The organism is Rhodococcus sp. ACT016 (genome assembly GCF_050477185.1).
Taxonomy (GTDB): Bacteria; Actinomycetota; Actinomycetes; order Mycobacteriales; family Mycobacteriaceae; genus Prescottella.
Genome location: NZ_JBEAET010000001.1, coordinates 1246456 through 1304126 on the forward strand (window position 1 = coordinate 1246456; position 57671 = coordinate 1304126).

The 57671-nt window shown below is 68.2% G+C and carries 46 protein-coding genes and 1 riboswitch (2 of these 47 only partly in view); of the genes, 23 read left to right on the plus strand and 23 right to left on the minus strand.

Features of this window, described 5'->3' with window-relative positions; translation table 11 throughout:
• On the plus strand, positions 1–5118 hold the 3' portion of the coding sequence (locus ACQ5DX_RS05810) for a non-ribosomal peptide synthase/polyketide synthase (protein WP_430331721.1). Its footprint begins 23043 nt before the window's first position; only the last 5118 of its 28161 coding nucleotides appear in the window; the start codon falls outside the window, past its left edge; the stop codon is at positions 5116–5118.
• A gap of 10 nt (positions 5119–5128) precedes the next feature.
• Entirely contained in the window at positions 5129–6052 is a 924-nt protein-coding gene (locus tag ACQ5DX_RS05815; RefSeq protein WP_430331722.1) for a glycosyltransferase family 2 protein, read from the plus strand.
• Between the two features lie 3 nt (positions 6053–6055).
• On the opposite strand, the gene ACQ5DX_RS05820 is transcribed toward ACQ5DX_RS05815, so the two are convergent.
• From ACQ5DX_RS05820 to ACQ5DX_RS05830, 3 genes are all read right to left on the minus strand, one after another.
• Positions 6056–6946, minus strand: coding sequence for a glycosyltransferase (locus ACQ5DX_RS05820; RefSeq protein ID WP_430331723.1), 891 nt, complete (start codon positions 6944–6946; stop codon positions 6056–6058).
• 35 nt (positions 6947–6981) lie between these two features.
• Positions 6982–7884, minus strand: a complete 903-nt coding sequence (locus tag ACQ5DX_RS05825) for a glycosyltransferase (protein WP_430331724.1) — start codon at positions 7882–7884, stop codon at positions 6982–6984.
• A 209-nt stretch (positions 7885–8093) separates the two neighbouring features.
• Positions 8094–8858, minus strand: a complete 765-nt coding sequence (locus ACQ5DX_RS05830; RefSeq protein ID WP_430331725.1) for an SIR2 family NAD-dependent protein deacylase — start codon at positions 8856–8858, stop codon at positions 8094–8096.
• Between the two features lie 102 nt (positions 8859–8960).
• On the opposite strand from ACQ5DX_RS05830, the gene ACQ5DX_RS05835 reads away from it, so the two are divergent.
• The 8 genes from ACQ5DX_RS05835 to ACQ5DX_RS05870 all read left to right on the plus strand — a co-directional run bounded on the left by ACQ5DX_RS05835 (position 8961) and on the right by ACQ5DX_RS05870 (position 17412).
• Positions 8961–9833 (plus strand): uracil-DNA glycosylase, encoded by an 873-nt coding sequence (locus ACQ5DX_RS05835; RefSeq protein ID WP_430335557.1) that lies wholly within the window; start codon positions 8961–8963, stop codon positions 9831–9833.
• 109 nt (positions 9834–9942) lie between these two features.
• The gene (locus ACQ5DX_RS05840) at positions 9943–10461 is read left to right on the plus strand and encodes a VOC family protein (RefSeq protein ID WP_430331726.1); all 519 of its coding nucleotides are present in this window, start codon (positions 9943–9945) and stop codon (positions 10459–10461) included.
• Between the two features lie 88 nt (positions 10462–10549).
• The gene (locus tag ACQ5DX_RS05845; protein WP_430331727.1) at positions 10550–12088 is read left to right on the plus strand and encodes an FAD-binding protein; all 1539 of its coding nucleotides are present in this window, start codon (positions 10550–10552) and stop codon (positions 12086–12088) included.
• A 175-nt stretch (positions 12089–12263) separates the two neighbouring features.
• A complete protein-coding gene (locus ACQ5DX_RS05850; RefSeq protein ID WP_430331728.1) occupies positions 12264–13220 on the plus strand; it encodes an STM4015 family protein in 957 nt (318 codons plus the stop codon).
• A complete protein-coding gene (locus ACQ5DX_RS05855; RefSeq protein WP_430331729.1) occupies positions 13217–14311 on the plus strand; it encodes an STM4014 family protein in 1095 nt (364 codons plus the stop codon). Before ACQ5DX_RS05850 ends, ACQ5DX_RS05855 begins: the two co-directional genes overlap by 4 nt.
• Positions 14295–15119, plus strand: coding sequence for an STM4013/SEN3800 family hydrolase (locus tag ACQ5DX_RS05860; protein WP_430331730.1), 825 nt, complete (start codon positions 14295–14297; stop codon positions 15117–15119). The genes ACQ5DX_RS05855 and ACQ5DX_RS05860 overlap by 17 nt, the downstream gene beginning before the upstream one ends.
• Positions 15116–16480, plus strand: a complete 1365-nt coding sequence (locus ACQ5DX_RS05865; protein ID WP_430331731.1) for an STM4012 family radical SAM protein — start codon at positions 15116–15118, stop codon at positions 16478–16480. Before ACQ5DX_RS05860 ends, ACQ5DX_RS05865 begins: the two co-directional genes overlap by 4 nt.
• 2 nt (positions 16481–16482) lie before the next feature.
• On the plus strand, positions 16483–17412 hold the full coding sequence (locus ACQ5DX_RS05870; protein WP_430331732.1) for an STM4011 family radical SAM protein: 930 nt from the start codon (positions 16483–16485) through the stop codon (positions 17410–17412).
• On the opposite strand, the gene ACQ5DX_RS05875 is transcribed toward ACQ5DX_RS05870, so the two are convergent.
• From ACQ5DX_RS05875 to ACQ5DX_RS05890, 4 genes are all read right to left on the minus strand, one after another.
• Positions 17390–18277, minus strand: coding sequence for an aldo/keto reductase (locus ACQ5DX_RS05875; RefSeq protein ID WP_430331733.1), 888 nt, complete (start codon positions 18275–18277; stop codon positions 17390–17392). The genes ACQ5DX_RS05870 and ACQ5DX_RS05875 overlap by 23 nt on opposite strands.
• 39 nt (positions 18278–18316) lie before the next feature.
• Complete coding sequence (locus ACQ5DX_RS05880) at positions 18317–19129, minus strand: mycofactocin-coupled SDR family oxidoreductase (protein ID WP_430331734.1); 813 nt, start codon at positions 19127–19129, stop codon at positions 18317–18319.
• Between the two features lie 84 nt (positions 19130–19213).
• Positions 19214–19693, minus strand: a complete 480-nt coding sequence (locus ACQ5DX_RS05885; RefSeq protein WP_430331735.1) for a VOC family protein — start codon at positions 19691–19693, stop codon at positions 19214–19216.
• A 347-nt stretch (positions 19694–20040) separates the two neighbouring features.
• Positions 20041–21168, minus strand: a complete 1128-nt coding sequence (locus ACQ5DX_RS05890) for an NDMA-dependent alcohol dehydrogenase (protein WP_430331736.1) — start codon at positions 21166–21168, stop codon at positions 20041–20043.
• Between the two features lie 133 nt (positions 21169–21301).
• Between ACQ5DX_RS05890 and asnB the strand changes: the two genes are divergently transcribed.
• The gene (gene asnB, locus ACQ5DX_RS05895; RefSeq protein WP_430331737.1) at positions 21302–23131 is read left to right on the plus strand and encodes an asparagine synthase (glutamine-hydrolyzing); all 1830 of its coding nucleotides are present in this window, start codon (positions 21302–21304) and stop codon (positions 23129–23131) included.
• 327 nt (positions 23132–23458) lie between these two features.
• On the plus strand, positions 23459–23671 hold the full coding sequence (locus ACQ5DX_RS05900) for a hypothetical protein (RefSeq protein ID WP_430331738.1): 213 nt from the start codon (positions 23459–23461) through the stop codon (positions 23669–23671).
• A 30-nt stretch (positions 23672–23701) separates the two neighbouring features.
• Here ACQ5DX_RS05900 and ACQ5DX_RS05905 read toward each other — a convergent pair whose 3' ends face one another.
• A complete protein-coding gene (locus tag ACQ5DX_RS05905) occupies positions 23702–23839 on the minus strand; it encodes a hypothetical protein (RefSeq protein WP_430331739.1) in 138 nt (45 codons plus the stop codon).
• A gap of 234 nt (positions 23840–24073) precedes the next feature.
• Here ACQ5DX_RS05905 and ACQ5DX_RS05910 point away from each other — a divergent pair, with 234 nt between their 5' ends.
• The 4 genes from ACQ5DX_RS05910 to ACQ5DX_RS05925 all read left to right on the plus strand — a co-directional run bounded on the left by ACQ5DX_RS05910 (position 24074) and on the right by ACQ5DX_RS05925 (position 29474).
• Positions 24074–25030 (plus strand): ferritin-like domain-containing protein, encoded by a 957-nt coding sequence (locus tag ACQ5DX_RS05910; protein ID WP_430331740.1) that lies wholly within the window; start codon positions 24074–24076, stop codon positions 25028–25030.
• 256 nt (positions 25031–25286) lie between these two features.
• Positions 25287–27236, plus strand: a complete 1950-nt coding sequence (locus ACQ5DX_RS05915; protein ID WP_430331741.1) for an aconitate hydratase — start codon at positions 25287–25289, stop codon at positions 27234–27236.
• 532 nt (positions 27237–27768) lie between these two features.
• Positions 27769–28725 (plus strand): ABC transporter ATP-binding protein, encoded by a 957-nt coding sequence (locus ACQ5DX_RS05920; RefSeq protein ID WP_430331742.1) that lies wholly within the window; start codon positions 27769–27771, stop codon positions 28723–28725.
• Complete coding sequence (locus tag ACQ5DX_RS05925) at positions 28722–29474, plus strand: ABC transporter permease (protein WP_430331743.1); 753 nt, start codon at positions 28722–28724, stop codon at positions 29472–29474. Before ACQ5DX_RS05920 ends, ACQ5DX_RS05925 begins: the two co-directional genes overlap by 4 nt.
• Positions 29475–29520: 46 nt before the next feature.
• On the opposite strand, the gene ACQ5DX_RS05930 is transcribed toward ACQ5DX_RS05925, so the two are convergent.
• A complete protein-coding gene (locus ACQ5DX_RS05930) occupies positions 29521–30333 on the minus strand; it encodes a hypothetical protein (RefSeq protein WP_430331744.1) in 813 nt (270 codons plus the stop codon).
• Between the two features lie 853 nt (positions 30334–31186).
• Entirely contained in the window at positions 31187–31939 is a 753-nt protein-coding gene (locus ACQ5DX_RS05935; protein WP_430331745.1) for an SDR family NAD(P)-dependent oxidoreductase, read from the minus strand.
• A gap of 293 nt (positions 31940–32232) precedes the next feature.
• Between ACQ5DX_RS05935 and ACQ5DX_RS05940 the strand changes: the two genes are divergently transcribed.
• From ACQ5DX_RS05940 to ACQ5DX_RS05955, 4 genes are all read left to right on the plus strand, one after another.
• A complete protein-coding gene (locus tag ACQ5DX_RS05940) occupies positions 32233–32511 on the plus strand; it encodes a hypothetical protein (RefSeq protein WP_430331746.1) in 279 nt (92 codons plus the stop codon).
• 466 nt (positions 32512–32977) lie between these two features.
• Positions 32978–34363 carry a hypothetical protein gene (locus ACQ5DX_RS05945; RefSeq protein WP_430331747.1) on the plus strand — a complete coding sequence of 462 codons (1386 nt, stop codon included), beginning with the start codon at positions 32978–32980 and terminating at the stop codon, positions 34361–34363.
• 86 nt (positions 34364–34449) lie between these two features.
• Positions 34450–35685 carry an AAA family ATPase gene (locus tag ACQ5DX_RS05950; protein ID WP_430331748.1) on the plus strand — a complete coding sequence of 412 codons (1236 nt, stop codon included), beginning with the start codon at positions 34450–34452 and terminating at the stop codon, positions 35683–35685.
• Positions 35682–36920: a vWA domain-containing protein gene (locus ACQ5DX_RS05955; RefSeq protein WP_430331749.1), complete on the plus strand. Its 1239-nt coding sequence runs from the start codon at positions 35682–35684 to the stop codon at positions 36918–36920. The genes ACQ5DX_RS05950 and ACQ5DX_RS05955 overlap by 4 nt, the downstream gene beginning before the upstream one ends.
• 79 nt (positions 36921–36999) lie before the next feature.
• Here the strand turns inward: ACQ5DX_RS05955 and ACQ5DX_RS05960 are convergent, their stop codons facing one another.
• The 3 genes from ACQ5DX_RS05960 to ACQ5DX_RS05970 are packed head-to-tail and all read right to left on the minus strand — an operon-like array spanning position 37000 to position 42903.
• A complete protein-coding gene (locus ACQ5DX_RS05960) occupies positions 37000–38250 on the minus strand; it encodes a heparan-alpha-glucosaminide N-acetyltransferase domain-containing protein (RefSeq protein WP_430331750.1) in 1251 nt (416 codons plus the stop codon).
• 1 nt (position 38251) lies between these two features.
• On the minus strand, positions 38252–38926 hold the full coding sequence (locus ACQ5DX_RS05965; RefSeq protein ID WP_430331751.1) for a BPL-N domain-containing protein: 675 nt from the start codon (positions 38924–38926) through the stop codon (positions 38252–38254).
• Positions 38923–42903 (minus strand): Pls/PosA family non-ribosomal peptide synthetase, encoded by a 3981-nt coding sequence (locus ACQ5DX_RS05970; protein ID WP_430331752.1) that lies wholly within the window; start codon positions 42901–42903, stop codon positions 38923–38925. The genes ACQ5DX_RS05965 and ACQ5DX_RS05970 overlap by 4 nt, the downstream gene beginning before the upstream one ends.
• Before the next feature lie 465 nt (positions 42904–43368).
• Between ACQ5DX_RS05970 and ACQ5DX_RS05975 the strand changes: the two genes are divergently transcribed.
• Both ACQ5DX_RS05975 and ACQ5DX_RS05980 read left to right on the plus strand, forming a co-directional pair.
• Positions 43369–44088 (plus strand): BPL-N domain-containing protein, encoded by a 720-nt coding sequence (locus ACQ5DX_RS05975; protein WP_430331753.1) that lies wholly within the window; start codon positions 43369–43371, stop codon positions 44086–44088.
• Between the two features lie 106 nt (positions 44089–44194).
• Positions 44195–45313 (plus strand): F420-dependent hydroxymycolic acid dehydrogenase, encoded by a 1119-nt coding sequence (locus ACQ5DX_RS05980; protein WP_430331754.1) that lies wholly within the window; start codon positions 44195–44197, stop codon positions 45311–45313.
• Positions 45314–45354: 41 nt separating this feature from the next.
• Here the strand turns inward: ACQ5DX_RS05980 and ACQ5DX_RS05985 are convergent, their stop codons facing one another.
• The 5 genes from ACQ5DX_RS05985 to ACQ5DX_RS06005 all read right to left on the minus strand — a co-directional run bounded on the left by ACQ5DX_RS05985 (position 45355) and on the right by ACQ5DX_RS06005 (position 49705).
• Positions 45355–46050, minus strand: coding sequence for a hypothetical protein (locus tag ACQ5DX_RS05985; protein WP_430331755.1), 696 nt, complete (start codon positions 46048–46050; stop codon positions 45355–45357).
• Positions 46051–46392: 342 nt separating this feature from the next.
• Entirely contained in the window at positions 46393–47154 is a 762-nt protein-coding gene (locus tag ACQ5DX_RS05990) for an ABC transporter ATP-binding protein (protein WP_430335558.1), read from the minus strand.
• 4 nt (positions 47155–47158) lie between these two features.
• Positions 47159–47974: an ABC transporter permease gene (locus ACQ5DX_RS05995; protein ID WP_430331756.1), complete on the minus strand. Its 816-nt coding sequence runs from the start codon at positions 47972–47974 to the stop codon at positions 47159–47161.
• Positions 47952–48980, minus strand: coding sequence for an ABC transporter substrate-binding protein (locus tag ACQ5DX_RS06000; RefSeq protein ID WP_430331757.1), 1029 nt, complete (start codon positions 48978–48980; stop codon positions 47952–47954). The genes ACQ5DX_RS05995 and ACQ5DX_RS06000 overlap by 23 nt, the downstream gene beginning before the upstream one ends.
• A complete protein-coding gene (locus tag ACQ5DX_RS06005) occupies positions 48977–49705 on the minus strand; it encodes a TenA family protein (RefSeq protein ID WP_430331758.1) in 729 nt (242 codons plus the stop codon). Before ACQ5DX_RS06005 ends, ACQ5DX_RS06000 begins: the two co-directional genes overlap by 4 nt.
• Positions 49699–49795: riboswitch (TPP riboswitch) on the minus strand. (Overlaps the previous gene by 7 nt.)
• A 120-nt stretch (positions 49796–49915) precedes the next feature.
• Between ACQ5DX_RS06005 and ACQ5DX_RS06010 the strand changes: the two genes are divergently transcribed.
• Positions 49916–51484: a carboxylesterase/lipase family protein gene (locus tag ACQ5DX_RS06010; RefSeq protein ID WP_430335559.1), complete on the plus strand. Its 1569-nt coding sequence runs from the start codon at positions 49916–49918 to the stop codon at positions 51482–51484.
• Here the strand turns inward: ACQ5DX_RS06010 and ACQ5DX_RS06015 are convergent.
• From ACQ5DX_RS06015 to ACQ5DX_RS06035, 5 genes are all read right to left on the minus strand, one after another.
• The gene (locus ACQ5DX_RS06015) at positions 51477–52025 is read right to left on the minus strand and encodes an NADPH-dependent FMN reductase (protein WP_430331759.1); all 549 of its coding nucleotides are present in this window, start codon (positions 52023–52025) and stop codon (positions 51477–51479) included. The genes ACQ5DX_RS06010 and ACQ5DX_RS06015 overlap by 8 nt on opposite strands.
• A complete protein-coding gene (locus ACQ5DX_RS06020) occupies positions 52026–52322 on the minus strand; it encodes a DUF2470 domain-containing protein (RefSeq protein WP_430331760.1) in 297 nt (98 codons plus the stop codon).
• A 65-nt stretch (positions 52323–52387) separates the two neighbouring features.
• Positions 52388–54019 (minus strand): ABC-F family ATP-binding cassette domain-containing protein, encoded by a 1632-nt coding sequence (locus ACQ5DX_RS06025; RefSeq protein ID WP_430331761.1) that lies wholly within the window; start codon positions 54017–54019, stop codon positions 52388–52390.
• A 400-nt stretch (positions 54020–54419) separates the two neighbouring features.
• Complete coding sequence (locus ACQ5DX_RS06030) at positions 54420–55727, minus strand: MFS transporter (RefSeq protein WP_430331762.1); 1308 nt, start codon at positions 55725–55727, stop codon at positions 54420–54422.
• Between the two features lie 106 nt (positions 55728–55833).
• A protein-coding gene (locus tag ACQ5DX_RS06035) for an FtsX-like permease family protein (protein ID WP_430331763.1) crosses the window boundary here: on the minus strand, positions 55834–57671 show its 3' portion. It continues 673 nt past the right edge of the window; only the last 1838 of its 2511 coding nucleotides appear in the window; the start codon falls outside the window, past its right edge; the stop codon is at positions 55834–55836.

Genomic DNA, 57671 nt, shown 5'->3' on the forward strand with positions numbered 1-57671 from the left:
GTCGATTCGCAGGTGCAGCTGCGCGGCCTGCGCATCGAACTCGGCGAGATCGAGGCCGCGCTCGTCGGCTGCCCCGACGTCGCGCAATCGGTGGTGGTGCTGCACAGCGACACTCGCACCGGCGACCATCTCGTCGGCTACGTGGTTCCCGAGCGGGGGACATCCCTCGATCCGGACGACCTGCGTGAGCGGATCGCTTCCTCGCTGCCGGCCTACATGGTGCCGACGCAGATCGTGGTGCTGGACCGGCTCCCGGTGACGGCGGGCGGCAAGCTCGATCGACGGGCGCTGCCGGTGCCCGACTTCGTCTCGACCCGCGAGTTCCGGGCTGCCTCGAATCCGGTGGAGGAGAAGGTCGTCGACGTGTTCGCCGAGCTGCTCGGGCTGGAGCGAGTATCGGTGGACGACAGCTTCTTCGACCTGGGCGGCAACTCGTTGCTGGCGACCCGGCTCATCGCTCGCGTCAACGCGGTGCTCGGGACCGCGCTCGGCATCCGTGAGCTGTTCGAGTACCCCACGGCTGCGGCGCTGGCCGCACGGGCCGAGTCGGCGCGTAGCGCAACCGGTCCGGAACTGGGCACGCTCGCGCGACCGGAGCTGATTCCGCTCTCGCTCGCCCAGCAGCGGATGTGGTTCCTGAACCGGTTCGATCCGACGTCGGGGGCCGAGAACCTCCCGATTGCCCTGCGGCTGTCCGGAGCCCTCGACGTCGCCGCGATGCATGCCGCGATCGCCGCGACCGTCGAGCGGCACGAGGCGCTGCGCACGGTCTACCCCGATTTGCCGGACGGACCGCACCAGGTGATCGTTACTGCCGCCCAGGCGCTTCCGGCACTGGCCCCGGTGACGGTCGACGAGGGCGAGATCCTGCCCACCGTGGTCGGGCTCGCGAGCGCCGGATTCGATGTCACCACCGAGGCGCCGCTGCGGGTCGCGCTGCTGCGGGTCGGACCCGACGATCACGTGCTCGTGCTCGTCGTGCACCACATCTCCGCCGACGGATTCTCGGTGGCTCCGCTGGCGCGGGACGTGATGGTCGCCTACTCGGCGTTCCGTCAGGGCCTCGATCCGTCGTGGGCGCCGCTGCCGGTGCAGTACGCCGACTACAGCGTGTGGCAGCGGGCCGTCCTCGGTGACGAGGAGGACCGCGAGTCCGTCGCCTCCCGCCAGATCACCTATTGGTCGGACACCCTCGCGGACCTGCCGGACCAGCTGGATCTGCCGACCGACCATCCGCGTCCGGCCGTGCAGTCGTACCGCGGGCAGACGCACGCCTTCACGCTCGACGCGTCGCTGCACCGCGCGCTGCTCGGTCTCGCCCGTCGGCAGGGTACGACGCTGTTCATGGTCGTGCACGCCGCGTTCGCGGCCCTGTTGAGCCGGCTCAGCGGTACCTCGGACATCACGATCGGCACCCCGATCGCCGGGCGCGGCGAGCAGGCGCTCGACGATGTGGTCGGCATGTTCGTCAACACCCTCGCACTGCGGACGGACGTGCGCGGGGACGCCACGTTCGCGGACCTGCTGGACCGCGTGCGCAGCACCGACCTGGCGGCGTTCGCCCACGCGGACGTGCCGTTCGAGCGGATCGTCGAGGTGCTCGACCCGGAACGCTCCACCGCTCGACATCCGCTGTTCCAGGTGGCGCTGTCGTTCCAGAATCTCGGCCGCACCCGGTTCGAGCTGCCTGGTTTCGACGTCGACGTCGTCGACCCGGGATTCGAGCCCGCCAAGTTCGATCTGCACCTCACGCTCGTCGACCACCGCGGCGACGACGGCGAACCGGCCGACATCGCCGCGTCGTTCACCTACGCCGCGGACCTGTTCGACGAATCGACCGTCGCCCGTTTCGGGCACCGGTTCGAACGCCTGCTGCGCGCCGTCGTCGCCGACCGCCGTGCGGTGGTCGGGGACATCGACCTGCAGGGCGAGGCGGAGCGACGCGCGGTGCTGGTCGACTGGAACGCCACCCGGCACGCGGTGCCGGCGGTGACGCTCTCCGACCTGTTCGCGGAGCGGGTGCGTGCCACGCCGGACGCGGTGGCGGTGGTCGTCGAGGACCGCGAACTCACGTACGCCGAGTTCGACGGTCTCGCGAATCGTCTCGCCCGGGAGCTGATCTCGCGTGGAGTGGGAGCCGAGACCCGCGTCGCCCTTGCGATCCGACGGTCGCTCGAGCTGCTGGTCGCGATGTACGCGGTCACCAAGTCCGGTGGCACGTACGTCCCGATCGACCCGGACCATCCCGCCGAGCGGATCGAGTACGTACTCGAATCGGCCGCTCCCGCGGTCGTTCTCACCACGAGCGGGGAATCGGTCCCCGTTCCAGCGACCGCCCAGCGGCTGGACGTCGACACCGTCGACCTCGGCGGGCACCGGTCCGACCCGATCACCGACGCGGAACGGCTTGCGCCACTGCGTGCGGAGAACACCGCGTACGTCATCTACACGTCCGGATCGACGGGCCGGCCCAAGGGTGTCGCGGTGCCGCACGCGGCGATCGTCAACCAACTGCTCTGGAAGCAGGCACAGTTCGGGCTCGACGGCACCGACGCGGTGCTGCTCCGGACGGCGGCGACGTTCGATCTGTCGGTGTGGGAGTTCTGGTGGGCACTCACCGCCGGCGCCCGGCTGGTGGTGGCGAAGGTAGGCGGCGAGCAGGACCCGGCGTACCTGGCCCGGTTGATCCGCGAGCACCGGGTCACCACGGTGCACTTCGTGCCGTCGCTGCTCACGGCCTTCCTGGCCTCGGTGGGTGACGAGCCGCTCGACGCGCTGCGCCGGGTGATCTGCATCGGCGAGGCCCTGCCCGCCGACGTGGTTCGCAGGTTCGGCGAGGTGAGCGATGCCCCGGTGTTCAACCTGTACGGGCCGACCGAGGCCGCCGTGAGCGTCACCCATCACGAGTGCGGGCCCGACGACGGCCCGTCCGTGCCCATCGGTGTGCCGGAGTGGAACACCCGGGTGTACGTGCTCGACGCGCGGCTGCAGCCGGTGCCGATCGGGGTGCCCGGAGAGCTGTACCTCGCGGGTGTCCAGCTCGCCCGCGGATACGTCGGACGCGCCGATATGACGTCCGACCGGTTCGTCGCCGACCCGTTCGGCGAACCCGGTGCGCGCATGTACCGCACCGGCGACCTGGTCCGCTGGGTGTCGCGCGGGTCGGGCGGCGTCCTGGATTACCTGGGCCGCACCGACTTCCAGGTGAAGCTCCGCGGGTTCCGGATCGAGCTCGGCGAGATCGAGACGGCACTGGCGGCGCACCCCGACGTCGATCGTTCGGTGGTGACGGTGCAGCGTGCGCCCGGCGGTGCCGAGCACCTCGTCGGCTACGCGGTGCCGCGGCCCGGCGCCTCGCCCGACGTCGCTGGGCTGCTCGCGTTCGTGGCCGAGCGGGTGCCGCGATACATGGTGCCGTCCACCGTCGTCTTGCTGGACGAGCTGCCGCTCGGCGTCACCGGCAAGCTCGATCGACGGGCACTGCCGGTGCCGGAGTTCATCGGCAGCAGCGGTTTCCGCGAGCCCGCCACCGCCACCGAGGAGATCGTCGCGGGCATTTTCGCGGACCTCACCGGTGGCGCCCGGGTGGGCGCCGACGACAGCTTCTTCGAAGTCGGCGGCAACTCGTTGTCGGCGACCCGCGCGACGGCACGGATCAACGAGGCGTTCGGGACCGCGCTGACGGTCCGCGAGTTCTTCGAAGTGCCCACTGTGGCGGACTTGGCGTCGCGGGTGGACGCGCAGGCCGGGCTCGACCGGCCGCGGCTGACGGCGTCGGAGCGTCCGGCGCGGATCCCGTTGGCGCCGGCCCAGGAACGGATCTGGACCGACAACCAGCGCACCCGCGGCGGCGAGTGGAACATCCCGTTTGCGCTGCGGCTGCGCGGGGCGATCGACCCCGCGGTGCTCCAGGCCGCGGCCGGCGATGTCGTCGCGCGGCACGAATCGCTGCGGACCCTCTACCCGGACACCACAGACGGCCCCGTCCAGGTGGTGGTGCCCTCGGAGGACGCGGTTCCGGAGGTGGACGTCGTCGAGGCCGCTCCGCATGACCTCGATTCCGCGCTGAACACCTTCCTGTGGGGCGACTTCGATGTCACCACCCAGTTACCGATGCGGATGCGGCTGTTCCGGGTCGGGCCGGACGATTACGTGCTGGCGGTTGTGGTGCACCACATCTCGGCGGACGGGTTCAGCGTCGGCCCGCTCGCCCGGGACGTCGTGGTCGCCTACGCGGCGCGGGCGATGGGCGTCGAACCGCAGTGGGAACCGCTGCCGGTGCAGTACGCGGACTACGCGGTGTGGAAGCACATGCTGCTGGGCGAGTTCGACGATCCGGCGAGCGAGGCACACCGCCAGATGGACTACTGGACCCGTGCGCTCGCCGCGCGGCCCGAGATGCTGGACTTCCCGACCGATCGGCCCCGCCCCGCGGTGCGCCCGACGGCCGGTGCGGCCGTGCCGGTGCACCTCGACGCGGACACCCACGCGGCGCTCGTCTCGCTGGCCCGCGAATGCGGCGCAAGCCTGTTCATGGTGTTGCAGGCTGCGTTCGCCCTGTGCGTCAGCCGGTTCGCGGACGACAAGGACGTCACGGTCGCCACGTCGATCGCGGGCCGCGGTGAGCCCGAGCTCGACGACATGGTCGGCAACTTCTCGGACGACGTGCTGATGCGTGTGGTCGTGGATGACGCTGACACGGTCGCCGACCTGGTCGCGGCCGTCCGATCGGCGGCACTGGGTGCGTACGCGCATCCGGACGTGTCGAATCCGCGCCTCGAGCGGGCGCTCGGGCTCGATCCAGGGGTGCCCTGGAATCCGTTGTTCCAGGTGACGCTGATCCTGCAGCGGGCCGCCGATGGGATGGCGGCCGAGTTCCCGGGACTGGCGATCGAACCGCACCCGGTGCCGACGACGGTCGCGAAGCACGAACTCGAGTTCAGTCTGAACGACCACTACGACTCGCTCGGCGTGCCGACCGGCGTCACCGGTGGTTTGCTGTACCAGACGGCGCTGTTCGACGAGCCGACCGCCCAAGGCTTCGTGCGACGGTTCGTAGCGGTGCTGCGCGCTATGTCTGCAGATGCCTCCGCGCCGATCGGGAGGCTCGACGAGTAGGGGAGTCTAGGTGGCGGAACGGGAGAGCCTGCGGGCGGCGCGACGGACGTTCGGAACCCCGACGGGGATCTCGGTGGTCATCGCCGCCCACAACGCGATCCCGGATATCGACGTCCAACTCGAGGCCCTCGCGCGTCAGGACTACGACGGCGAGTTCGAGGTGGTGGTGAGCGACAACCAGGGTAGCGCCGAGCTGCGCCACCACCTCGAGCACCACCCGCTGCGGGAGCGTCTGGGGCTGCGGTGGGTGGACTCGAGTGCCGTCGCCGGGACGTCGCACGCGCGCAACATCGGCACGCGGGCCACCTGCAACGAGTTCGTCGCCTACTGCGACCAGGACGACGCCGTCTACCCGGGATGGCTGACCGCGATGACCGTCACTGCGAAGGACTACGGCATCGTCGGCGGTCTGCTCGAGCGCGACACCCTCAACGACCCGGTGGTCGCGCAGTGGCGGGCGCTCCCGCCGCCCGAGAAGCTGCCGCTCATGGCCCACTTCCTGCCGAGCACGTTCGGGTGCAACCTGGGCATCTGGCGTTCGGTGTTCGACGAGATCGGAGGCTGGGACGACACCTATCCCACCGCCGGTGGCGACGTCGACTTCTGCTGGCGCGCCCAGTTGCGCGGGTACGACCTCGGTTACAACCCGGAAGCCCTTGTCGCGTACCGGTATCGGACCACACGTCGCGAGATGTTCGACCAGGCGGTCGAGTACAACATGGCGGAGGCGCGGCTGGCGAAGCAGTATGCGGCCCAGGGTGCCCGCGGCGCCAATCCGTTGATCCTCTTCGGCTACCTCGGCTTGCTGCTGTTTCGGCTGCCGGCGCTTCCGTGGAACTGGCCGGTCGGGCGCCGGGGCCAGTGGTACTGGGTGGCCGGGGCCGTCACGGGCCGGATCCGGGGCAGCGTCGAGCAGCGCCACCTGTACCTGTAGTCATCACACGTAGAGCGTCCGGTGCCGGATGCTGCCGCGGATGCGGCCGGCGAACCCGGCCAGGTAGCCGACCCATGCCCCGGTCGGCAGCTTCGTGATGCTCTGGGGGAGAAGTGGGTTCCGCAACAGGAGCAGGATCGGCATGGCGACGGCGAGGACAGGGCTGCGTCGGCGGTGACCGCGGTCGCGGTACTGCACGTAGATGCCGACATCGGACTGGGCCCACGCGTACTGCTGACTCCACAGTCCCCGGTACGACGACTGCACCCGGTAGGCCATCATCGCCTTCGATGCGTGTCCGAAGGTGAATCCGGCCAGTTGGATTCGCAGGCAGTAGTCCACGTCCTGAGATCCGCGCACGTACTTCGTGTCCCACGGGCCGACCGCGTCGGCCGTCGAACGCCACATTCCCAGGTTGCAGCTCCCGGCCACGGGGAACAACCCGGGCAGCTCGGTTCGCCGGTCCGGTGGATTGACCGGTGTCCACGAGGCCGCCTCGGCCGAGTTGAGGGTGGCGGTCTCCACCGGGCCGCTCACCGCGTCGAAGTCGGCCGCTCGATCGACGAGTTCGCGCAGCCACTGCGGATGGGCCTGGTCGTCGGCATCGCAGTAGGCGATGAAGTCTCCCTCGGCCGCAGCGGTGCCGAGGTTGCGGGCGTGGGACGGTCCCCGGGTGCCGGACGCGTCGACGTAGCGAAGTCGCAGCCGCTCGGCCAGCGGGTGATCGGCAAGATGGTCCCGCAGGGCGTCCGTGGAACCGTTGTCGCTCACCACGACCTCGAAGGGATCCGGGTAGTCCTGTGCGGCGAGCGCGGTGAGCTGGACGTCGATCAGGTGTGCGACGTTGTAGGCCGGAATGACGACCGACACCAGTTCGGGTGAGCGTGCCTGCACGTGTTCTCCTCCTCGGTGGGTCCTACCGCGATGCCTCAAACGTAGAACACATCGAACTCTCGGCTGCCTGCGACGCGCCCAGCCAGGCCACTTACGTGCCAGAGCCATTGCCCGCGTGGAAGTCTCGTCAGGGTGGTGGGCAGCAGGGGATTGCGGATCACGATCAGGACGAGCAGCAGGACGAGATACGGAACGGGGCGTCCCGACATGCACGTCGACCGGTGGTCGCGGTACAGCTGCGCCTCGCCGCGGCCGTAGGCGAACGACTGACGGCAGAGCGAGCGGAGGTTGTCGCGGAGACGGTAATCCACCACAGCCTGCGGCTCCCAGCCCAGCGAGTAGCCGCGCAACTGCAGGCGCCAGCTGAACTCCATGTCCTCGAGGGCGTACACGTAGGCGGTGTTCCATCCACCGACCCGGTCGAACACCTCGCGCCAGACCCCCATGTTCCCGCCGCCGCCCCACGGGAGGCGGGCGTTCGTCGACGTGGGTTGGGTCGACACGTCCGACAGCGGCCGCCACGCCACGGCGCGTGCGCTCGACAGCGGACGCCCGTCGAGGCTGCCGGCCACGGCGTCGAAACGCGCTGCGGCCGAGGACAGATGGCGCAACCAGTCCGCGTGAACGCGATCGTCGGCATCGCAGAATGCGACGAAATCGCCGGTGGACGCAGCGACGCCGACGTTGCGGGCGTGGCTGACCCCACGCGTATCCGACGCGTCCACCCACGAGAGCTGCAGTCGGTCCCGCAGTGGATGCGTCTTCACGTGTTTCTCGAGCCCGTCGGTCGATCCGTTGTCCGCGACGACCACCTCGAACGCGCCGTCGTAGTTCTGCTGGGCGAGCGCATTGAGCTGAACGTCGATGATTCCGTGGACGTCTCGGGCAGCGATCACGACCGAGATCAGCGCGGGCGTCCCGCGCATCGGATCAGGCATGGAGGTACCGATGTCGCGCGTCGCCTGTCATGTGGTCGTAGGCGCACCCGCCGGTGGATCCGGTGTGGTCGACGACTATTGCGATCGCGGACTCGGAACCAGGATGCACGGCGCAATCGTATTGCAGACCTTGGAACTTCGCGCGGAAGGCAGTTCGGCACACCTGAACGATCGTCCAGGTCTGGGAGCTGTGTGCCGCTCCCGTCGCGCTACGGGTTCGCCCCGACAGCTGCGACGAGAGCGGGCAGTCCGACGGCCGCTGTCGTGCGCCACGAATGGTGGACGAGGGGGCTCAGGTCGGTTGCCTCCGGGTTGATCTCGATCACCGTGGCGCCCGACTCGACGGCGCGCCGCGGTAGCCCTGCGGCCGGATACACCACCGCGGACGTGCCGACGACCACCATCAGGTCGCATGCGTCGACGGCGTCCGCGGCTCGCGTCCAGGCGTCCTCCGGTAGCGCCTCGCCGAACCAGACCGCACCCGGCCGCACGTCACCACCGCAGCGCGCGCACGCCGGCGGAGCCACCGGGCCGGTGGGCTCGACGTCGAGGCCGCCGTCCGACGGATGCGGGGCGGAGCAGACGCTGCACCGCGGTGTGAAGAGGCTGCCGTGCAGGTGGGCGGCGACCTCGCTGCCCGCCCGCTCGTGCAGATCGTCCACGTTCTGGGTGACGAGCGTCATCGGAACCCGCCGCGCCCACGCGGCCAGTGCCCGGTGGCCGTCGTTCGGCTGTACGTGTCGGACCAGTCCGGTCCGCCACTGGTACCACGCCCACACCAGGGCCGGGTCGGTCTCCCACGCCTGTGGGGTCGCCAGCTCGGCGGGATCGAAGCGTTCCCACAGGCCGGTCTGGGCGTCGCGAAACGTCGGCACCCCGCTCTCCGCGGACATCCCGGCCCCGCTGAACACCACGACACGGCGCGCGGCGCGGGCTGCCTCGAGGAGTGCCGGGTCGACTGCGATCTGGTCCATGCCGTCGATTGTGCGCGTAACCCGGGCGTCGGGCCGCACCCACGCGAGCTGCGGCGCTCCGATCGGGTTGAATTGACCCATGCCAACCTGTGCGCGGATCCGATGACCGGCGAGCTGTTGCCGCACCCCGGAACGGGTGAGCTGTTCGCTTCCCCGGTGCCGCCCGGTGCCGGGTGGCCGGGTGATCCGGCGACCGCGGAGACACCCGTCGCGCATTCCGCGCAGGACGTCGTCGCGGGAGCCGCGGCGGCGGTGAACCTCGCCGAACTCGACGCCCGGATCAGCGTGTGCCGCGCCTGCCCGCGGCTGGTCGACTGGCGTGAGCAGTCGGCGGAGGTCAAGCGTCGCTCGTTCGCCGATCAGCCCTACTGGGGTCGGCCGCTCGTGGGATTCGGTGACACCCTTCCCAAACTGCTGATCATGGGGTTGGCCCCCGCCGCGAACGGCGGCAACCGCACGGGCCGGATGTTCACCGGTGATCAGGCCGGCGACTGGCTGTTCCGGTCGCTGCACCGCGCGGGCATCGCGAACAAGCCGACCGCCGAATACGCCGGGGACGGGCAGAAGCTGTTCGGCGCGCGGATGATCTCGGCCGTGCGGTGCGCGCCACCGAACAACAAGCCGAGTATCGAAGAACGAGACTGCTGCGCCGGCTGGCTGGACGCCGAACTCGCCGACCTCCTGCCGTGGGTGCGGGCCGTCATCGCCCTCGGGTCCTTCGGCTGGGACGCCACGCTCAGTGCGGTCCGGCGGGCCGGGGGCACCGTGCCCACCCCCAAGCCGAAGTTCGGGCACGGTGAGGTCGCGGTCCTGCACACGGCAGCCGGCAAGCCGCTCAACGTGATCGGCTGCTACCACCCGAGCCAGCAGAACACCTTCACCGGCAAGCTCACCGAGAAGATGCTCGACGACGTCGTCGCCCGCGGCAAGGACCTGGCAGGGCTCGGCTGGGGTTGCGGCGGCTCGGGGCGCTGACCACCGGGCGGCTCGCCGATTGGGCGTCCTCTCAGTGGGACGAACGCTTGATGACCCCCGGCTGGGCGTGGCTACCATCACACCACGTCGACTGTCGTTGGAGGTGTGCATGGGTCACGAGGTCCCCGAACCCGCCGTTCAGATGGGGTATGTCGTGGAGGACCTCGACGCTGCCATCGACCACTGGGTGACACACGCGGGTGTCGGGCCGTGGACGTTGTTCCGTGGTGTCACCCTGCAAGGGCGCTATGCGGGCGCCGACACGGTCGTGACCATGGATGTCGCGATGGGCTACACCGGCCAGTTGCAGATCGAGCTCATGCAGATCACGTCGTCCACCCCGTCTCCGTACGCGAACGACGCGGGCGAACCCCTCGTCGGACCCCACCACATCGCCTGGATCACCGACGACCTCGACGAAGCACTCGCCTCCGCTCGAAGCCGGGGGCTCGAGGAGCTGTTCGTGGCCGAGGGCCCGGGAACTCGGGTCGCCTACGTGCACTCGTCCGCTCAGCCGGGGGTCGTCTTCGAGTACATCCAGAGTGACGGCATGCGCGCAATGCTCGAGTACGGCATCGCGCAGGCCCGGACCTGGGACGGTTCCGATCCCGTCCGACCCATCGCCTGACGACGGCGACCCCCCCAGACATCAAGTCCCCCTGTCCTCCTCGACGAGGTGGAGAATCCAATCCGGCGTGGCCGGGAAAGGCTGAACGATGGTCAACTGGAACGAAGAATGTGACGTGTTGGTGGCCGGGTCGGGCGCCGGCGGCGTCACCGGCGCCTACACCGCGGCTCGCGAGGGCCTCGACGTGATCCTGGTCGAGGCGACCGACAAGTTCGGCGGCACCACCGCGTATTCCGGTGGCGGCGGCTTCTGGTTCCCGGTCAACCCGGTGCTGCAGCGTGCCGGCGTCGACGACACGATCGAGGACGCGCTCGAGTATTACCACGCGGTCGTCGGTGACCGGACCCCGCGCGAGCTGCAGGACACCTACGTCCGCGGCGGCGGCCCGCTGGTCGAGTACCTCGAGCAGGACGAGAACCTCCACTTCTCTACCTACCCGTGGCCCGACTACTACGGCAAGGCGCCCAAGGCCCGCAACGACGGCCAGCGTCACACCATCCCGACCCCGCTGCCGATCTCGGAGGTCGGTGACCTGCACAAGCTGATTCGCGGTCCGCTCGACTTCGACCGGCTCGGCGCGGAGCTGCCTGACATGCTGATCGGTGGCCGCGCCCTGGTCGGCCGCTTCCTCAAGGCGATCGGCAACTACCCGAACGCGAAGCTGAACCTGAACACCCCGCTCGTCGAGCTGGTCGTCGAGGACGGCGCCGTGGTCGGCGCGATCGTCGAGCGCGACGGCGAGCAGGTCGCGATCCGCGCCCGCAAGGGTGTCCTGCTGGCCGCGGGTGGCTTCGAGGGCAACGACGAACTCCGCCAGAAGTACGGCGTTCCCGGCGTCGCTCGCGACACGATGGGGCCGTGGGGCAACCTCGGCAAGGCACATCAGGCCGGCATCGCGGTGGGCGCCGACACCGACCTGATGGATCAGGCGTGGTGGTCGCCCGGTCTGACGCACCCGGACGGACGCTCGGCGTTCGCGCTGTGCTTCACCGGTGGCATCTTCGTCAACAAGGACGGCAAGCGCTTCGCCAACGAGTACGCGCCGTACGACCGTCTCGGCCGCGACGTCATCGCCGGCATCGAGGACGGTTCGGTCACGCTGCCGTACTGGATGATCTACGACGACCGTGCGGGCGAGCGGCCTCCGGTGGGCGCCTCGAACGTCTCGATGGTCGAGACCGAGAAGTACGTCGAGGCCGGCCTGTGGCACACCGCCGACACGCTGGAAGAACTGGCCGCGAAGATCGGTGTTCCCGCCGAGAATCTGGTGGCGACCGTCGCCCGCTTCAACGGGATGGCAGCCAACGACGTCGACGAGGACTTCGGCCGCGGCGAGGAGGCGTACGACCGCGCGTTCACCGGCGGCGGTCCGGCGCTCATCCCGATCGAGCAGGGTCCGTTCCACGCGGCCGCGTTCGGCATCTCCGACCTCGGCACCAAGGGCGGTCTGCGTACCGACACCTCGGCGCGTGTCCTCGACACGTCCGGCGACGCGATCTCGGGCCTGTACGCGGCCGGCAACACGATGGCCGCGCCGAGCGGCACCGTCTACCCGGGCGGTGGCAACCCGATCGGCACCTCCATGCTGTTCAGCCACCTCGCGGTGATGAACATGGCCGGCAAGTAACGCGGTCCCAGCACTACTGCGCCCCGCTGCCCGTACTCGGGTAGCGGGGCGCAGGTCGATCACGGTCCGGGAGCGCAGTCCGCCACCGAGGACCTGCCTCCGACGGCGTCGTCGGGACCGATTCGAAATCGGGCATAATGCCCCATCGAAGCCACCCGAGACCAGGAGTGCCCCGGTGACCATCAATGAGCTGCAGAACGAGTTCCACGGCCTCCCGGTTGTGGAGTTCCCCATCGATACCGACGCTGCCCCCGCCGTGCCCGGGCAGGGCCCGGTCGCCTGGCGGATCACCGTTCCCACGTACGAGGCGCCGATGGAGTGGCCGGAGGCGTTCGCCAAGTTCCGGGCCGCGGTGGACCCGTCGAGCGTGCAGGCGATCGTCGTCGGAAGCTGGGCCGATCCGTACGAGGAGAGCTCGGCCGACGTCGTGAAGGCGCTCGTCGAGGCCGCCGAGGAGTTGCCGGCGTTGCGGGCACTGTTCCTCGGGGACATGACTTTCGAGGACTGCGAGATCTCCTGGATCGTGCAGTCGGACGTCACCGCCCTGCTGAGCGCGTTTCCCCGGCTCGAGCATCTGGGGGTACGCGGCGGCACCCAGCTGGCCCTGGCCCCGGTCCGGCACGATCACCTGCGCAGCCTGCTGATCGAGACCGGTGGCCTGTCCGCCGATGTGGTCCGGGCCGTCGCCGCGTCGGATCTGCCGGCGCTGATCGATCTGGAACTGTGGTTGGGCGACGAGAACTACGGCGCCGATTCGACCGTCGACGATCTCGCCCCGATCCTCACCGGGGAGAAACTGCCGCAGCTGACGCGCCTCGCGCTCGCGAACAGCGAATACGAGGACGAGATCGCGGCCGCCGTCGCGACCGCGCCGATCGTTCCGCAGCTGCGGGTCCTGGACCTGTCCAAGGGCGCACTGTCCGATGCGGGCGCCGAGGCACTGCTCGCGGGACAGTCGCTCACCCACCTCGAATCGCTCGACCTGCACCACAACTACCTGACGGGCGGTGTGCGGGAACGCGTCCGGGCGACTCTCGAGCCGTCCGGCATGCAACTGAACCTCGACGGCGAGGACACCGAGGAGGAGGAATACGGCGGCACGATCTACCGGTCGGTCGCGGTCAGCGAATGACCCGTCCCCGCCTGGCGGTCGTGGGCAATCCGGAGAACCGCCGCGTGACGATGCTGCTGGACGCCGCGGCCCGCTGCGGTATGCCCACCCCACGGGTGGTGTCCTGGCGTGAGGTACTCAGCGAGGGCGGGGCTCGGTTCGACCCCGACGAGTTGGTGCGACTCGATTCGCCGGGCGAGGACCCGGACGTGGACGCACTGCTCCGTGGACCCGGTGACCCGACTCGCATCGCCGAGGGCCCGCGGTGGTACGCGTCGCTGCTCGCCGCGGTCGGTACGCTGCGCGGCGGGCGCCGGTTGACGGACCCGCTCGATCTGGCCGTGCTGTTCGACAAGCGGCGGTGCCACGCCGCTCTCGCGAGTCATCGTGTGCCGGTGCCGATTTCGCCCACCTCCGGCGACGAGGCGCCGGTGCCGCGGAACTGGCCGGAGGTGCGCGAGTTGGCCGCGGCGGCGGGGCTGCGGCGGTTCTTCGTCAAGCCGGCGCACGGGTCCTCCGCGGCCGGGGTGGTCGCGGTGGAGACCGCACCCGGTGGCCGGGTGCAGGCCCGCAGCAGTGTGGAGATCGCCGCGGACGGGGTCTACAACTCGCTGCGCGTGCGCCGGCTCTCGGGGGATGCCGAGGTGGGTGCCCTCGTCGACGCGCTCGCCGGCGAATGCCTGCACATCGAGGCCTGGTTGCCGAAGCCGTCGCGCCGGGGCCGCGCCGCAGACCTGCGAATAGTGGTCGTGGCCGGGCACGCGACCCACGCGGTGCTCCGCACCAGCGCGCACCCGATGACCAATCTGCACCTGGGCGGGCAGCGCGGCGACCTGGACGCCGCGCGAGCAGGTTTCGACTCGGCGGGTTTCGGCTGGGGACAGGCGCTCGCCGTCGCGGAGCGGGCAGCCGCATGCTTCCCCCGCACCCTGTGTGTCGGAGTGGATCTACTCCCCGCCGCGGACTGGCGCAGTGCCGCAGTCGGTGAGGTGAACGCGTTCGGCGACCTGCTTCCGGGCCTGACCGGACTTCCCGGTCGCGCCGACGGGCTCGACACCTACGCAGCGCAACTGGCCGCGATCGAAGGATGGGCCGATGCGGCAGCAGCCTGACATGAATGCCGTCGTCGGTGCGGACGACATCGTGCTGGTCACTCTCGACACCCTGCGCTACGACGTGGCCTGTGAACTCGCGGCCGCGGGGCGGATCCCGAACCTGGCGCGGCACCTGCCGGGCGGCCGGTGGGAGGAGCGTCATGCCCCCGGCAGCTTCACGTACGCGTCGCACCAGGCGATGTTCGCCGGGTTTCTCCCCACCCCGGTGGGACAGGGGCCGCACCCGCGGCTGTTCGCGGCCGAGTTCGGCGGGAGCGAGTCCACGGCCGCAGGGACGTTCGTGTTCCCGGAGTCGAATCTGGTCGCGGGTCTCGCCGCTGTCGGCTACCACACGGTGTGCATCGGCGGGGTCGGGTTCTTCAACCGCCGGGGCGCGCTGGGTTCGGTGCTGCCCGACCTGTTCGACGAGGCCCACTGGTCTCCCGAGCTCGGGGTGACCTCGTCCACCTCGGTCGAGGCGCAGGTGGACCTGGCCGCCCGCATCGTGGACGGGCTTCCCGCCGACCGACGCCTGTTCCTGTTCGTCAACGTTTCGGCACTGCACCAACCGAATTGGTTCTTCACCGAGGGCGCCACCGCGGATCACGGGGACACCCGGGCGACCCACGCGGCCGCGCTGGAGTACGTGGATCGGCACATCGGGCGGCTGTTCGCGGCGGTGTCCAGCCGGCGCCGGTGTTTCGCGATCGTGTGCTCCGATCACGGCACCACGTACGGCGAGGACGGGTACACCGGGCATCGCCTGGGGCACCCCGTGGTGTGGACGGTGCCGTACGCCCACTTCTTCCTGGAGGGCCCGCGATGACCACCACCGACCTGCCCGTGCCGGTGCCGCCGGGTGACCTTCCATCGGATTACCTTCCGCCGTACCAGAACTACGTGTACGCGTACCCGCACAAGACGGCGTACCGGACACTGGACCCGCGCCCGGCGCTGACCGAACTGTGGGCGGACGAACCTCAGGACGCACTGTCGCTGTACCTGCATGTGCCGTTCTGCGAGGTGCGCTGCGGCTTCTGCAATCTGTTCACCCGGGTAGGGGCGCCGGACGAGCTCACCACCCGGTACCTCGACGCGCTCGAGCGGCAGTCCGCGGCGGTGCGCGAGGCCCTGGCGCCGTCGGCCCGCTTCGCGACGGCCGCTTTCGGCGGCGGTACCCCCACCTACCTGACGGCGCCGGAACTCGACCGGCTGTGCGACATCGCCGAAGGCATGGGCGCCGACCTGCGGACGATCCCCCTGTCGGTGGAGGCGTCCCCGGCCACCGCCACCGCCGACCGGCTCGCGGTCCTGGCCGAACGCGGGATCACCCGGCTCAGCCTCGGCGTGCAGAGCTTCGACGACACCGAGGCCCGGACGGCGGTCCGACCGCAGCGGCGCGCCGACGTCGACGCCGCCCTGCAACGCATCCGAGACGCGGCGATCGACGTCCTGAACATCGATCTGATCTACGGGATCGACGGCCAGACACCGGATTCTTGGATCGCCTCCCTCGACGCCACGCTCGCCTGGCGTCCCGAGGAGCTGTACCTGTACCCGCTGTACGTGCGCCCGCTGACGGGTCTGGCCCGCCGCGGCGGCGGACCCGATCCGGCGTGGGACGCCCACCGGCTGGACCTGTACCGCCGCGGCCGCGATCACCTCCTCGCGTCCGGCTACGTCCAGGAGTCGATGCGCATGTTCCGCCGCGCCGACGCCCCCGATGTCGGTCCGAACGACTACGCCTGCCAGACCGACGGCATGATCGGACTCGGTTGTGGCGCACGGTCGTACACGAAGGATCTGCACTACTCCTTCGACTACGCGGTCGGTGCGCACGAGGTGCGCGCCATCATCGACGACTACGTGGCGGGCACGGTCGACGACTTCCGCCGCGCGGTGGTGGGTCACGCGATGACCGAGGACGAGGCCCGACGTCGGCACCTGTTGCAGTCCGTGCTGCAGGCGGCGGGAATGCCGTTGGCGGACTACCGTTCCCGATTCGGTGCCGATCCGCACGAGCATTTCGGCGCGGAGTTGGACCGGTGGTCCGGGCGCGGGTGGCTCGCCGCCGACGGTGACCGGCTGCGGCTGACCGAGTCGGGCCTGGCGTACTCCGACGCGCTGGGACCGGAGCTGTTCTCGCCGCGGGTGCGGGCCGCGATGGCCGAGTACGAGGGCCGCTGACGGTGCTGACCATCCTGTACCGCGGACCGCTGGCGTCCTGCGACTACGACTGCCCGTACTGCCCGTTCGCCAAACGTCGGGACACCCCCGAGCAGTTGCGCGCCGACCGCGCCGCGCTCGAACGCTTCTGCGCGTGGGTGGCAGAGCAGGAGCAGGATCTGTCGATCCTGTTCACGCCGTGGGGCGAAGGACTGGTCCGCTCCTGGTACCGGCGGGCGCTGGTGACCCTGTCCCGGCTGCCTCGGGTGCGTCGGGTGGCGATCCAGACCAACCTCAGCTGCCGGACCGGCTGGCTCGCGGACGCCGACCGGGACACGGTCGCACTGTGGTGCACCTACCATCCCGGTCAGACGCCCCACGACCGGTTCCTGACCAAGACCGCCGAGCTCACCGACCTCGGCGTGCGCTTCAGTGTCGGTGTCGTCGGACTGCCGGAGCATCTGGCGGCCGCGCATCGGCTCCGCGCGGTGCTACCCGAATCGGTATACCTGTGGGTCAACGCCGCAGAGGGGCACGAATACACCGACGCCGACGCGGCCGACTGGGCTGCGATCGACCCGCTGTTCGGGTTCAGCCGGCATCCGCACCGGACGCGGGGGCGTGGGTGCCGAACCGGCAACTCGGTGGTGTCCGTCGACGGCGACGGGAACGTCCGGCGCTGCCACTTCGTCCCCGACGAGCTGGGGAACCTCTACGACGGCTCCTTCCGAGACGCCTTGCGACCGCGACCCTGCCCACTGGAGGTGTGCGACTGCCACATCGGCTACGTGCACGCCGACCAGTTGCCGCTGTACGACGTCTTCGCCGGCGGTGTGCTGGAACGGATTCCGGCCGAGCCCGTGTGGCTGCCGCTCCCGGAGCGGCGGGAGCGACAGCCCGACGTCGAGAACGACGCGCCTCGGGTATCGGTCAGTTCGTCGGCGATGCGTTGAGCAACGCCAGTTCGTCGACAGTCAGGTGGAGTGTCGCCGCCGCCACCGAATCGATCACGGATTCCGGCCGGGAGGCCCCCGGGATGGGGATCACCACCGGGGATCGGTGAAGCTGCCACGCCAGAGCCACCCGGTGAATGCTCACCCCGCGGATCTGCGCCACCTCGGCGAAGGGGGAACCGTCTCCACCGAGGCTCTTCGCCTGCCGCATACCGCCGAAGGGGCCCCACGACAGAAACGCGAGCCCTCTTTCCTCACACGCTCGTAGCTCGGCTTCGGCGGACCGGGTGGCGGGGGAGTACTCGTTCTGCACCGATACCAGGGCGTCTCCGAGGATCCGCTGCGCGATGTCGATCCGGTGGACGTCGGCGTTGGAGATCCCGACCCGCGCGACCAGTCCCTCGTCGTGGAGCGCTCGGAGTGCGAGCATCGATTCCTCGTACGGCAGTTGAGGATCCGGTCGGTGGTGCTGGTAGAGCGGTAGCGGATCGAGTCCGAGTCGCCGGATCGATTCGATGCATGCCTTCCGCAGATGCTGGTGGCTGCCGTCGATCCACCACGTGTCGGTCTCGGGAAACCGTAGGTGGCCACCCTTGGTCGCCACGACGACGTCCTCCAGTGAGCCGGGCCAACTCCGCAGCGCATCGGTCAGCGCCAACTCGTTGACGCCGTCACCTCCGCCCGCGGGCCCGTACACGTCGGCGGTGTCGAACAAGCGGATCCCGGCGTCGAGCGCCGCATGTACCGCGCGCCGTCCCCGCTCGACGTCGTGGCCGGGAACCTGGGTGATCGTCATGGATCCGAACCCGATCGGCGGTACCCGGAGGTCGCCGAGGCGGCGGTCGGGAACGCTCGTGCTGGTCACTTCCCTACGCCGCCCGTCCATCGTCGTGAGCCAAGCGCGTCAACGGATGGTCGAGCCGGCGTCGACGGGGAGGGTGATGCCGGTGACGTAGCGGGCGTCGTCGGAGGCCAGGTACATCAGCGCGCCGGTGACGTCGTCGACCTCGATTCGTTCGACCGGCAACGTGTTGACGAAGATCGGTGCGAGGTCGGGGCGCTGCTCGAGCAGAGCCGGGAGCACCTGTGAATGGCCTTGTGGCGTATCCACTCCGGTGGGGTTGATCATGTTCACCCGAATGTTGCGATTGGCCAGCTCGAGCGCCAGTGACCGGCACAGGCCGGTGAGGGCGTGCTTGGACGCGACGTACGGCAGGTAGAAGGGGAGCCCGATCGTGCTCGCGGTCGAGCCGGTGACGACGATGCTCCCGCCACCGGACGACTCCAGGTGGGGGATCGACACCGCACAGGTGTTCCACACCCCGGTGAGGTTGACGTCGAGGGTGGTCTGCCACAGTTCCTCGGTCACCTCCTCGTGGGGTTGGACCGTGCAGATCGAAGCGTTCGCGACGACGATGTCGAGTCGTCCGAACCTGTCGACCCCTTCCGCGACCGCCCGCTGCAAACCGCTCCTGTCACGGACATCGGCCTCGACGGTATGCACGCGGCGTCCGGTGGCCTCGACCATGCGTGCGGTCTCCGCGAGCCCCTCGCTGGTTCCCATCGTGTAGGGGACGAGATCCAGCTGGCGGCAGACGTCGATCGCGATGATGTCTGCGCCTTCCGACGCCATCGTTACCGCGTGATTTCGGCCCTGACTTTGGGCTGCTCCGGTAACAAGTACGACTTTTCCTTGCATTCTCAATTGAACCTCCATGAGTGAAATCGAAAATGTTCCACTGGGTGGAAACCGGTGTTTCCCGATCGGTCGTTCATCCCGTAGGGCGACGACGTCGGGGTACTAGGACTCGTTCAGGCGGGCGGCCAGGCGCGCTGCGGTGGCGTGATCGAGGAGTTCGATCGTCAGGCCGAGGGCATCCCGGTGGTAGGCGGTGCCGGCCGGGCACTGACCGTCGCGAAGGCCTCCCATCCACAGGGGTGAGCCTCGACGTTCGAGTTCTTCCGAGGCTCGGGCCAGGTCGTCGACCACATACCCTAGATGATGGATACCTGAACTAGGTTGCCACACAGTCGAATCGGGGACGGCGCGTAGCAACTCGACGTGAGGTGGTCCGTCGACGGTCAGGCCGAGACGCTGCACCGTCGAGTGTGCGACTCCATTGATCCGGCAGTGGTACTCCGATTCGGGGAACAGGCGTATCGAGAGGCCGTAGAGCGCCTCGAAGTGCAGGACCGCCGCCTCGGGGTCCGGCACCACGACGCCGACATGATGCAGTCGGCCGAGCTCGAAATCCACGTCAGGAGCGGCGAACGATCTCATTGGACACCTCCTTCGCATGCGTAAATCCAACACCGGAATCGTCCCATTCGGGCGTGAGGTGAATGATCGTTCAAACTCGGCGAGAATTCAAGCCGAGTGCGGGGCTGCTCATCCTTGACTGCTTCACTCGGCGAGAACATTATCCCTGAATGAATGTTCAACCAGCTATTTTCGGGCCGACGTAGGCTGTCGATGTCAAGGGAAGGGGGTCTACCGTCCCCCGAAATGCGCAACGCCTCGGCCACCGTCGTCGACGACGGCGGCCGAGGCGTTGTCCACCGGCCATTGCCCGATCCGATCGAGCGGCTTCAGCTGATCAGATGTGCGAGAAGCGACCGATCGGCGATCTACCAGTCTGCTTCGGTGTAGCGGATGACACCGCGGATGTTCTTGCCGTCGAGCATGTCTTGGTAGCCCTCGTTCAGCTGCTCGAGCGAGTAGGTATTGGTCACCATGTCCTCGAGGTTGAGCAGACCGGCCCTGTGCAGGTTCAGTAGGTTCGGGATGTCCACCCGGGTGTTGCAGCCACCGTAGATGTTGCCCAACAGGCTCTTCTGCAGCATCGCGAACGTGAACGAGTTGAGCTTGACGTCCATGTCGGCCATGTGACCCATCGCAGTGACGACGCAGGAGCCGTTCTTGGCGGTGAGCGTGAGTGCCGGGTCGACGTACTCGCCCTTCATCTCGCCGACCGTGATGATGGTCTTCTGGCACATACGGCCCCAGGTGATCTCCATGATCGGACCGATCGCCTCTTCCATCGACGGGAAGGCATGCGTGGCACCGAACTTGAGGGCCTGCTCACGCTTGAACGGCACCGGATCGATCGCGAACACGTGGCGTGCGCCCGCCGCGACGGCGCCCTGCAGCGCGCTCATGCCGACCCCACCGATGCCGATGATGGCGACCGACTCACCCGGCTTGACGTCGGCGATGTGCGTGGCCGAACCCCATCCGGTCGGGACACCGCAGCCGACGAGGGCGGCGAGCTCGAACGGGATGTCCTTCTCGATCTTCACGGCCTGGGACTCGTGGACGGTCATGTACGGCGAGAACGTGCCGAGCAGGCTCATCGGGATCACGTTCTCCCCGCGCGCCTGGATGCGGTAGGTGCCATCGGCGATGGCCTGACCGCTCAGCAGGCCCATGCCGAGATCGCAGATGTTCGAATGCCCGGACGAACAGGACGGACAACGTCCGCACGCCGGGATGAACGAAAGCACGACGTGGTCGCCCACCTCGAGATCCTTGACGCCCTCACCGACCTTGGTGACCACACCGGCGCCCTCGTGGCCGCCCATCGCGGGGTAGGCCGCCATCGGCGTCGCGCCGGTGACGATGTGGTGGTCGGAGTGGCACATGCCGGCGGCTTCCATGCGGATCTGCACCTCGCCGGCGACCGGGTCGCCGAGTTCGATCTCCTCGATCGACCACTTCTCGTTGATGCCCCACAGCAACGCGCCCTTGGTCTTCATTGCAACACCCTCCCCTTGGTTGACTATCGATCGCTGTGACGATAGCCACAGATCGCTCGAATTGGAACACGTTCTAGATGGTTCTCACAAAACTACGTATAGCTGTGCAGGTAACCGAATTGGGGGGCGTTACATGTGTGGAATCGCGGGATGGGTGTCGTTCGACTCCGACCTGACCCGACAGCAGAGTGTTCTCGACGCGATGACCGACACCATGGCTTTGCGCGGGCCGGACGGAAGTGGCACTTTCGTGCGCATTCACGCGGGGCTCGGGCATCGGCGGCTGGCCGTCATCGATCTGCCCGGCGGAGCGCAGCCGATGAGCGTGAGCGCCCCCGCTGGGGACGTCGGAATCGTGTACACGGGGGAGGCCTACAACTACCGGGAACTGCGCGATCAGCTTCGGGCTCTGGGGCATTCGTTCCGCACCGACAGTGACACCGAGGTGGTGCTACACGCGTACCTGCAGTGGGGTGAGGGCGTCGTCGATCACCTCAACGGCATGTACGCCTTTGCGATCTGGGACCAGCGCGAGGAGAAGCTGGTGATGATCCGAGACCGCATGGGCATCAAGCCGCTCTACTACTACCCGACACCGGACGGGGTCCTGTTCGGGTCGGAGCCGAAGGCGATTCTGGCGAACCCGTTGGCGCGCAAGGCCATCGATTCCGACGGCGTCCGCGAGCTGTTCGCGATGACCAAGGCGCCGGGCAGGTCGGTGTGGAAGGGCATGTACGAGGTGGCGCCGGGCACTCTGATCCGTTTGGACCGCAACGGTATTCACGAGCACACCTACTGGCGCCTGGAGGTGGTCGAGCATACCGACAGCACGGAGATGTCCGTCGAGCGGGTGCGGGATTTGCTCACCGACATCGTCGACCGGCAGCTGACCTCCGATGTGCCGCGCTGCGTATTGCTCTCGGGCGGATTGGATTCCAGTGCCATCACCGGTCTGGCCGCGGCGAGCCTGGCGCGCGACGGCGAGCAACTGCGCACGTTCTCGGTGGACTTCCTGCATCAGGAACAGAACTTCGTCCCCGATGAGGTCCGCGGCACCCCCGACGCGCCGTACGCGCACGAGGTCGCGGCGTTGGTGGACTCCGCGCATCTGAACGTGATGCTCAATTCGGCCGATATGCTGGACCTGTCGGTCCGTCGTGCGGTCATCACCGCACGCGACATGCCCGGACTCGGCGACATGGACCTATCCCTCTACCTGCTGTTCAAGGCGATTCGCGAGCAGTCGACGGTGGCGCTGTCGGGTGAATCCGCCGACGAGGTGTTCGGCGGCTACCCGTGGTTCTACGCTGAGAGGGCTGTCAACGCCGGCACCTTCCCGTGGGCGGCCTTCACCGGCGACACCCCCTGGACCGCTCTCAGGCCGGAGCTGCGCGAACGGTTGGATATCGACAGCTACGTTGCCGACCAATACGCCGCGGCGTGCGCGGAGGTCGAACACCTGCCCGGTGAATCCGAGGCCGAATACCGGATGCGTGAGGTGTGCTACCTGCATCTGACCCGGTTCGTGCGGATCCTGTTGGACCGCAAGGATCGCCTGTCGATGGCGGCCGGACTGGAGGTTCGGGTGCCGTTCTGCGACCATCGCCTCGTCGAATACGTCTACAACACTCCGTGGCCGCTGAAGAACTTCGACGGCCGCGAAAAGAGTCTTCTGCGCCACGCCACGAAGCATGTGCTCCCGCAATCGGTCGTCGATCGTGTGAAGAGCGGGTACCCGTTGACACAGGACCCGGCTTACGCGACGAACCTGCAGCAGCTCGCGAAGGAGATCCTGGCTGAGACCAATTCGCCGCTGTTCGACCTGATCGACCGGACCTGGATGCAACAGCTGACGGCACACGATCCGATGCAGATGGATCCCGTCACGCGGGCGGGCCTGGATCGCGTCGTCGACATCTACACCTGGTTGGACCTGTACAGGCCGGAGCTGCAACTGGATTGAGCATCTATGACCGGGCACCCGCAATCGAGTTTCGGTGCGCTGCGCGCGGTCGCCCTCGACGGTGATCCAGAGTGTCGATGCTCACGAGAACCAGCCCGTTCCAGGTGATCTCGGCTTGGAGGGCGGATTGGGTTATCGCCCGCCATGCCGCGCATCGAGACGGGCTCGCCCGCGACCACAGGGGGGTGGCGGGTAGGCGCTTTGCGAAGACGTTGACTTCTGTTGAGGTACAAGATGCGATCGCTCGACAGCGCCGCGTGGTGACGACTCTGTATCGGGTTGGAGATGACGCCGGCGGGTCGTCCGGTCATCCCTAGGGTGGCGGGCATGGATGTGAACCAGAAGACGATCCGCTTCGATGTCGTCGAGCGGCGCGAGGTGCCTCAGCCGGAGATCGACCGGCTCGCGCGCAACACGTGGAGATCCCTCACCGACGGCGCCGACGAACCGTGCGACCGCCCGCGGTGGGTGAACTGCGGCCCAGCTCCAGACGCGGAGGCGTATCTCGTGCACCGGTACGAGGGGACGGTCGCCGACTGACTGGTGAGGTGGACGTTCCACGCCAAACCCTCAACCGCGAGCAGTGATCTGGCCCCGCCTCGAGTGCGCGAGCCGGTTGCGGTGCACGTGGCGGTCCGGTACTGCCTGCAGATCCTCGTCGGGAAAGACCATGGCGCCACTCGGGAACGAGATCAGGTACTTCGTCATCGCGTCGACTCCTTCTTCCCCTTCCAGGGATGGGACCCCATCTTCGTCGACGCTGGCGCGCTGCGCGCAAGACTCGCTCGCCCACCCCGCAACGGGCGGAACAGGCCGTTTCGCCGCTTCGCTGATCGGTACCGGGGGGACTTTCGCGGACCGACACGGTGAGGAGATTGCGTTGGCCCACAGGTGGGTAACCGCGCCGGAGGAAGACCATCCTCGGCCAGAACGGAGCCCGCTATGACAGACACATCGACCCTCATCGTGCAGTTGCGCACGCTTCTCGACCTGACGAACGCGGAAATCCAGGTGGCCGACACGCGCCGGGCGCAGGCCCGCACCGAGTCCGTAGCCACCGAGCTCGCTCACAATGCCGACAACGCGCGTGAGCGTGCGGACGCGATCGAGCGCATCCTGCGTGAGCTGGGCGGGCGGCCGGCTCTCGTGCGCCCGTTGCTCGGGCGTGCCGCCGCGGCGGTCAAGATCGTGACAGAACAGATGCAACCGTTCGACGAGGCACTGCTCGGTGATCTCGCCCTCGAGCACCAGCTCATCGACCGGTCTCGGTATCTCAAGGCGCTGGCGACGGCCGGACGCCACACGAAGATCGTCGAGTTGGCGGATCGGTTGATCACTGCGCATTCGGCCACCGTCGAGTGGCTGACAACCGTGCTCGCTGAGGAAGCTCTCGGCGGCCCCGCCGCGCTGCGCCGAACACCGATGCAGGCCGCGACCGGTGCCGCGGTGCGGCTGATGAATACGCCGGTTTCCTGGTCGACGACAGGTCTCGATCGGGCGATGGACACCGCCCGATCCACCGGGCCCAGGATCAGCAGTCTCCTCGGCCGCGGAGCACACGCCGGCGACATCGCCGCGAAGACGATCGCCGCCAGCCGCGACGCCGCCCTCGAACGGGCAGAACAAGTCACCCGTAGCGAGGGGGCCGACGCGATTGCCGACGTCCTGCACGGTGCACGCGCCGCGGCCGGGGCACTTCGGCCGGAAGAGTTGCCGATCGCTGACTACGACGAGTTCAACGTCGCCGCCGCCGTCACCGCCGTCAAGGAACTGACCGAGCCCGCCGACGTCCGGACCATCCTCGGGTACGAGGAAGCGAACAAGAACCGGCACGGCGTCGTCTCCGCCGCCCACACACGCCTGACAGCGATCGCTCAGGAAGTCACCGGAATCGAGTGAGCTGAACCTGGCGAATCCGGAGCGGTTCCGCCGGGGAGAGGCCGGCAGCACCGTGGTTCGTTTTCGCGTAGAGCATGCGGGGTATCCGACACGCATCCCGGGGAAGACGCACCGACCTCTCGGGTGCGCCGTCGGCAGGGCGTCGGTGCGAGAGCCGGTTGGGTGGACTGTCGGTGTCGCTCGAGGTCTCGGACTCGTACCGACCTCAGTCGGATCGGCCGAGCAGTGTCGTAGGGAGTAGGAAAGGGGCACGGCGATGGGGCAGTGCGTCGCCCACGAGATCATTGATGCGCACCTGGTCGGTGGGCGGATGAAGCCTGGTGAGGAAGTCGAGATCAGCATCGATCAGACCTTGACCCAGGATGCTACCGGCACCCTGGTGATGCAGGAGCTCGAGGCACTGAAGCTCGATCATCCCCGGACCGAGGTGAGCGTGCAGTACGTCGATCACAACCTGTTGCAAACAGACGAGAAGAATGCCGAGGACCACGAGTTCCTTCGCACCGCGGCACTCCGCTATGGGTTGTGGTTCTCCAAACCAGGCAACGGAGTCTCGCATCCGACACATATGCAGCGCTTCGGGATTCCCGGTAAGACGATGGCCGGTTCCGACTCGCACACCTGTGCAGCCGGGTCGCTTGGCATGCTCGCGATCGGGGTCGGTGGCCTCGAGGTCGCTCTGGCGATCGCCGGGCACCCTTTGCGCCTGCGCATGCCGGAGATCTGGGGTGTGGAGCTCACCGGTCGGCTCCCGCACTGGTGCTCGGCAAAGGATGTGATCTTGGAAATGCTGCGCCGGCACGGCGTGGCGGGAGCGGTGAATCGGATCATCGAATACCACGGACCCGGATTGGCGACGCTCTCGGCGATGGATCGACATGTGATCGCGAACATGGGTGCAGAGCTCGGCGCGACAACGTCGGTGTTTCCCGCCGACGCCGCGGTCCGTGACTTTCTTCGAAGTGAGGGCAGGGAGGGCGATTTCACCGCATTGGATGCCGATGCCGATGCGGTGTACGACGTGCACGAGAGTATCGACCTGACGAAGATGGAACCGCTGATCGCGACGCCGTCTTCCCCCGGCAACGTGAGACGGGTTCGGGACATTGCGGAGGAACCTGTCAGCCAGGTCGTGATCGGCTCGTCCGCCAACCCGGGACTACGCGACTTCGCGATCGTCGCGGCAATGGTCGCGGGCCGACAGACCGTTCCAAGCGTGAGCTTCGACATCAACCCGACCTCGCGGGAGATCTACTCGGACCTGACCCTCATGGGCGCCACTCGCGACCTGATCGACGCAGGCGCTCGGATTCACCAATCCGGGTGCATGGGCTGCATCGGGATGGGCCAGGCGCCGGCCCCTGGCCGCAACTCGCTACGCACCATGCCGCGCAACTTTCCCGGACGGTCCGGTACCAGGGAAGACGCAGTCTGGCTGTGCTCACCGGAAACTGCGGCCGCCTCGGCGCTGACGGGGGTGATCACAGATCCACGAGACTGGGCCGCAGCGGAAGACATCATCTACCCACAGCTTCAGCTACCAGCCCAGGCGGCGGTGAACACGGCGATGCTCGTCGAACCACTCCCCGCGGAACGGGCGCGCCACGCCGTCGTGGTGAAGGGGCCGAACATCTCCTCCCTGCCCGAGTTTCCGCCACTGCCTGACCGTATCGAGGCGCCAGTTCTCCTCAAGGTCGGCGACGGCCTTTCCACCGACGAGATCTCCCCGGCGGGCGCGCGAGCGCTGCCATACCGCTCCAACATACCCAAGCTGGCCCAATTCACATTCACGCCGGTGGACGGCACATACCCGGGCCGGGCGGTGGAATCGTCCTCTACTACCGGACATTTCGTCGTCGGCGGCGACAACTACGGACAGGGGTCGTCGCGCGAACATGCCGCGATCACCCCGCGATATCTCGGGCTGCGGGCAGTGATAGCCAAGTCCTTCGCGCGCATCCACTGGCAGAATCTCGCAAACTACGGCGTTCTCGCCCTCGAGTTCGAGAACCCGCGCGACTACGACGCCGTGCAGAAGGGCGATGTTCTCATCCTCGAGCAGTTGCGCGAGTGCATTCGGTCCAGCCGGCATCTGATGGTGACAGATCCGAGCCGGAACCTGCGGATCCCGGTCCAGCACCGACTGTCGGCCCGGCAAGTGGACGACGTTCTGGCGGGCGGAGTGATAGCAAACTGGGGTGGCTAGGCCACCTATCACTTTGAAGACCGGTCAATGCCGCGCGACGTCGATCTCACGACATGTGTTCGCGCAGGATGCGTGTGCCAAGATCGAAGGATCGGCGGTGCAGTCCACTCTGGTTCCGCCGTCGAACTGTCGCTTGTACAGCGGAAACGCCGCCTATCGACCCGACAAGCATCAGTAGTAACTGCGCGACATTGGAATTCACGTGGACAACCCTTCGTTCATCTTCGGCGGTCTGCAGGTCGGGTACGGGAGGGCGCCACAGGAGCTCAGTCCGCGGGGGAGTGAGCGAGATCATGGCCAGGCAGTGCTGTGGGTATGTGTCTACTCCCGCCCGGGCGGGGCCGCAACCGGATCCAACGAACCGAACCTACTCGTAAAGTCGTAGTAAACCATTGCACGAGTTTAGGTTTCGACATCGTACTCATCTCGTCAGTGGCGGCTGTCGGAGATGCTGGTGTCACCCCTGAGTATGAGTCGAATGTATACCCGAGAGTGATGCGCAACCGGGCCGGTCTCGGACAGAGTTTCGCCCGTGATCGAACTGAATGGACTGACGAAGACCTACGGGTCGACGAGAGCGGTGGACGATCTCACGTTCTCCGTGAAGCCGGGTATCGTCACCGGCTTCCTCGGCCCGAATGGTGCCGGCAAGTCGACGACCATGCGGATGATCCTCGGCCTCGATGCGCCGACGTCGGGTACCGCACTGATCGAGGGTGTGCCGTATCACCAGCTGAAGCAGCCGTTGCGGACCGTCGGTGCGCTGCTCGACGCCAAGTGGGTGCACCCGAACCGGTCGGCCAAGGCGCACTTGCAGTGGATGGCGGCGGCCAACTCGCTGCCGATGTCGCGGGTGGACGAGGTGCTGCGTCTGGTCGGGCTGACCGAGGTCGCGGGCAAGAAGGCCGGCGGTTTCTCGTTGGGTATGTCGCAGCGGTTGGGTCTGGCGGGCGCGTTGCTGGGTGATCCGAAGGTGCTGTTGTTCGACGAGCCGGTCAACGGTCTCGATCCCGAGGGCATCGTGTGGATCCGCAAGTTCATGCAGTCGTTGGCGGCGGAGGGGCGCACGGTTCTGGTGTCGAGTCATCTGCTGTCGGAGATGTCGTTGACGGCGGAGCATCTCATCGTGATCGGTCGTGGCCGGTTGATCGCGGATACGAGTGTGAAGGACTTCGTCGATCGGGCGTCGGATTCGTCGGTGCGGGTGCGTAGTCCCCAGCTCGACGCGTTGCGGACGGTCCTGACCGGGCAGGGTTTCGCGGTTCGTGACGATGCGGGCGATGATCATCAGCAGGCGTTGGTGGTGTCGGGCGTCAGGACCGATGATGTCGGTGCGCTGGCGGGGGCGAACGGAATCGTGCTGCACGAGTTGTCGTCTCAGCGTGGTTCGCTCGAGGACGCGTTCATGAAGCTCACGGGCGACGACGTCCAGTATCACGCGCAGATCGGCGGGCAGGCCGGGCAGAACATGGGAGGTGCGCTCCGATGAGCGTGTTGAATGCAGAGCGCATCAAGCTGACGTCCACCAAGTCGCCGATGTGGTGCAGCCTCGCCGCGGTGGTCGTGAGTGTCGGTCTGGCCGCAGTGATGGGCGCGGCCCACAGGTCGGCGCTGTCGTCCGGTAGGGACTCGATGGAGAAGTTCACCGCGGCGTCCACGGAGCTCGGTGCGTTGCAACTCGGGTCGATGCTCGTGATGATCATGGCGGCCCTGGCAGTGACTACCGAGTACCGGTTCGGCGTCATCCGCACCACGTTCCAGGCGATCCCGAGCCGACCGCGAGTGATCGCGGGCAAGGCGCTGCTGCTGGCTCTGCTCGCCGGGGCTCTCGGGGTGGTCATCGCGTTGACGTCGTACTTCGTGGCGCAGGCGACGGCCGGGGTGACGCTGGACCTCGGCGGAGATGGCAACGCGCGTGCACTGTTCGGCGTCCCGATCTACTTCGCGCTGCTGGCGGTGCTCGCTGTCGGTGTCGGCACACTGATCCGCCAGTCCGCGGGCGCGATCTCGCTGCTGCTGCTGTGGCCGCTGGTGATCGAGGGCTTCGCGACGATGATTCCCAAGGTGGGTAAGTACATCGGCGAGTTCGGCCCGTTCAAGAACATGTGGCACTTCCTCGGCCACGCTGGTGCCTTCGATTTCCGTTGGGGCCCATGGGGTTCGCTGCTCTACTTCGCGGCGTTCGTCGCGATCGTGTTCGGCGCCGCGCTGTTCGCGGTGAACAAGCGCGACGCCTGACTTCGTGCGATGACCGTCCAGGCCGCTGCCTGGTCGGCGGAGATCTCTACGGGTTCTGCATTCCACGCACGGCGTCCGCGTCGTTCGTGAAGACGTCACTCGTGGTGATCAGGGAGTTCTTGGCTTCGAGTGACGGCGTTCCCGCGCGCCAGTTCACGATCGGGTTGAGAACTCCGAACGGACCACATCCCGAGGCTGCCGGAACTGCGAACGGCTCGGCGGCGTGTTCGACGTTGCGGAAGCTGGCGCCCATGTTCGCGCCGGGAATAGCTTGCAGCGTACCAGCTTTGGAGACGTCGAGGTTCATCTGAACGGGCGTGGTGTCGGAGCCCAGGTAGCACTTGTTTCCGAGTAGCGGGTTGGCGATCCTCAGCTTGACCGGCATCTTGACGGACTGCTCGAACACGTCGAGCGACGGGTTGTTGTTGCCGGCCAACTCGACGGTGGCCGTGGCCGCGTTCAGGCCGAAAAGGTTGTTGAACGGCAGGTCGATGCCGAGCGCGCCACCGGGGATGCTGATCGGCTTGGAGTAGATACCGCCGCTCCCGTCGGTTGGCGGCACGAAGACCTGGTCGAAGCCATTCGGGTTGTTCGGCTCCTCGGGGAACGCCAGACCACCGGCGACGCGTAGCGAGTCGTTCGGGACATCGACGGACAGCTTGCCGATCTGCATGGTGCCGCCCTTGACGGTGACTCCCACACAAGTGCTGGTGTCCGGGTTGGAGATCGGACAGTCACCCCACCCTCCGAACGGCGAATCCGGCAGGGCGTCAGCGCCGGCGGTTGCGGCCGATGTCAGTGCTGCCGCGGCGGCTATAGCGAACCCCCCGATCATCGCGGCACGATAGCGATTCTGCATGTCTGCCTCCCTCGATGAATTTGTCGAACCCAGAGAGGTCAATTCGACTGGATGTTCGTGACCCCCCTGGTAGCTAGGATGTGACTGTAGCCAGCTATTGCCGCATGTGTATACAGAATCTGCTGAACATCTTCACGAACTTCGATCGCGGCATTCGCGCGAAGCGGGCCATCGTGCGGTGTGGACGATTGGGTGCACCGAATGGTTCGACTTGTCAAGAATGCTGCAGTGCAACATATGTCGAGCCTTCGGTGGCATGTGCGCAACCGCGCGGTCGGCGGGTGGCTGAATCGTGTCAGGGCGCCCGCAGTTCTGAAACCGGCTACCCGGTATCCATGAACACGTTAGGTAGCTGCACCCGACTCCCGGCGCTGCTTGCGGAGTTGTGGAGCGAGATCACGGTTCTTCGGGGTCTTTGAGATCAGGCCGAGCCGGATCCAGGGCGATAACGCGGCGGCGATCGGACTGGCGATGGTGAGTGCCGTCGGCCCCACGCTTGGTGGGTATCTCGAGGTCACGCGAAATGGCCGATCGTCGCTCGCGCTGTGCCCTCCGGAGCGTATGAGACCATCAGGTATGAATATGCAGTTTTGGGAGGTAACGGCGCTCTTCCAGCATCTGCGGAACTATCTCGCGAATGCCCGTCGATTCTTCACGGGTTGGAGTGTCACCGAGATCCCGCGCACCGACCGTCCTCGAACCGAAGACCGCTGAGCCGACGACGTGCGAGTAGCGGTTCGAACGTAGAGGCCGGAGGCGGCATGTTGGTGGTGATCCGAAGACCGTCAAGGAGCCCGGTGGTCACCAAAGAGGAAGCGGCAGAACCGGCTGACTGGTAGAGGGCCATGCACAGCTACTGCGCGGTGTAGCCGCCGTCGACGAGATGGTGACTACCGGTGACGAACGATGCGGCGTCACTGGCAAGGAAGCAAACCAGATGAGCGACCTCGATCGACCGACCGAGGCGTCCGATCGGATGCTTCGATACGAGTATGCCCCGCGCATCCTGGTCAGCATCTTTCAACAACGGAGTGTCGATGAATCCCGGGCCCACAGAGTTCACGCGGATACCGGCCGCTGCGTACTCGAGAGCGACTGTCTTGGTCAAACCCACAACAGCGTGTTTGGACGCGACGTAGGCAGAGCTGTTGGCCGAGCCGACGCTACCGAGGATTGAAGAGATGTTGACGATTGCGCCGCCACCGTTCTTCGACATCGCATTGACCTGGGCGCGAAGATTATGGAACACCCCGTCGAGGTTGACCCGGGTGACTGTTTCCCAGTCCTCGTCGCGAAACTGACCAGTCGGAACACCTCCTCCGACGATACCCGCGTTGTTCACCGCAATCTTGAATGGAGCAAGGCTTTCGGCTGCACGCACAGACTCCTCGGCGACTTCCGGCAGAGCCGCGTCACCGATGACGGCAACGGCAGTGCCCCCCGCGGCTACGATCTCCGCAACCACCCGGCTGCCAGCTTCTTCGTTGAGGTCCTGAACGACGACGTCAGCGCCGCTCTCGGCCAGGAGCATCGCAACCGCGCGACCGATCCCTGAGCCCGCACCCGTCACAATCGCCGAACGGCCGGAAACATCATAGGTGGCCAACGTTGACATCCTTTCGGTCATTGTGAGAACGCGCGGCTTTGCCGAATGCTGTTCTCACGGAAAGCACGCAACGGCGACGCGTGGTCCAGGGTGACGGATTGAGACACTATCTGGAGACGCCGGATCGAGCTTGACCATTCGGGTCAACTTCTTGACCTGTTGGGATCTGCCCACCTGTTCCGACATCAGACGATCCCGGGTGTGGGCGGCGCTCGGCAATCAGAGAATGTCACCCCGTCCAGTCGCGAACTACGACACGGAAGATACGGGCGTAGGCGGGAACAGCCGGCGTCATGACAACCGTCGGCCTGTCCGAGCCCTGGGCCGGCAAGACGACCCTCGCCGCAAAGCTTGCCCGCAGTTACAGCAGGGGCGTGCATTTGCACACGGACGACTTTTGGCACTGCATCGTTTCGGGTGCGATACCTCCGTACGATCCCGCGTCCGACGCGCAGAACAAGACGGTCATGGAGGTGATCGCCGGTGCCGCCTACACCTATGCGCTCGGCGGCTTCATCACGGTGATCGACGGCATCATTGGGCCGTGGATGCTCGACCACTTCCGATCGTGAGCAGCGCAGCAGCCGGACTTGGCGATCCACTACGTCGTGCTCCGGCCGCATCGCGACATCACGCTGAAGCGAGCCCAAGCCCGAACCACCCCGAGCGCCTTGATCGATGAGGGGCCCATCCTCGCGATGTGGGACCAATTCGCCGATCTCGGCGAACTCGATGGCCACGTACTCGACACGTCGGGCGAAGCCGAAGAGCGCAGTGCCCAACGGGTTACAGAGGCCACTAGCGATGGTCGCTTCCGAGTGGTTGCAGCGTAGCGACCGGATCCGCGGGAAGGGGCGGTGCCTTAGCGATCGGCATCATTCCTCGGAGCGGAGGCTGCGGTCGAGCAAAAGCTCGGCCGCGCTGGCGAAACGCTGCCGCACTGACGCCGTACTGGCCGAGATCGCCACAGCGCGCTACGATTGCGCCGATGACGACTTACTCCGATCCAAGATTGGGGGCCCAGTTCGCACACGGTGAGTGCTGATGCACCATCCGACCGCGAACGGGACCGATCCCCGACTGTCCTTCTGGCTGCGCGTGCGCGAGTTCGCCGTGCCGCCGTCCATGATCGAGACCGCAACCGACCGACGTCTTGCAGGCGACTGGTTCGGGGCTTGTGCCGCAGCGGGTTTCGATGCCGACATCGACCTACGGGCACTGACCCGCAGGCACGGCCGTGACGTCACGGCACAGGTCCTGGCCGACCTGCGACATCTCGCGCCCGACCTGCTGCGCTGGCACCTGCCGCGGGTAGCCCCCGACGGGCTTCTGCGCCCCGGACTGACCGTTGCACTGGCTCGATACGGGCCTGCTGACCACCGAAAACCTTGCGGTGGAAGCGCCTCGGTGCACCTGGTGGCCCGCACCGCTCCGGCCTGGGCGGATGCCGGACAGCGGATCGTGCTGACCCTCTGGGACGGCTCGGATTTCGCCCACCACAATCACCCCCACCCCCGCCCCAACCGGCGGTACCGGCTCGACCTCCATCGGCACCTGTGGGACGCCCGTAGGGTCAGTGACCTACGAATACGCTGCGGGACAGGGAAATTACCAGCCATCGCAGCCTTCGGCCAGGCCCTTGCCGAGGCGGTACCGAAGGGCTGCGCCGTCGACCGCTGGGCGGCCGAGGCCGACATCCTGCTCCGCGCCGACGGGCAGCGCGACGGCCCCGTGCGGGTGCGGTGCGGGGGACGGTCCGACCTGGTGGTGGAGTCAGTCGGCGCTGGCAACGGCGCCGATTCAGCCGCGCTGTGGCTCGTGGACGACTACCCGCGTGGCCGGCTCGCCGCGCTCCCGGTGCTGCCCGATGCGGCGACCTGGGTGCTGCCCGACCTGGAGCTGATCCGATCGGGAGCGATCACCGCCGAACGGTTGCACCCGCTGGTCGCCGCCGCCCTGGACCCGGGCTGGTCGCCGCCGGCTCCGTCGCGGACGTCGGACCGGGAGAACCGGATTCACCTGGTGGACTGCCGTGGTGAACGGCACCGGATCGGACTGGTCGACGGTGCGTTGACCGCACTCGATCACGATCCCGCCGAGATCCGGCGTGAGGAACTGCTCGTCGCGCTGGGCGGCACCCCGCTACCCTGCCTGCAGGCCATCGACCGGGTCCATCGCAGTCCGGATTGTCTCCCCGGCGTCCGTGAACGCCTGGACCACGGAGACGCCGCCGGGGCGCTGGCCGTCGTCGAAGGACTACTCGGCCGGGGCGCAGTCCTCCGTGAAGGCCCTCTCCTGGACGAACTTCGGGCGTCCGCAGATCGCCTTGGCACGTATGACCGGTTCCTTTCCGCGCCGGTGGAGACACCGCCCGTCTGGCGACCTCGGCGCCGCGGGCGGTCGCGCCGCACCGTCTCACGCTGACCCCGTCTTTCATACCCCCGAAACCCGCTGTCTCGCAGGGTGGCCGGATGGCCGCATCCTGCGACTCCTCCTCGACACCACAGGTGATGCACATGTCTTCCACGCTTCTTCCGAACCGACCCCTCGAACTCGACAGTGCCGCAGCGCTGTTGACAATGCTCGGCACGGTCACCACCGAACCTCGTCCCGACGACCAACTCGAGGCCCTCACCTTGGCGGTGGCCGCGGACCTGCCGGTACTGCTGTGGGGCGAACCGGGAATCGGCAAGACCGCCGCCCTGACCCAGCTCGCCGATGCCCTGGACCTGCCGCTGACCACCGTCATCGCGAGCGTGCACGAGCCGTCGGACTTCTCGGGTCTGCCCGTCCTCGGGGACGACCCGGCGACACACGGTGTGCCGATGGCGCCGCCCGACTGGGCCGTCCGTCTCGTGCAGGCCGGTCGGGGACTGCTGTTCCTTGACGAACTGTCGACGGCGCCGCCCGCCGTGCAGGCGGCCCTGCTGCGGCTCGTCCTGGAACGACGAATCGGTGCGCTGCAACTCCCGCCCGGGGTCCGCGTCGTGGCCGCCGCCAACCCGCCGTCGTCGGCAGCGGACGGCTGGGAGTTGAGCCCACCGTTGGCCAACCGTTTCGTGCACCTGCACTGGACCCACGACCACGAGGTGGTCGTCCGCGGCCTCGGCGGCACCTGGCCCCGCGCGACGTTGCCGCGACTCGACCCGGAGAAGTTCTCCGACGCAGTGACATTCGCCCGCCGCGCGGTCTGTGAGCTACTCGCCGCTCGCCCCGCTCTCGTGCACCAGCTCCCCGGCAGTCAGACCCGCCGCGGTGGCGCGTGGCCGTCGCCGCGGAGCTGGGACATGACCGTCCGGCTGATCGCGTTCGCCACCGCCGCCTCGTCCTCGCCGGACGTGCTTTCCTTGCTGGTCCGGGGCAGCGTCGGCGACGGGCCCGGTTTCGAGCTGCTGGCCGCCCTCGACCGCATGGACCTCCCTGACCCCGAGGCGTTGCTCGCCGATCCGACTGCGGCAGATCTCCCCGAGCGCGGCGATCTGCGTCAGGCCGTGCTCGACGCGGTGGTCGCAGCCGTCCGCCGGCGGCCGGAGAAATCCCGTTGGGATGCTGCGTGGACGCTCCTGGTCACCGCGGTGCAGACCGGGCCGCCGGACCTCGTGGTGGTGCCGGCGACCACTCTGGCCACCCTGCGCCGGGACGACTGGGAGTTGCCGGCGGGAATCGACCAGCTCGCCGGTGTCGTGTCCGTGTCGCTGGCGGCGGACCGCGCCGCCGATCGCGCTACCGCGCACGCCGGTCGATGACGGCGGCGTCGGCGCTCGACCCGGAGAAGATCTACGCCGCGCGTCTGCACGCAGCCCGCGCGCGGCCCTACCTGGCGACCGCCCTGTATGCGCTGCACATCGTCGCGTCGCCCCGCGTGCCGACGATGAGTGTGGACCGGCACTGGCGCTGCTACGCCTCGCCCGCCTTCGTTGCCCAGCGGCCGGTGGAGGAGGTTGCCTCGAACCTGGTCCACGGGGTGTCGCATCTGCTGCGCGATCACCACGGCCGCAGCGACCGCTACGCCCGCGCACACGACCTGACCGGTGGCGCGGAGCGGCTGCGGATGAACCTGGCCGCGGACGCGGAGATCAACGACGACGCGTTCGGCGACGGATTGCTGCCACCCGACGACGCGGTTCTGCCGTCGACCCTGGGACTGCCCAGCGGACAGCTCATGGAGGACTACCTGCGCGAGTTCCGCCTCGGTCCCCGCACCGACGGGCTGACGTGGCTCGACTGCGGCAGCGGCGCGGACGGGCTGTGTCGTGAGTGGGAGCTGGGTCCCGACGGGGCGAACGGGCTCAGTGACCAGCAACGCGACGCGGTCCGTTTCCAGGTGGCGCACAGCATCGTCGGTCGCCCCGGCCAGGCGCCTCGCGGATGGCGGCGGTGGGCGGAGGAAGCCCTGCACCCGACACAGCCGTGGCGGGCCCTGCTGCGCGCGGCGATCCGCTCCGCGACCTCCTCTTCCGGTACCGGCGAGAACTACACCTACCGGCGTCCGGCGCGGCGCTCCGCCGCCGTGCCCGGCGCGGTGCTGCCGAGCCTGCGGCGCACCCCACCCCGGATCAGCGTCATCGTCGACACCTCGGCATCGGTCAGCGACGCGGACCTGGGCAGCGCACTGCTGGAGGTGGCCGCCATCACGAGGGCCGTGGGCGGGCGCCGCGACCTGGTGACGGTGCTGTCGTGCGACGCGGCGGCCCGGGTCGTGCACCCGTTGTGCCGCGCTGAGGACATCCCGCTGTTCGGGGGCGGTGGCACGGATCTGCGCACCGGATTCGCCAGGGCGCTGCGCGGCCGGCCCCGCCCGGACGTGATCGTCGTCCTCACCGACGGGGAGACGCCCTGGCCCCGCAGCCGACCCGGGTGCCGAACGGTCGTCGGCCTGTTTCCGCGGGTGCGCCCCAGGGGTTGGCAGGACCACGACTACGTTCCCGACCGGCCACCGGATTGGGCGCAGGTGGTGGAGATCGGCACACCTCGGACCTGAGTGGCCGGAGGATCGTTCGCGGTGTGCTCCGGCGCGTCGGTTGAACGGCGTTTCGCCGAGTGCTCGGTAGAGCGACTTCTCAGATGGAGTGCCGCCCGCCTGCCCGGTGGTAACGCCGCACGAACCGGTCGACCCGGATGGTGACGAATCTGACCAGCCCCTCGAGTGGTCCACGGCCGGCGGTCGCACACCACACGAGCGCGAGGGCGGTGATGCAGATGACCTGCCGGACGTATCCGGAGACCGGGCTGTACACGTCGAAGCCGGAGTTCACGAACAGGATGTGGCTGACGTAGACCGTCAGCGACAGGCTGCCGATCGCGGCGAGCGGTGCCAGCACGACGCGGACGATGGTGGACCAGACGGGTGCCGTGACGTGGCCGAGGAGCAGCATCGCGCCGATGACCAGCAGCGAACTGCCCACCGTCGCCATCAGGTCGAAGGGGGTGCCCGTGTGCGGCCCCGCGACGCCGAGCCACCACCACGTCGTCGTCGGGGTCGTTCCGTCGCCGCCGAACGCGAGTAGCTCGTCGACGATTCCGTCGGTGTCGGGTGCTTCGGCGGACCGGATGTGGTCGAGGCCGCCGAATGGGTACAAGATCAGCCACGACACCATCTTGGAGGTCAGCATGAGGGCCACACCCGTGGCGACCAGCCCCAGCGCGGTCTGCCACGCCGTGAGTGCCAGTCGGCCGACCACGAGTCCGACGCACACGTAGGTCATCCACACAACGGCGGGGAATTCACCGGTGAACAGGACGTCGGACACGAAGTTCAGTGGTTGGTGCAGGGCTGCGTCGAACGAGAGCTGCGCATCGATCCCCTCGGGAAGACGCGGGCGTATCGCCTGGCTGAGCAGGGGCGCGCCGATCGCGAGCGCGACAGCGGTGAACCCCAGCGCGCGCGTGCTCAGACGGATCAGCGGGATCGCGAGCAGGAACATTGCGGCGTAGTAGCCCAGGATGACCACGCCGTACTCCGAGTCGGTGAAACCGAGGGACAGCCCGATGAGCGCGATCGTCACCGCCCGGGCCACGAGCGACCAGGAGATGGCCGTCGCCTCGATGCCGGGCTTCTGCTGCCTGCGGCGGGACATGAACGCGATGCCGACACCGGCGAGTACCGCGAAGATCGCGGAGGCACGTCCGGCGGCAAGGCTGAACGTCCACGTCGGGTCGCCGTCGGCGTCGTAGGCCATGAGGGAGTGCACGGCGATCATGCCGAGCACGGCCAGTCCGCGCGCCGCATCGATCGCGACCAGCCGGCGGCTGTCGGTGGACGCGGTGGTGGGCGTGCTCCGGTCGATCGACGTATCGGGTGTAGTTCTCATGTCAGCTCATCACCGCATCGATAAGTTCGAGTCCCGCGATCTGCGAGTCGTCGGCAGGTGGTCGGAGATCGGAGTCGGCGAACCAGTCTCCGTCGGCCTCGGGGTGAGGTCCGACGACGGCAACCCTTCCGCCGCCGAAAGGTACTGCCAAGGCTGCGATTTCGCCGTTCGGATAGGTGGCGATCACGTCCAGGTCCGGGGTCTGGGGGCGCACGTGGAACGTGGCTCCGTCCTGGAAGTAGAGGCGGCGGCGGTCATCGCGCCAGTCCACCTCGACGAGCGTCGGCCGGGTCGAGTCGACCGTCGCACGGTCGGTTACGATGTATTGGTCGGTGTCGCCGGGCAGCAGGTCGAAGCCCGGGGTGGCGCCCGCGAGGTAACCGCCGAGACAGAACCCGACGTAGCGTCCTCCGCCGGCGACGAATCGACGGACGCGCTTGCTGTGCTTACGCATTCGCCGCCACGCGGGACCCAGGGTCCCTCCGCCGGGCTGGGCGTACAACGTGGCCTGCGCGAGGACCGCGTCGGTCAGCGGAAGCGCCTCGCGCGGGCCGACGTAGCGCACGTCGAAGTTCCAGCGACTCGCCTGCAACAGGTCCGCGACGGACTCGGCGCACCCGGGCAGGGACGCGCCGCCACGGTAGACGAGGGCCAGAGGTCGGCTGCCTGCCCTCATCGGACCGCCTCGGCCGGGATCCCGCGCCAACGCGTGTTCGCCGGCAATTCCTCGCCCTTCATGAGCAGGGACAGCGGACCCAGTTCGGCGCCCGGGCCGACCGTCGCATCGTAGAGGACGATCGCGCGGGTGCCCACCGTCGCGGCGTCGTCGACGGTGACGACGGACATCTTCATCACGCGGTCCTCGAACAGGTGCGTCTGCATCGACGAGTTCGAGCCGACCGCGGCGTCGTCGCCGATCCGGACGAGGTCGAACTCGGTGAGATACGTCGTCCCGATCCAGGTGCGGCGACCGATGTCCGCGCCGAATCCGCGAAGCGCGATCGGCAGGAACGGGGTGCCCTTGAGTTGATCGAGCAGCACGGGCACGGCGGCGGCCTCGTAGATTCCGGTGGCGAACTCCGACCGCCGAACGAACTTGGCCCACAACGGCTCCACGCGTGGCCGGTAGGTGCCTATCATGTTCCGTTTCACGGCGGAGGCGTAGAGCACCACGCCGATCGCGGTGGCCAGCGCGACCAGCGGCGCGACGAGGATGGTCACCCAGACTCCTGCCGACCTCGCCGTGAGCGACAGCGCGAGAAGGTAGAAGAACAGGCTCACGCCGATCAACGTGGCGGGGAGCGTGATCCGGAAGTACTCGATGAACAGGCGGTGCGCCAAGACCGAACGACTCGGCCGGAACGTCTCCGACTCGGCGTAGGTTCCGCTGTCCTGTCGTACCGGAAGGTGTATGGCGGGCGACCCCAACCACGACGAGTCGGCGGGGACCCCGTTGCGGTCGGGCACCGTCAGGACCCCGACGAGCGACCGGTCGCCGGTGTGCGTTCCGGCCGGGACGAAAGCCGCGTTGCCGACGAACGCGCGATCACCGACGGTGGTGCGGTCGAAGGCGATCCACCCGTTGCAGAACGACGAGCCGCCGACACTCGCCATGTCGGCGACGAAGCTCTCGGCGCCGATCGTGAGCAGGTCTGGATCGATGTGTGCGGCGGTCGACACCTCGGCACCGCGGCCGACCTTGGCGCCGAGCAGGCGCAACCACGGTCCCGTGTACAGCGTCGCGTACAGGGAGCCCGTGTACGTCAGGCTCATCAGGAAGAGCTTGTCCGTCATCCACTTGCGGATACCGAGGCTCGAGCGCGCATCGTGGATCCCCACGGGAGGAGCGTCCAGCAGCAGCTTCTTGCCCAGTGCCACCGCGGTGCACACGCTGAGGACGTAGACCGAGCCCGACACGAGGGTGGCGAGGAAGGCCCAGATCATTCCCCATTCGAGCAGCACGTACCAGACGAGGACGAGGCTGGGGACCAGCGTGGCGATAGCGATGAACTCGAGCGTCACCAGGCCCAGCACGGCGAGTGCTCGCAGCCGGAAGGACCAGCGTTGCGCCGTCGGCGCCGCGGCCATCGCCTCGACAGCGGGTTCGAGTTCGGTGACGGGGAGCGGAGGGGAGCCGGCCCAGCGTTCGCCTGCGGCAACCCGACGACCGTGGTCGAGCACGGACTGGTCTGCGAGCATCGCACCGGGCTCCATGTGGGAACCGGGTTCGAGCACACAGTTCGCGCCGACGAACGTGTGGTCCTCGATGATGACGTCCTCGACGACGATCCAGCCGGACTCGACGCGCCACGACTGCAGATCCGTGTTGTAGCCGACGGACACTCCCTCGCCGATCCAGACCATCGCCGGAAAGGGGATCGAGCTGGTGCCGATCTGCGCGTCCGCTCCGACGTGGGCGCCGAGGGCGCGCAGGAACGGCGCCATCAACGGCGAGCCCGCGAGCACCGGTGCCGGGGAGAGCGCCAGCATCCGATCGATCATCCACAGCCGCAGGTAGGTCGCACCCCACAGCGGGTAGCGCCCCGGGCGAATCCCCGACGAGAGCGGCCGTATCAGCAAGACGGGCAGGACCCACCGCACACCCAGATACGTCGGGACGGTCGCGATCAGCAGGTCGCGGAGCGTCGTGAAGTTCGGATGGCCGCCGTGGATGCTGTAGACGATCGAGACCGGGAGAGTGACGATCAACAGCATGCCGAGCAGGGCGATTGCCTGGACGGTGCCGGCGAGGGCTATGCGAAGAGCACTGTGCGACAGGGGTGTTGGGCGGTCGTCCTCGACCGGGACATTCTCGGTCTGCGGTGCGGCGTCGAGCGCGGCGGCCAGGCCGCGCACGGTCGGGGTGGTGTAGACGTCGCGGAGGCTGACGGTGTCGGCTTCCGACTCCCGCAGCGCCGAGACGAGTTTCGCGGCGGCCAATGAGTGGCCGCCGAGTTCGGTGAAGAAGTCCGCCTCGACCGACAGTGCGTCGACGTCGACACCGAGGGTCTCCGCCCACACGGCGCGGATGCGGTGCTCGCGCTCATTCCGTGGCGGTACGACGGGCCCCGGCGCATGCAGGGTGCGACGCGGTCCTGGTGCCGGCAGACGCGACCGGTCCACCTTGCCGCTAGGCATTGTCGGGAGCTCGCCGACGATGTCGACGAAGGCCGGGACCATGTATTCGGGCAGGCGCAGGTGCAGCGCCTCGAGCAGTCGTGCGATCAGCGCGTCGCTGCCGTCCTCGGCAATGTGCGCGGCGCGGACCGCACCGGAACGCAGGACGACGTAGGCCGCCAGTTCCTCGTTGCCGGACACGTCGGCGAGTGCTACGACGGCACTGGCGATCTCGGCATCCTCGAGGAGGATGCTCTCGATCTCTCCGAGATCCACCCGGTGGCCGCGGATCTTGATCTCGCTGTCTGCTCGGCCGAGGTACTCGATCTCACCGTCCGGGGTGATCCGGCCGAGATCGCCGGTGCGATAGAGCTTTCCGCCGTTCGGAGCGTCGGCATGGTCGATGAAGCGATCCGCCGTCTGTTCCGGCCGCCCGACGTAGCCGCGGGCGAGGCCGGGGCCGCCGATGCAGATCTCGCCGACCTCCCCGTCGACGACGGGGAGTCGTTGCTCATCGAGGATGATCACCGTGTACGTGGGGAGCGGCCTGCCGATCGTGACGGGACGGCCGGGCAGTAGTTCGGTCCACGTGGCGGTGACGGTGGCCTCGGTGGGGCCGTACGTGTTGAGGATGCGGCGCTCGGGTCGACTCCAGCGTTCGACCAGTTCACCGGGGCAGGCCTCGCCGCCGACGAGAATGCTGCGAAGCGCGGGGAGGTCGCGGGGGAGGGTGGCCAGCAGCGTGGGGACGCAGTACAGCACCGTGATCCGCTGCTCGTCGAGGAAGTCCGCGAACTCGGCGCCGAGCCGGCCGGAGTCGGTCGGTCCGGCGACCAGGGTGGCGCCGCGCGCCCAGGTGGGCCAGATCTCCTCGATCGAGAAGTCGAACGAGATCGTCATGCCCTGGTAGACGCGATCCGTCGGTCGCACGTCGTACACGTCGGGGACGACGTCGAGGAAGTTGCAGATGCTCGACTGCGCGATCTCGACGCCCTTCGGCTTCCCGGTCGAGCCCGAGGTGTAGATGACGTAGGCGGTCGGGTCTACGTCCGCATCCACGTCGATGCGCGGTCGATCGGCGGGGTATTCCCGCAAAAGGTCGGCAGCGGAGTCGATTTCGATCCGATCTAGCCTGAGCGGGGCGAGGGTGTCGGCGAACGATTCGCCGGTCAGGACGAGATCGACGTCCGCGTTGGACGTGATGTAGTCGATGCGGTCGCGCGGCGCGCCCGGGTCGATCGGGACGAATGCGGCGCCGGCCTTGAGTGTTGCGAGCAGTGCGACGTACGTCTCGGGCGAGCGCTGCAGGAGGATGGCCACTCGGGCGCCGAATCCGATGCCGTGATCGATCAGCATGTGCGCCAATCGATTTGCTCGATCGTCGAGCTCTGCATAGGTGAACCGCTCCGCACCGCACTCGAGCGCGGGCGCGGACGGCGTTCGGTCGCACGCGTCCTCGAAGACATGATTCAGGCGACGTCGGGGAGCCCCCACTCCTGACAGTGCCTGCGTGCCGGCCGGTTCCGTGATGGCCATGCGGTACATCGATCCCCACTCCTCATCGAATATCCCGGGCTGCGAGCGCAACCGCCAGGGCCGTCGGTCGTTGCCAACTCGATCAGGGCCCGAGTTCCGAAGGATACCGGTGCTGATTTCGACGGAATCGGTAGTGAAAGCGCACATTTCGCCCGCGGTTGGGCCTGTTCCGAGAGTCGCTGCATGACAGTCTGTTTGGTGAATCGAAAGCTTGCTCGACCCGGTCAAGCGCCGATTGGGGCCCTCGCGGCGGCGTCGGAATGCGACTTTCGCGTATGTCGACGACTGCAACTGCGTGACTGTCGCGAATCTGGCACGTCCGGAAGGCTGACGCTCGGTTCACCCCGCAATTCATCCCCTCTTCTGGTCAAATTGTGATGGCAGTCACCGATCGTCGTCTGCCAAGGACGCGTCCGTGAGGGCGAGGGCGAGAGGGTGCAGATGTTGAATCGACGGGGATTCCTGATGAGCGCGGGAGCGACCCTCGCGCTGGCCGCGGTTCCAGCTACGGCAGCGTCCGAGCCGGCTCCCCTGGCACTCGTCTACCGCGGGCCGGCCTCCCTGCCGGGCTGTCCGGAGTCGGTTGCGACGCTGCTCCGGAGTTCCCCACGCGGCTTTCGGACGGCGTTCGTCGGACCCAGGGAGAAGCAGAAGGTCACGGCGGCCACCCTCGCCGAGGCGGCGGTCTACGCGCAGCCGGGAGGACCGAGCCTCTCGCAGGGGTGGGCGGCGATGAGCCCGTATGCCGATGTCATCCGGCAGTGGGTTGCCGGCGGTGGGAACTACCTCGGCTTCTGTCTGGGCGGCTACCTGGCGGGAGCCACGCCCGGATTCAACCTGCTGCCCGGCGACACGTGGCGGTACATCACCGCCTCGAATGCGACCGTCAAGACGACTGCACCCGCCCGGATCGACGTTCAGTGGCGGGGCGAAACGAAGACGGTGTACTTCCAGGACGGCCCGGCCTTCCGGCTCGCGCCACGAGCCTCGGTGAACCTACTCGCCACCTACGAGGGCGGGCACCCGGCCGCACTCGTCGCCCCGTACGGGTCCGGGCGGGTGGGCGTCGTCGGTCCACACCCTGAGGCCGACCGGTCGTGGTTCGAAGGCGGACTCGACAGCACCGGCGCGATCCACCCCGAACTCGGCTACGACCTCATCGAGACCGTGATGCGCCGGCCCTGACACCCCCGCGGGCCGCCGAGGGCGTGGCGGCGGCAGACGTCCTCGTTTAGCGCATCCCGTTCGGAGGTATCCGAGATCTCGTCCGTACCGAACGGGAGGTCGAAGCATGCGCCGTCGACGCGATCGAGGCAGAGGGTGGGCGATTTCGCGCCGCGATTTCGGCAGGTTGAGCCTCGGAGCCGGCGTGGCCGGAGCCGCGGCATCAACGTTGGGGATGCGGTCGCGCCCGCCCGGGCCGACCCCGGCCGACGTCGGATTGGTGCTCTCCCACGAGCAGTTCCGCACCAGTGAGTTGGTGGAGTTCGCGGTGGCGGCCGAGCGCACCGGCTTCGGGTACGTGTGGGCAAGTGACCATCTGCAGCCGTGGCAGGACAACCAGCAACACTCGATGTCGCCGTGGCTGACTCTGGCCCTGGTGTGCGACCGCACCCACGACATCCGCGTCGGTTCGGGTGTCACGTGCCCGACCTACCGGCACCACCCGTCCGAGGTGGCGCAGGCCTTCGCGTCCCTGGAAATCCTCGCACCCGGTCGGACATTCCTCGGGGTGGGGACGGGCGAAGCGGTCAACGAAGAAGCGGGCACCGGGGAATACGGTCGCTACCGCGAACGCCACGACCGGCTGATCGAAGCCATCACGCTGATCCGACGACTGTGGTCCGGGGAGCGGACGACCTTCGAGGGTACGTACTTCCGGACCAACCAGCTCAAACTGTACGACCTGCCGGAACGGCCGCCGCCGATCCTGGTCGCAGCAGGAGGCCGTCGCAGCGCGCATCTGGTCGGTCGGTACGGCGACGGGTGGATCACGCAGGCCGGGTCCGCGCTGGATCCGTCATTGCGGTCGGCCGTCGAGGCGGGCGCACGATCCGCGGGACGCGACCCGGCCACCTTGCCCGTCTGGGCGGAGGTGTTCACCGTCGTCGGCGACCAAGCGGAAATCGACTATGGCGCCGAATTGTGGCGGTTCACCGCTGCGGGCTCCGACCAGCCCAATCCTGTTGCGATCCAACAGTTCGCCGAGCAACATGCCACGCTGGCCGACGTCGAACGCTCCTGGGTGACCGGGCTCGACCCGGCAACGCACATCGCGGCGATCGATCGCCTCCACGATGCCGGCATCGTTCCGTTCGTCCATTTCGCGCAGCGCCGTCCGGAAACCGCGATCGAGTTCTACGGCTCGCGTGTTCTGCCCTACGTGAAGCACCGGACGTCAGGCAGGTAGCCGAACATCCTTCGTTGCGGCCTGCGCGCGTTCTCGGGCACCTAGTTGTTCGTGACCACGAAGCCCTTGCCGACCGGGTTCGGCTGGGCGGCGATGCTGTCGAGTACGGAGGAGAAGTCGATGAACTCGAACGGCCCGCGGGTCATGCCCACCAACTGGCTGCCGTTGACGAACGCGGGCCCGCCCGAGTCGCCACCGTTGGCGGTGGCGAACGAGTTGATCCGGGGGGCGGCCTGTCCGTAGATCGGCCCACAGGTCAGACCGGTTCGTACTCCGGCCTTGCACAGCGTGCCGTCGGGGTTGGCCGGCCCGATGCTGTCGATCCGCGCGTCCGGTCCGTTCGCGGAGAGGACCGCGTCCGCGTTGAGCTTGATCACCACGTAGTCGATGTGCGGGTCGCGGTAGGCGATCGTGCCGATGGGTGCGCCGGTCCCGGCCGCGCCGAATCGGTACACCGTGGCTCCGTCCGGGAACTCGGTTGCCCCACCCGCGGCGGCGGAGACGCAGTGCCCCGCGGAGATCGCGATCTTGTCGCCGATGGCGTCAGTCCCGACGACCCCGAGGGTGCAGTACTCCTGGTTCACCAACGGGTTCGACGGACCGGCATCCGGCTTCGCCGTCCAGGCGATGCCGTTGGAGACCGTTCCCGTTGCCGCCGATGCGGCGGGGGTGATCGCCAGCGCCGGCGCGAGGGCGGCGAGTGCCGCAACCGTTGACAGCAGGATTCGTTTCGTCATCGTGATCTTTCCTCGGATGATGAGCACGTTTGTGAATGAGGCGGAGAACCTCGGTGCTCCGTCCCGGGGATGAACCGGTATGCCAATCGGTTGGCAGATTCATTCTGAGGCAGCGGGTTTCGCATGCCGTCGGTCAGATGTCGCTGGCACGAACTCGTTCATGCCTTCTCGTCGGCGCTCGAGGAGGGCTATCTCTCCGGGAGTGCCATAACAGAAGAGTAACGAGGATGCGTCGATCCGTCGAGTGTTATGAGGCCTTTATCTCGAATTGACCTGAACCGACCGGTTTCTTTGAAACGCAAGGGCATTCGGATTCGACAGGGAAACCGTCCGGTACGGCGGTCAGTGGGCGGATTCCTGTTCCACCAGCGCTCGCCGGGACTCCTCGTGGAGGACCGCGATGAGTTCCCCTTCGATCGCCGCGAACTCGGGGGAGGTGACGACGGAGAGTTCCCGCGGTCGGGGCAGATCGACGACTACCTCGCGGCGCACCGTCGCGGGCCGGGCCGACAGCACCACGACGCGGTCCGACAGGAACACCGCCTCCCGCACGTCGTGGGTGATCATCAGGACGGTCCAGCGGTACTGCTGCCACACGTCCTGCAGCCAAGTCTGCATCTCCGTACGGGTGAGCGAGTCGAGCGCGCCGAACGGCTCGTCGAGCAGCAGGACCGGACGGTTCTGCACGACCGTTCGCAGCAGGGCGGCCCGCTGCCGCATCCCGCCCGACAGTTGGTGCGGCCGGGCGTCCTCGAAGCCCGCGAGCCCGAAGCGTGGGAACAGTTCGGCGGCACGGGCGCGGGCCTGCTTCCGCGGCACCCGCTGTACCTCGAGTCCGAGCGTGGTGTTGTCGAGAACCGACCGCCACGGGAACAGGAGGTCCTTCTGCGGCATGTGCGCGCACGTCGGGGCCGACACGCTGCCGGTGTCCGGCGCCTCGAGGCCCGCGACGATCCCGAACACGGTGCTCTTGCCGCACCCGCTCGGCCCGATGACGGACACGAACTCGCCTGGGCGTACTGCGAGGTCGATCCGGTCGAGCACCGGGCGGGTGCCGAACGACTTGGTGACCGACGACAGTTCGACGACGGGCGGCTCGGAGATGTCGCTAGTCATGACGCTGCTCCTGCCGCGGCTGCTGTATCCAGGGCGCGACGACCCGTTCGATCGCGAAGGTGCACAGGTAGAGCGCGACGCTGATCGCGGCCGTAACCACGACGGCCGCCAACACCAGATCGGTCCGGAAGGAGTTCTTCTGGACGCTCATGTAGATGCCGAGTCCGGAAGTGGCGCCGACGTATTCGGCGAACACCGCACCCACCACGGCGTACGTGACCCCGATCCGCAGCGCGGTGAAGAACCGGGGGAGCGCGGACGGCAGGCGCACGTAGCGGAACTCCTGCCACCGGGAGGCCCCCATGCTGCGCAGCAGCGCGCCGGCCTCCCGGTCGGCCGAGGCGAACCCCTCGATCAGGCCGATCGCCATCGGGAAGAACGTGGCCAGCGCGATCACCAGAACCTTGGGCAGCAGGCCGAACCCGAACCAGATGATCATCAGTGGTGCGATCGCGATGATCGGCAGCGTCTGCGACACCACGAACAGCGGGACCAACGCCCGTCGCAGCCAGGGGGAGAAGTCGACGACGATCGCCAGCACCCACGCCACCGCGAGCGACACCGCGAACCCGACCAGTGTCACCTGGAGCGTGGCCGACGCGTGGACGGCGATGTCGTCGCGGTGCGCCCAGCCCTGCTCGAACACGCGGGCCGGGGACGGCAGCACCTGCGGGCGGATCCCGCTCGCCACGACGTAGAGCTGCCACGCCGCGACGAGCACGACCACCACGACGATCGCCGGCAGCAACCGGCGCACCGGGCCGTGCGTCGCAGGCGCCGGGCGCCTACGGAGCTGCGAGGTAGTCATCGGTGAAGTACGTCGACCAGTCCGGTTCGGTGGTCAGCGGCTTGCCGTCGGGGCCGGCGAGCAGTCCGTGCTGGTACAGGAAGCCCGAGTATCCGGCCCACTGCTCGCGGGTCTGCGTGCCCACACGGCCGGACGCGTCCTTCATGTAGTCCTGCGCGAGCATCCGCTGGCTCTCGAGCACCAGTTCCTCGTCGCTGAACACGCCCGGGTTGGCGTCGATCAGGTCTCGTGCGCCGCGATCCGGGTCGTCGGCGGCCACCTGGTAGCCGCGTTGCAAAGCCTGCACGAACTTGCGAGCCTGCTCGGGATGCTGGGCGAGCCATTCCTCGTTGCCGTTCACCACGATCGCGTAGGCGTCGGGGAACCCGAAGTCCGTGTAGTGGAAGTAGCGCATCGGGGTGCCCCGCCGCGCCGCCTCGACGCCCTCCCACGCGAAGTACGACACCGTGAAGTCGGCCTGGCCGCCGTACACCGCTTCGTACGCCGACGTGCCCAGCACGACCGTCTTGAAATCGCCTGTGCCGCCGTCGTTCCGGATGACCTGGCGGAGGGTCTCCTTCTCGCCCGGATCACCGAAACCCGCGTACGTCTTGCCGTCGAGGTCCTTCGGGCTCGCGATGTCGGCGCGATCGGCCTTGACGCCGATGCCGGTGGCCCAGTGCTGTAACGGTGCGAGGACCGAGACGGTCCGGGCGCCCGCCGCCCGGGAGAACGTCGCCGAATCCTGGAAGCTGGCACCGAATTCGGCGTTGCCGGCGTCGACGAGGGTGTCCGGGGCCGTGTTGTTGTACGGCAGCACCTCGACGTTCAGACCCGCGTCGGCGAAGAACCCCTCCTGGAGCGCCACGTACAACCCGGTGTGGTTGGTGTTCGGCGTCCAGTCGAGCGCGAAGCGGATGGTGTCACCGGAGTCGTCGGAACCCGCGCACCCGGTGAGGACGCTCAGCGCCGACGCGACGATCGCCGAAGTAGCCAGAACGCGGCGCAGCCGCGACATCGACGTCACGACGCGGGCCAGGGCTGCGGGTTCAGGGCGGTGTCCCAGAACATGAACTCGTAGCGTGTCGCGATCACGAACGCGCGGACCATCGCCTCCCGCTGTTCGGGCGTCGCGGCGTCGGCGGCGGCGTCGACCAGCCGTCGGGCGGTTGCCACGGACTCGTGGAACGCCGGGTCGTCATACGTGGTGACCCACTGCGCGTAGGGGTGCGTCGGGTCGGCCGCGAGCACCTCGTGCGCGTCGGCGGCGAGGCGCCGTCCGACCTCGGCGTAGATCCAGAAGCACGGCAGGACGGCCGCGGCTGCGACCGGGTAGGGCTCGGTGGACGCGGTCGCGGTCAGATACGACACATACCCGAGGCACGCCTGCGAGTGCTCCGGCTCGCCCGTCCTCGGGGGCAGAACACCGCTGCTCATCAGCCCGTCGTGCAGCTCGGTCTCGACGACGGCGGCCGTCGCCGCCGACGTGGCCCAGAACGCCGCGGTCTGCGGATCCGGGGCCTTGACCGCGAGCGATGCGAGGGCCTTGGCGTACTCGGCGAGGTACAGCGAGTCCTGCTCGATGTAGGTGGCGAACACGTCGAGCGGCAGCGTGCCGTCGCCGAGGCGGCGCAGGAACTCCATGTCGTCGATCGCCGCACGCAGGACGGCGGTTCGTTCCCACAGCAGGTCGGTGAAGCGTGAGCCGGCTGGGGCGGATTGGACAGATGTGTCGTGAACAGGCGTCGTCATCGCCATGACATCCCTTCGTCAGCATTACCTGATGCAGGTTCCCGGGTGTGATCTCAGCCCCGCCCGTGCGGAGCACCCCGTGTCGTGAACGTGCCGACCTTAGCACCGCCGGATTGGTACGTTGGCAATCGGCTGTCCGTCGTGCGGGGACCGACCGACGGACAGCGCCGACCACGCGTCGGAGGTGAGGAGGGTCGCGTCGTGGAAGCTGTGGAAGTCCTGGAAACCGGGGCGTCCAGTGGGCCCGAGACGCTGGTGGTCGAGACATCACGCGGCCCCGTCCGGGGATATGCCGACGGCCCGCTCTTCTCGTGGAAGGGCATCCCGTACGCGATGCCGCCGACAGGGGAGCTGCGCTTCCGCTCGCCGGTGGCGGCCGAGCGGTGGAGCGATGTGCTCGACGGCGGCGCGTTCGGCGCGATGGCGCCGCAGGGACACGACACCTCGGTCCCGCTCGACCCGTCGATGCGCATCGACGAGGACTGCCTGACGATCAACGTGTGGGCACCGCGCCCCGACGGCAGGCCCCGGCCGGTCATGGTCTGGATACACGGCGGCGCCTACTGCCTGGGCTCGTCGGCGCAGGCGATCTACGACGGACGACTGCTCGCCGAGCGCGGCGAAGTCGTGCTCGTCACCTTCAACTACCGACTGGGGACGCTCGGCTTCCTGGACCTGTCGTCGTTCTCGACCGCCGACCGGACGTTCGAGTCCAACCTGGGTCTGCGGGATCAGATCGCGGCCCTCGAGTGGGTGCGCGACAACATCGCGGCGTTCGGTGGTGACCCCGGCGAGGTGACGCTGTTCGGCGAGTCGTCCGGCGGCGGGGCGATCACCACGCTGATGACGGTGCCGCGGGCCGAGGGACTGTTCCACCGCGCGATCGCGCAGAGCCCGCCGGCGACGTCGGTGTACGGCAACGAGCGGGCGGCGAGCGTCGCGCGCCGATACCTCGAGATCCTGAACCTGTCCGTCGGTCGGGTCGGCGACCTGGTGGGTATGTCGGCAGACCGCTTGGTGAAGGCCGGCGACCTTCTCGTCGACGAGGTCCCCACGAAGGTGCCCGGCACGCTGGCGATGGCCCCGGTGGTCGACCGCGACCTCGTCCCGCACTACCCGGTGGCCGCGTTCCAGAAGGGGTATTCGCACCGCATCCCGCTGATCATCGGCTCCAACAAGGACGAGGCGTCGATCTTCAAGTTCATGCGTTCGCCGCTGCTGCCGGTCAGTTCCGAAGCCGTCCAGCAGATGTTCGCCGGACTGGCCGAGGACAACCCCGAGCTGTCGGCGGTGCGGCTCGCCGAGATCGTCGCTGCGTACCCGGACAATGCGAAATCGCGAGGAGCGCTGGCAATTTCGCGAGATGCCGCGTTCCGGATGCCCGCGCTGTGGGTGGCCGACGCGCACAGCAGGCACTCGCCCACGTGGGTGTACCGGTTCGACCACTCGACGCCGCTTCTCAAGGCGGCCCGCGTCGGTGCCGGGCATGCCACCGAATTGCCTTACGTGTTCGGCAATTTCGGGACCCTCAACCCGGACCCGACGTTCTGGCTGGGCGGACGCAAGAGCGCCCTCGAGGTCTCCGGTCGCATGCAGCGGCGGTGGCTGGCGTTCGCACGGCACGCCGTTCCCGCCGCGCTGGACGGCTCCAAGCACTGGTCGCCGTACGCCGAGGCGGAGCGATCGACGCTGCTGATCGACAACCACGACAGCCTGGTGCCCGACCCCGACCATGCGATGCGCATCGCCTGGGGCGACGAGGTGATGGGGTTCAGCTGAGTGCAGCGCGCTTCGTCAAAACCGCGAGAGATCCGGCGACGGCGTCGCGGACTGTCCTGTCGGTGATGATGCGATCCTCGTTGATCATCGAAGGTACGACAGGTGCGTGGACGCATGCCTCGTCGACGATCGCCGCGCCGGTGTAGTTCAGCACCAGCCGGAGCGACGAATGGGCGTTGGCCGCCCCGGTCGCCTTGGCCGAGACGTTGATCCACGCGGTCGGCTTGTCACAGATCTCGACTCCGCCGACGGTCCAGTCGAGCAGGTTCTTGAACGAACCAGGCAGCGCCCCAGCGTATTCGGGAGTGCAGATCAACAGGCCCGCTGCTGACGCGATCCGCCGGCGAAGATCACGCACAGCTGGCGGTAGCGGATCGTCGTCCTCATCCGGGTTGAAGTGCGGCAGCTGCCCCATACCCTCGTACATCGCGCCGCGGAATCCCTCCGCCATCAGGGATCCGGCAGTACGGAGCAGGGCTGAGTTGGTCGAGTCGGTGCGCAGGCTTCCCGATAGCAACAAGATGTCGGACACGACGCTCACTCAGTGCTCGGACGGCGTGACGCCGAGCTTGTCGCACGCCGCCTTGTACAGCGCCACGACCTCGGTGCGGATCGACGCGCGATCGGTGACCGGGCCGAGCCACGGCACCCGCGCGACCTGCTCGGATCCGTCGACCTCGGCGACCCACTCCCCGAATTCGCTGTCCAGCCCGGTCATCCGGGCGGCGTTCGCGGCCGGTTCGGCGAACGCGCGCACGATCAGCAGGTTGTCGTCGGCGTGGTCGCCGTTCATGTGGCCGGTCACCGCGGCGACGACGGCGGCATCGAAGGAAGTCACGCCGACGAGCCTAGAGCCCCGCGCCGAGGAGGTCCTCCGCGCGGGGCCGACCCGGACGCAACGATTCAGGCGAGCTGGATGAGCTCGAGGTATTCCTGTGACCAGTGGTCCTCGGTGCCGTCGGGGAGCAGGATGACGCGTTCGGGGTTGAGGGCCTCCGCGGCGCCGGGGTCGTGGGTGACCAGGACGACGGCGCCGGTGTAGCTGCGCAGCGCGTCGAGGACCTGCTCGCGGGAGATGGGGTCGAGGTTGTTGGTGGGCTCGTCGAGCAGCAGCACGTTCGCCGCGGACGACACCAGCCCGGCCAACGCCAGGCGGGTCTTCTCGCCGCCGGACAGGGTGCCGGCGGGCTGGTCGAGCTGCGGGCCGGTGAACATGAACGCCCCCAGCAGCCCGCGCAGGTCCTGCTCGCCCGCGTCGGGGGCGGCGTGCCGGATGTTCTCCCACACGCTCGCGTCGTCGTCGAGGGTGTCGTGTTCCTGCGCGAAATAGCCGATCTTCAGCCCGTGCCCGGGCACCAACTCACCCAGGTCGGGGGTCTCCACCCCGCCGAGCAGCCGCAGCAGTGTGGTCTTGCCGGCACCGTTGAGGCCGAGGATCACCACCCGCGAGCCGCGGTCGATCGCGAGATCGACACCGGTGAAGATCTCCAGCGACCCGTAGACCTTGGTGAGCTCGCGCGCCATGAGCGGCGTCTTGCCGCACGGCGCCGGTTCGGGGAACCGGATGTGCGCGACCTTGTCGTCCACCCGCACGTCGTCGAGCGCGGCCATCATCTTGTCGGCACGCTTGGCCATGTTCTGCGCGGCGGTCGCCTTGGTGGCCTTCGCGCCGAGCTTGGCGGCCTGCTGCCGCAGTGCGCTGGCCTTCTTCTCGGCGTTGGCGCGTTCGCGGCGGCGACGCTGCTCGTCGGTGGCGCGGGCGTCGAGGTACTTCTTCCAGCCCATGTTGTAGATGTCGGCCTCCCCGCGCACCGCGTCGAGGAACCACACCTTGTTGACGACGTCGGCGAGCAGGTCCACGTCGTGGCTGATCACGATCAGGCCGCCGTCGTGGTTCTGCAGGAACCCGCGCAGCCAGGTGATCGAGTCGGCGTCGAGGTGGTTGGTGGGCTCGTCGAGCAGCAGCGTGGTGTTCGACTTGCCGCCCGAGCCGTCGGAGGCGGCGAACAGGATCCGGGCGAGTTCGACGCGGCGCCGCTGACCACCGGAGAGGGTCTTGAGCTGCTGGTTCAGCACCCGGTCCGGCAGGCCCAGGCTGTGGCAGATGCGGGCGGCCTCGGACTCGGCGACGTAGCCACCGAGCGCGGAGAAGCGGTCCTCGAGGTTGCCGAACTTGCGGACGGCCTTGTCGCGGGTGGCGTCGTCGACCGCCTCGGCCATGATGGCCTGCTGCTTCTCCATCTTCTTGATGATCTCGTCGAGCCCCCGCGCCGACAGCACCCGATCCTTCGCCAGGACCTCGAGATCACCCTCCTTCGGGTCCTGCGGCAGATACCCGAGATCACCGCTGCGGATCACCGCACCCGCGTACGGCTCACCCTCACCGGCGAGGATCCGCAACGTGGTCGTCTTGCCGGCACCGTTACGCCCGACGAGTCCGATCCGATCACCCGCCTGCACCCGCAACGCCGACCCCGGCGCGGACAACAACGTCCGCACACCGGCACGAACTTCAAGGTCAGTAGCAGTAATCACAGGTTTCTCCCAAAAATCGATAAGTAGACAGAGCGGATCAACCCCACCGGCGTCGAGCCGTCTGGCGCGTGGGTCGATCGGTTGGAATCAGCCCCACCGCCTGACTCGCGAACTGCGTGGTGCAGTCGATGCGAGAGACCGCGCGTCAGGATCGATCCTGATAAGAGCGGTGGATTCGGCGAAGAACACGGCCACGCAGCTGAACTCGTGGACGGTAGCCGGATCTACAGGCGGCGCAGGAGCTCAGCTTCTCTCGATCCAGATCACGCCAGCATGCAGCCGCTCACGGGCCTTCTTGGCAAGCTGGACACACATGGCAGAGCACTTTAGCGCAGTTCACTGCCGGTGCCAACCCAATTCGGGGCGTACGAGCGACGCCGTCGCGCCGGGTAACTCGGGGTCAGGAAGGCGAGTCCCGTTGCGGCGGTGGAGTTGTCGTCGGGCGCTGCGCACCGTCAGGTCTGCCTGCGCGCACCGGCCGATCCGGGTCCAATTCGTGCAGGACGGGCAGAACGAAGCACACAGCCGCGACGGCCACGACCGGGATCGCGAGCGTGAAGAAGGTGGCGCGGATACCCACCTGGTCGATCAGTGGTCCGGCGAGCATGTATCCGAGAGGTCCGGCCGCGTACGCGGTGGACGTCATGACGCCGACGACGCGTCCACGCATGTGTTCGGGGCTGTGGGTCTGCATGGCCCAGTTGGCGATCGGGCCCACCGGTCCGTACACGAGTCCGATCACGACCGACAGCGCGAGCAGGACCCACAGCGGTGGCAGAAACGCCATGCCGATCATCGACAGGCCCAGTCCGGTGACCGCGATCAGCATCAGTTTCCGGCGGTGCAGATACGGGGCGAGCACGCCGTACGCGAGCGCACCGACCAGTCCGCCGATGCTCATCGCCATGAGGACCCAGCCCAGTTGGGCGGGCTCGCCGCGGTCGGTGAAGTACTTGGGGAACAGCACCGACTCGATCGGCATGTACAGCGCCACGATCACCATGTCCACCAACGCGAGGGTGCGCAGCAGTCGATCCCGCCACACGAACCGCAGGCCCTCCAGCGTTCCCGACCACATCGACTTCGGCCGCGTCTCGTGGTCGGGGCGGCCCGAGTGCTCGAGCCGGAGGAACGCGATCGTGACGATCGACAGGACGAAGCACAGCGTGGTGACCCACAGCGTGCTCTCCGGACCCACGAGCGCGATCAGTACGCCGCCGATACCGGGGCCCACCAGGTAGGCGACGTTGTAGTTGGCCTCGTAGAGGCTGTTGACGCGATCTAGTCGCCAGCCCGCGGCCTTCGTCGCCGCCGGCAGCATCGACTCCCGCGCCGAGATTCCGGCCGGGTCGAACGTCGCCCCGAGGGCGGCCAGGAGCGCGAGCGCCGGCACCGACAGTCCGATCGTTCCCGCGACCACCGGAACCGCGGCGACCGACAGGGCGGAGAGCCCGTCGGAGACCAGAGACGTAGGGCGGCGTCCGAACCGATCGACGACGGTCCCCGAGAACAGACTCGCGAGGAGCAGCGGCAGCGTCGCCGCGCCCCCCACGATCGCGGCGTCGGTCGCCCGTCCGGTCTGCTCGAGTACGAGCCACGGCAGCGCGACGATCACGATGCCGTTGCCGGTCGCCGACAGCAGCGTCGCGACGTTGAGCAGGATCAACGGGCCGAAGCGTCGGGTGGTGGTCACTTCGGTGCCGGTCAAGACAATGGCCTTCGGGTCGATCGGACGTCGGATCCGAAGCTAGCAGCGCGGCCGGAATCCGCGCGAGCGGTTTTCCGGCCACGCCGCCTCGGGTCGTGCTCCGCGACTATTCGCGGGTGCCGATCGCAGTCACGGGATCCTGCCGCATCGCGGTGCGGGTGGGAATCGCGATCGCCGCGAGACCCAGCACGACGGTCACCCCGATGATGAGCGCGTAGACGGTCGGCGAGATGCTCGGGATCGGACGCCCCGACACCGCGGCCGCGACACCGGCGAGCGGCGGCAGCGCGATCAGCGAGCCCACCACCGCGGCGACGGTCACCACGATCACCGATTCAGCGCGCATCATCCGCCGCACCTGACGGGTGCTCGCACCGACCAGGCGCAACAGCGCGAACTCCCGGCCGCGTTCGGCCGTGGCCAGCACGAGCGTGTTCACCACCGCGACCGCCAGGTACCCCAGCAGCACCGCCAGCGCCACGATGCTCACCCAGGCCTGGGTGCGGCGCTGATCCTGACCGGCGGATGCGAACTCGTCGCGATCCGACACGAGGACCCCGCCCGCCGCCGTGATCGCGGCGCGGGCCTCGTCGACCCGCCCGGGCTCCGCGGTCACGAGCACCATGTCGCTCATCCCGCTGGTGGTGTGCGCCCGCACCTGCGAGATCGGCAGCGTCACGTCGCCGAAGCCGAGTCCGCGGCCGTAGGTCGCGGCGACGGTCGGGCTGATCAGGGTGCCGTCGCCGAGTCGCAGCGGAACGGTGTCGCCCACCCCGGCGCCCATCGTGAATGCGGTGTCGGTGCTGAGCGCGACGGTCCCGTCGTGCAGTTGCGAGAGGTCGCCTGCGCGGACGTCGAGGTCGAGTGTCGAGCCCGTCGCCACCGGGTCGACGCCCTGCACCGCGTACGGCTCGGTGCTGGGGGAATCGGCGGCGTCGGTCGTGTACAGCGCCTGGCTGCGGGAGATCGGATTTGCCGCGCGCACAGCAGGATCCGCTGCGATGGACTCGACGAGCGTGGGGGAGATGCCGGCGGGTGCGGTGACGACGAGGTCGGCGGTGATGCCCCGGCGCGACTGGTCGTCGGCCGCCGCGGCGATCGTGTCGTGGGTGAACAACTGCACCGACCCGATCGCGATGGCGAGCGCGAGCGGCGTGATCGCCGCCGCCAGGCGCCGGGCCCGGGCCCCCGAATTGGCGGCGGCGAGGACCAGGGCGGGGGACGAGCTGCGGCGCAGCGGACCGCCGAACCATCGGACCGCGCCCGACACCAGCATCGGGCCCAGCAGCGCAACCGAGAACACCAGCAGGACAGCGGAACCGCCTGCGCTCGCGAGGGCGGCCTGACCCGGGAGCACGGCCGGGAGGAGGGACGCCGCCAGTCCGCCGAGGCCGAGCGCGATTCCCGCGATCAGCCGTCCCCGCCCGATCGACGCCGGTTCGACGGCGGATTCGCGCAGCGCCTCTGTCGGATCGAGGCGGGCCGGGCGCAGGGCGGCGATGGCGGCGGCGACGCGGGCGGTGCCCACCGCGAGCAGCGCCCCGGCCAACGCGGGCAGCGGGCCGTACGCGAGCGCGAAGTCCGACGGCAGGACCCCGGCTGCGGTGAACTGTGCGTGCAGCACCTGCGCGAGCGCGTAACCGGGCCCGACACCGAGCAGTGCGGCGGCGCCCGCGACGAGCAGCACCTCGCTGCCGATCAGCCGGTGGATCTGGCCGGGTGTGGCGCCCATGGCCCGCAGCAGCGCGAACTCGCGGCGCCGCTGTTGGATCGACAGCGACAGCGTGGTCGCGACCACGAACATCGCGATCAGCACCGCCAGGCCGGCGAACGAGGCGCACAGCATCATCAGTTCGCTGCGGGCCGCGCCGGCGTCGAGGTACTCCACGTCGCCGCGGCCGTCGCCGGTGTACACGCGGGTGTCGGTGCCGGCGAGCGCGTGCC

Bases quoted from the DNA above. Each gene is read 5' to 3' on its own strand.
- ACQ5DX_RS05845 (WP_430331727.1), top strand. From the start codon at position 10,550: ATGGTCAACTGGAACGAAGAATGTGACGTGTTGGTGGCCGGGTCGGGC.
- ACQ5DX_RS05975 (WP_430331753.1), top strand. From the start codon at position 43,369: ATGAGCGCGGGAGCGACCCTCGCGCTGGCCGCGGTTCCAGCTACGGCA.
- ACQ5DX_RS05885 (WP_430331735.1), bottom strand. From the start codon at position 19,693: ATGAGATCGTTCGCCGCTCCTGACGTGGATTTCGAGCTCGGCCGACTG.
- ACQ5DX_RS05860 (WP_430331730.1), top strand. From the start codon at position 14,295: ATGCGGCAGCAGCCTGACATGAATGCCGTCGTCGGTGCGGACGACATC.
- ACQ5DX_RS05855 (WP_430331729.1), top strand. From the start codon at position 13,217: ATGACCCGTCCCCGCCTGGCGGTCGTGGGCAATCCGGAGAACCGCCGC.
- ACQ5DX_RS05905 (WP_430331739.1), bottom strand. From the start codon at position 23,839: ATGACGAAGTACCTGATCTCGTTCCCGAGTGGCGCCATGGTCTTTCCC.
- ACQ5DX_RS05955 (WP_430331749.1), top strand. From the start codon at position 35,682: ATGACGGCGGCGTCGGCGCTCGACCCGGAGAAGATCTACGCCGCGCGT.
- ACQ5DX_RS05980 (WP_430331754.1), top strand. From the start codon at position 44,195: ATGCGCCGTCGACGCGATCGAGGCAGAGGGTGGGCGATTTCGCGCCGC.
- ACQ5DX_RS05915 (WP_430331741.1), top strand. From the start codon at position 25,287: ATGGGGCAGTGCGTCGCCCACGAGATCATTGATGCGCACCTGGTCGGT.
- asnB (WP_430331737.1), top strand. From the start codon at position 21,302: ATGTGTGGAATCGCGGGATGGGTGTCGTTCGACTCCGACCTGACCCGA.
- ACQ5DX_RS05880 (WP_430331734.1), bottom strand. From the start codon at position 19,129: ATGGAGGTTCAATTGAGAATGCAAGGAAAAGTCGTACTTGTTACCGGA.
- ACQ5DX_RS06005 (WP_430331758.1), bottom strand. From the start codon at position 49,705: ATGACGACGCCTGTTCACGACACATCTGTCCAATCCGCCCCAGCCGGC.
- ACQ5DX_RS05970 (WP_430331752.1), bottom strand. From the start codon at position 42,903: ATGGCCATCACGGAACCGGCCGGCACGCAGGCACTGTCAGGAGTGGGG.
- ACQ5DX_RS05985 (WP_430331755.1), bottom strand. From the start codon at position 46,050: ATGACGAAACGAATCCTGCTGTCAACGGTTGCGGCACTCGCCGCCCTC.
- ACQ5DX_RS05965 (WP_430331751.1), bottom strand. From the start codon at position 38,926: ATGAGGGCAGGCAGCCGACCTCTGGCCCTCGTCTACCGTGGCGGCGCG.
- ACQ5DX_RS05890 (WP_430331736.1), bottom strand. From the start codon at position 21,168: ATGAAGACCAAGGGCGCGTTGCTGTGGGGCATCAACGAGAAGTGGTCG.
- ACQ5DX_RS05940 (WP_430331746.1), top strand. From the start codon at position 32,233: ATGACAACCGTCGGCCTGTCCGAGCCCTGGGCCGGCAAGACGACCCTC.
- ACQ5DX_RS05865 (WP_430331731.1), top strand. From the start codon at position 15,116: ATGACCACCACCGACCTGCCCGTGCCGGTGCCGCCGGGTGACCTTCCA.
- ACQ5DX_RS05825 (WP_430331724.1), bottom strand. From the start codon at position 7,884: ATGCCTGATCCGATGCGCGGGACGCCCGCGCTGATCTCGGTCGTGATC.
- ACQ5DX_RS05950 (WP_430331748.1), top strand. From the start codon at position 34,450: ATGCACATGTCTTCCACGCTTCTTCCGAACCGACCCCTCGAACTCGAC.
- ACQ5DX_RS05960 (WP_430331750.1), bottom strand. From the start codon at position 38,250: ATGAGAACTACACCCGATACGTCGATCGACCGGAGCACGCCCACCACC.
- ACQ5DX_RS05910 (WP_430331740.1), top strand. From the start codon at position 24,074: ATGACAGACACATCGACCCTCATCGTGCAGTTGCGCACGCTTCTCGAC.
- ACQ5DX_RS05930 (WP_430331744.1), bottom strand. From the start codon at position 30,333: ATGCAGAATCGCTATCGTGCCGCGATGATCGGGGGGTTCGCTATAGCC.
- ACQ5DX_RS05830 (WP_430331725.1), bottom strand. From the start codon at position 8,858: ATGGACCAGATCGCAGTCGACCCGGCACTCCTCGAGGCAGCCCGCGCC.
- ACQ5DX_RS05900 (WP_430331738.1), top strand. From the start codon at position 23,459: ATGGATGTGAACCAGAAGACGATCCGCTTCGATGTCGTCGAGCGGCGC.
- ACQ5DX_RS05995 (WP_430331756.1), bottom strand. From the start codon at position 47,974: ATGACTACCTCGCAGCTCCGTAGGCGCCCGGCGCCTGCGACGCACGGC.
- ACQ5DX_RS05840 (WP_430331726.1), top strand. From the start codon at position 9,943: ATGGGTCACGAGGTCCCCGAACCCGCCGTTCAGATGGGGTATGTCGTG.
- ACQ5DX_RS05925 (WP_430331743.1), top strand. From the start codon at position 28,722: ATGAGCGTGTTGAATGCAGAGCGCATCAAGCTGACGTCCACCAAGTCG.
- ACQ5DX_RS05835 (WP_430335557.1), top strand. From the start codon at position 8,961: ATGACCGGCGAGCTGTTGCCGCACCCCGGAACGGGTGAGCTGTTCGCT.